The sequence below is a fragment of the Moraxella sp. ZY200743 genome (assembly GCF_050885545.1).
In the GTDB taxonomy this organism is placed as follows: Bacteria; Pseudomonadota; Gammaproteobacteria; order Pseudomonadales; family Moraxellaceae; genus Moraxella; species Moraxella haemolytica.
In genome coordinates, this window is record NZ_CP091313.1 from 1,038,090 (window position 1) to 1,095,760 (window position 57,671).

55 protein-coding genes and 1 pseudogene (2 of these 56 cut by a window edge) are annotated in these 57,671 nt (G+C 42.5%); 44 read left to right on the top strand and 12 right to left on the bottom strand.

Going from position 1 to position 57,671, the window contains the following annotated elements; translation table 11 throughout:
• From L3D27_RS05080 to L3D27_RS05130, 11 genes and pseudogenes are all read left to right on the top strand, one after another.
• Nucleotides 1–500: the 3' portion of a quinone-dependent dihydroorotate dehydrogenase gene (locus L3D27_RS05080; protein ID WP_373627330.1), read on the top strand. Its footprint begins 529 nt before the window's first position; the window shows 500 of its 1,029 coding nt (coding positions 530–1,029); its start codon lies beyond the left edge, outside the window; its stop codon occupies nucleotides 498–500.
• Entirely contained in the window at nucleotides 497–1,027 is a 531-nt protein-coding gene (locus L3D27_RS05085) for a CvpA family protein (RefSeq protein WP_432481791.1), read from the top strand. The genes L3D27_RS05080 and L3D27_RS05085 overlap by 4 nt, the downstream gene beginning before the upstream one ends.
• Before the next feature lie 11 nt (nucleotides 1,028–1,038).
• Nucleotides 1,039–2,562, top strand: coding sequence for an amidophosphoribosyltransferase (purF, locus tag L3D27_RS05090; protein WP_284674437.1), 1,524 nt, complete (start codon nucleotides 1,039–1,041; stop codon nucleotides 2,560–2,562).
• A gap of 36 nt (nucleotides 2,563–2,598) precedes the next feature.
• Nucleotides 2,599–3,936, top strand: a complete 1,338-nt coding sequence (locus L3D27_RS05095) for a lytic murein transglycosylase (protein ID WP_432481792.1) — start codon at nucleotides 2,599–2,601, stop codon at nucleotides 3,934–3,936.
• A 311-nt stretch (nucleotides 3,937–4,247) separates the two neighbouring features.
• Nucleotides 4,248–5,354, top strand: a complete 1,107-nt coding sequence (gene pheA / locus L3D27_RS05100; RefSeq protein WP_284674439.1) for a prephenate dehydratase — start codon at nucleotides 4,248–4,250, stop codon at nucleotides 5,352–5,354.
• A 74-nt stretch (nucleotides 5,355–5,428) separates the two neighbouring features.
• On the top strand, nucleotides 5,429–6,379 hold the full coding sequence (locus L3D27_RS05105; RefSeq protein WP_432481793.1) for a prephenate dehydrogenase/arogenate dehydrogenase family protein: 951 nt from the start codon (nucleotides 5,429–5,431) through the stop codon (nucleotides 6,377–6,379).
• A gap of 18 nt (nucleotides 6,380–6,397) precedes the next feature.
• Nucleotides 6,398–7,066, top strand: coding sequence for a hypothetical protein (locus L3D27_RS05110; protein ID WP_432481795.1), 669 nt, complete (start codon nucleotides 6,398–6,400; stop codon nucleotides 7,064–7,066).
• Between the two features lie 57 nt (nucleotides 7,067–7,123).
• A pseudogene (aroA, locus tag L3D27_RS05115) lies at nucleotides 7,124–8,422 on the top strand (3-phosphoshikimate 1-carboxyvinyltransferase); the annotation flags it as partial.
• Nucleotides 8,423–8,425: 3 nt separating this feature from the next.
• Nucleotides 8,426–9,322 (top strand): EamA family transporter RarD, encoded by an 897-nt coding sequence (gene rarD, locus L3D27_RS05120; RefSeq protein WP_432481796.1) that lies wholly within the window; start codon nucleotides 8,426–8,428, stop codon nucleotides 9,320–9,322.
• A 20-nt stretch (nucleotides 9,323–9,342) separates the two neighbouring features.
• On the top strand, nucleotides 9,343–9,696 hold the full coding sequence (gene folB / locus L3D27_RS05125) for a dihydroneopterin aldolase (protein WP_284674443.1): 354 nt from the start codon (nucleotides 9,343–9,345) through the stop codon (nucleotides 9,694–9,696).
• On the top strand, nucleotides 9,693–10,139 hold the full coding sequence (locus L3D27_RS05130) for a 2-amino-4-hydroxy-6-hydroxymethyldihydropteridine diphosphokinase (protein WP_432481797.1): 447 nt from the start codon (nucleotides 9,693–9,695) through the stop codon (nucleotides 10,137–10,139). The genes folB and L3D27_RS05130 overlap by 4 nt, the downstream gene beginning before the upstream one ends.
• Nucleotides 10,140–10,168: 29 nt before the next feature.
• Here L3D27_RS05130 and L3D27_RS05135 read toward each other — a convergent pair whose 3' ends face one another.
• Together L3D27_RS05135 and L3D27_RS05140 are read right to left on the bottom strand one after the other, a co-directional pair.
• Nucleotides 10,169–11,176, bottom strand: coding sequence for a lipid A biosynthesis acyltransferase (locus L3D27_RS05135; RefSeq protein ID WP_432481878.1), 1,008 nt, complete (start codon nucleotides 11,174–11,176; stop codon nucleotides 10,169–10,171).
• Between the two features lie 91 nt (nucleotides 11,177–11,267).
• Nucleotides 11,268–13,223 carry an ATP-binding cassette domain-containing protein gene (locus L3D27_RS05140; protein ID WP_432481798.1) on the bottom strand — a complete coding sequence of 652 codons (1,956 nt, stop codon included), beginning with the start codon at nucleotides 13,221–13,223 and terminating at the stop codon, nucleotides 11,268–11,270.
• A 75-nt stretch (nucleotides 13,224–13,298) separates the two neighbouring features.
• Here L3D27_RS05140 and L3D27_RS05145 point away from each other — a divergent pair, with 75 nt between their 5' ends.
• The 6 genes from L3D27_RS05145 to L3D27_RS05170 all read left to right on the top strand — a co-directional run bounded on the left by L3D27_RS05145 (nucleotide 13,299) and on the right by L3D27_RS05170 (nucleotide 17,473).
• Complete coding sequence (locus L3D27_RS05145; RefSeq protein WP_284674446.1) at nucleotides 13,299–13,520, top strand: SlyX family protein; 222 nt, start codon at nucleotides 13,299–13,301, stop codon at nucleotides 13,518–13,520.
• Nucleotides 13,521–13,746: 226 nt separating this feature from the next.
• Nucleotides 13,747–15,300, top strand: a complete 1,554-nt coding sequence (locus tag L3D27_RS05150) for a hypothetical protein (RefSeq protein ID WP_432481799.1) — start codon at nucleotides 13,747–13,749, stop codon at nucleotides 15,298–15,300.
• Nucleotides 15,301–15,456: 156 nt separating this feature from the next.
• Nucleotides 15,457–16,140, top strand: a complete 684-nt coding sequence (gene rpe, locus L3D27_RS05155) for a ribulose-phosphate 3-epimerase (RefSeq protein ID WP_432481800.1) — start codon at nucleotides 15,457–15,459, stop codon at nucleotides 16,138–16,140.
• Between the two features lies 1 nt (nucleotide 16,141).
• Nucleotides 16,142–16,459: a hypothetical protein gene (locus tag L3D27_RS05160; RefSeq protein WP_284674449.1), complete on the top strand. Its 318-nt coding sequence runs from the start codon at nucleotides 16,142–16,144 to the stop codon at nucleotides 16,457–16,459.
• Nucleotides 16,459–16,761, top strand: a complete 303-nt coding sequence (locus L3D27_RS05165) for a hypothetical protein (RefSeq protein WP_432481801.1) — start codon at nucleotides 16,459–16,461, stop codon at nucleotides 16,759–16,761. The genes L3D27_RS05160 and L3D27_RS05165 overlap by 1 nt, the downstream gene beginning before the upstream one ends.
• Before the next feature lie 139 nt (nucleotides 16,762–16,900).
• Entirely contained in the window at nucleotides 16,901–17,473 is a 573-nt protein-coding gene (locus L3D27_RS05170; RefSeq protein WP_432481802.1) for a hypothetical protein, read from the top strand.
• 108 nt (nucleotides 17,474–17,581) lie between these two features.
• On the opposite strand, the gene L3D27_RS05175 is transcribed toward L3D27_RS05170, so the two are convergent.
• Nucleotides 17,582–18,223: a response regulator gene (locus L3D27_RS05175; protein ID WP_284674452.1), complete on the bottom strand. Its 642-nt coding sequence runs from the start codon at nucleotides 18,221–18,223 to the stop codon at nucleotides 17,582–17,584.
• A 372-nt stretch (nucleotides 18,224–18,595) separates the two neighbouring features.
• Here L3D27_RS05175 and L3D27_RS05180 point away from each other — a divergent pair, with 372 nt between their 5' ends.
• From L3D27_RS05180 to L3D27_RS05195, 4 genes are all read left to right on the top strand, one after another.
• The gene (locus L3D27_RS05180; protein WP_373627318.1) at nucleotides 18,596–19,645 is read left to right on the top strand and encodes a D-alanyl-D-alanine carboxypeptidase family protein; all 1,050 of its coding nucleotides are present in this window, start codon (nucleotides 18,596–18,598) and stop codon (nucleotides 19,643–19,645) included.
• Between the two features lie 111 nt (nucleotides 19,646–19,756).
• The gene (locus tag L3D27_RS05185) at nucleotides 19,757–20,416 is read left to right on the top strand and encodes a thiamine phosphate synthase (protein ID WP_373627317.1); all 660 of its coding nucleotides are present in this window, start codon (nucleotides 19,757–19,759) and stop codon (nucleotides 20,414–20,416) included.
• Between the two features lie 55 nt (nucleotides 20,417–20,471).
• Nucleotides 20,472–24,017 (top strand): transcription-repair coupling factor, encoded by a 3,546-nt coding sequence (gene mfd / locus L3D27_RS05190; protein WP_432481805.1) that lies wholly within the window; start codon nucleotides 20,472–20,474, stop codon nucleotides 24,015–24,017.
• A 92-nt stretch (nucleotides 24,018–24,109) separates the two neighbouring features.
• Nucleotides 24,110–24,547, top strand: a complete 438-nt coding sequence (locus L3D27_RS05195; protein ID WP_373627314.1) for an HIT domain-containing protein — start codon at nucleotides 24,110–24,112, stop codon at nucleotides 24,545–24,547.
• A gap of 144 nt (nucleotides 24,548–24,691) precedes the next feature.
• On the opposite strand, the gene L3D27_RS05200 is transcribed toward L3D27_RS05195, so the two are convergent.
• Nucleotides 24,692–25,090 (bottom strand): septal ring lytic transglycosylase RlpA family protein, encoded by a 399-nt coding sequence (locus L3D27_RS05200; RefSeq protein ID WP_284674456.1) that lies wholly within the window; start codon nucleotides 25,088–25,090, stop codon nucleotides 24,692–24,694.
• A 316-nt stretch (nucleotides 25,091–25,406) separates the two neighbouring features.
• On the opposite strand from L3D27_RS05200, the gene L3D27_RS05205 reads away from it, so the two are divergent.
• From L3D27_RS05205 to ruvA, 4 genes are all read left to right on the top strand, one after another.
• Complete coding sequence (locus L3D27_RS05205; RefSeq protein WP_432481806.1) at nucleotides 25,407–26,612, top strand: phosphoglycerate kinase; 1,206 nt, start codon at nucleotides 25,407–25,409, stop codon at nucleotides 26,610–26,612.
• Between the two features lie 210 nt (nucleotides 26,613–26,822).
• Nucleotides 26,823–27,119, top strand: coding sequence for an entericidin (locus L3D27_RS05210; protein ID WP_284674458.1), 297 nt, complete (start codon nucleotides 26,823–26,825; stop codon nucleotides 27,117–27,119).
• A 138-nt stretch (nucleotides 27,120–27,257) separates the two neighbouring features.
• A complete protein-coding gene (gene fba, locus L3D27_RS05215; RefSeq protein ID WP_284674459.1) occupies nucleotides 27,258–28,292 on the top strand; it encodes a class II fructose-bisphosphate aldolase in 1,035 nt (344 codons plus the stop codon).
• An 89-nt stretch (nucleotides 28,293–28,381) separates the two neighbouring features.
• Complete coding sequence (gene ruvA / locus L3D27_RS05220) at nucleotides 28,382–29,005, top strand: Holliday junction branch migration protein RuvA (RefSeq protein WP_432481807.1); 624 nt, start codon at nucleotides 28,382–28,384, stop codon at nucleotides 29,003–29,005.
• Nucleotides 29,006–29,036: 31 nt separating this feature from the next.
• Here ruvA and L3D27_RS05225 read toward each other — a convergent pair whose 3' ends face one another.
• Complete coding sequence (locus tag L3D27_RS05225; RefSeq protein WP_373627307.1) at nucleotides 29,037–29,921, bottom strand: LysR family transcriptional regulator; 885 nt, start codon at nucleotides 29,919–29,921, stop codon at nucleotides 29,037–29,039.
• Nucleotides 29,922–30,178: 257 nt separating this feature from the next.
• On the opposite strand from L3D27_RS05225, the gene leuC reads away from it, so the two are divergent.
• The 8 genes from leuC to L3D27_RS05265 all read left to right on the top strand — a co-directional run bounded on the left by leuC (nucleotide 30,179) and on the right by L3D27_RS05265 (nucleotide 36,972).
• Nucleotides 30,179–31,612, top strand: a complete 1,434-nt coding sequence (gene leuC / locus L3D27_RS05230; protein ID WP_284674462.1) for a 3-isopropylmalate dehydratase large subunit — start codon at nucleotides 30,179–30,181, stop codon at nucleotides 31,610–31,612.
• A 70-nt stretch (nucleotides 31,613–31,682) separates the two neighbouring features.
• Nucleotides 31,683–32,216, top strand: coding sequence for a YbhB/YbcL family Raf kinase inhibitor-like protein (locus tag L3D27_RS05235; protein WP_432481808.1), 534 nt, complete (start codon nucleotides 31,683–31,685; stop codon nucleotides 32,214–32,216).
• Nucleotides 32,217–32,318: 102 nt separating this feature from the next.
• Nucleotides 32,319–32,969: a 3-isopropylmalate dehydratase small subunit gene (gene leuD / locus L3D27_RS05240; protein ID WP_432481809.1), complete on the top strand. Its 651-nt coding sequence runs from the start codon at nucleotides 32,319–32,321 to the stop codon at nucleotides 32,967–32,969.
• Between the two features lie 12 nt (nucleotides 32,970–32,981).
• Entirely contained in the window at nucleotides 32,982–33,740 is a 759-nt protein-coding gene (locus L3D27_RS05245; RefSeq protein WP_432481811.1) for a hypothetical protein, read from the top strand.
• Between the two features lie 19 nt (nucleotides 33,741–33,759).
• Entirely contained in the window at nucleotides 33,760–34,830 is a 1,071-nt protein-coding gene (leuB, locus tag L3D27_RS05250; protein WP_432481812.1) for a 3-isopropylmalate dehydrogenase, read from the top strand.
• A 180-nt stretch (nucleotides 34,831–35,010) separates the two neighbouring features.
• Nucleotides 35,011–35,973, top strand: coding sequence for a hypothetical protein (locus L3D27_RS05255; protein ID WP_373627301.1), 963 nt, complete (start codon nucleotides 35,011–35,013; stop codon nucleotides 35,971–35,973).
• Between the two features lie 35 nt (nucleotides 35,974–36,008).
• Nucleotides 36,009–36,560 (top strand): MotA/TolQ/ExbB proton channel family protein, encoded by a 552-nt coding sequence (locus L3D27_RS05260; protein WP_432481813.1) that lies wholly within the window; start codon nucleotides 36,009–36,011, stop codon nucleotides 36,558–36,560.
• A 10-nt stretch (nucleotides 36,561–36,570) separates the two neighbouring features.
• Complete coding sequence (locus L3D27_RS05265) at nucleotides 36,571–36,972, top strand: ExbD/TolR family protein (RefSeq protein WP_284674469.1); 402 nt, start codon at nucleotides 36,571–36,573, stop codon at nucleotides 36,970–36,972.
• Nucleotides 36,973–37,044: 72 nt separating this feature from the next.
• Here the strand turns inward: L3D27_RS05265 and L3D27_RS05270 are convergent, their stop codons facing one another.
• The 4 genes from L3D27_RS05270 to dnaQ form a co-directional block, all read right to left on the bottom strand.
• The gene (locus L3D27_RS05270) at nucleotides 37,045–38,334 is read right to left on the bottom strand and encodes a DUF2868 domain-containing protein (RefSeq protein WP_432481814.1); all 1,290 of its coding nucleotides are present in this window, start codon (nucleotides 38,332–38,334) and stop codon (nucleotides 37,045–37,047) included.
• Between the two features lie 85 nt (nucleotides 38,335–38,419).
• Nucleotides 38,420–39,262, bottom strand: a complete 843-nt coding sequence (locus L3D27_RS05275; protein ID WP_284674471.1) for an RnfABCDGE type electron transport complex subunit B — start codon at nucleotides 39,260–39,262, stop codon at nucleotides 38,420–38,422.
• Nucleotides 39,263–39,274: 12 nt separating this feature from the next.
• Nucleotides 39,275–40,135: an NAD(+) diphosphatase gene (gene nudC / locus L3D27_RS05280; protein WP_432481815.1), complete on the bottom strand. Its 861-nt coding sequence runs from the start codon at nucleotides 40,133–40,135 to the stop codon at nucleotides 39,275–39,277.
• The gene (gene dnaQ, locus L3D27_RS05285; protein WP_432481816.1) at nucleotides 40,132–41,484 is read right to left on the bottom strand and encodes a DNA polymerase III subunit epsilon; all 1,353 of its coding nucleotides are present in this window, start codon (nucleotides 41,482–41,484) and stop codon (nucleotides 40,132–40,134) included. Before dnaQ ends, nudC begins: the two co-directional genes overlap by 4 nt.
• A gap of 178 nt (nucleotides 41,485–41,662) precedes the next feature.
• Between dnaQ and L3D27_RS05290 the strand changes: the two genes are divergently transcribed.
• The 7 genes from L3D27_RS05290 (at nucleotide 41,663) to L3D27_RS05320 (ending at nucleotide 48,120) form a co-directional block, all read left to right on the top strand.
• On the top strand, nucleotides 41,663–42,331 hold the full coding sequence (locus L3D27_RS05290; protein WP_432481817.1) for an SAM-dependent methyltransferase: 669 nt from the start codon (nucleotides 41,663–41,665) through the stop codon (nucleotides 42,329–42,331).
• Nucleotides 42,321–43,547, top strand: a complete 1,227-nt coding sequence (locus L3D27_RS05295; RefSeq protein WP_432481818.1) for a TIGR03862 family flavoprotein — start codon at nucleotides 42,321–42,323, stop codon at nucleotides 43,545–43,547. The genes L3D27_RS05290 and L3D27_RS05295 overlap by 11 nt, the downstream gene beginning before the upstream one ends.
• Before the next feature lie 197 nt (nucleotides 43,548–43,744).
• The gene (gene serC, locus L3D27_RS05300; protein ID WP_432481819.1) at nucleotides 43,745–44,827 is read left to right on the top strand and encodes a 3-phosphoserine/phosphohydroxythreonine transaminase; all 1,083 of its coding nucleotides are present in this window, start codon (nucleotides 43,745–43,747) and stop codon (nucleotides 44,825–44,827) included.
• A gap of 55 nt (nucleotides 44,828–44,882) precedes the next feature.
• A complete protein-coding gene (gloB, locus tag L3D27_RS05305) occupies nucleotides 44,883–45,662 on the top strand; it encodes a hydroxyacylglutathione hydrolase (protein WP_284674477.1) in 780 nt (259 codons plus the stop codon).
• 9 nt (nucleotides 45,663–45,671) lie between these two features.
• Nucleotides 45,672–46,256 carry a manganese efflux pump MntP gene (locus tag L3D27_RS05310; protein WP_284674478.1) on the top strand — a complete coding sequence of 195 codons (585 nt, stop codon included), beginning with the start codon at nucleotides 45,672–45,674 and terminating at the stop codon, nucleotides 46,254–46,256.
• A gap of 149 nt (nucleotides 46,257–46,405) precedes the next feature.
• On the top strand, nucleotides 46,406–47,263 hold the full coding sequence (gene rsmA / locus L3D27_RS05315) for a 16S rRNA (adenine(1518)-N(6)/adenine(1519)-N(6))-dimethyltransferase RsmA (RefSeq protein ID WP_432481820.1): 858 nt from the start codon (nucleotides 46,406–46,408) through the stop codon (nucleotides 47,261–47,263).
• 8 nt (nucleotides 47,264–47,271) lie between these two features.
• A complete protein-coding gene (locus L3D27_RS05320) occupies nucleotides 47,272–48,120 on the top strand; it encodes a symmetrical bis(5'-nucleosyl)-tetraphosphatase (protein WP_432481821.1) in 849 nt (282 codons plus the stop codon).
• 96 nt (nucleotides 48,121–48,216) lie between these two features.
• On the opposite strand, the gene rpsT is transcribed toward L3D27_RS05320, so the two are convergent.
• Nucleotides 48,217–48,483, bottom strand: a complete 267-nt coding sequence (gene rpsT, locus L3D27_RS05325) for a 30S ribosomal protein S20 (RefSeq protein ID WP_284674481.1) — start codon at nucleotides 48,481–48,483, stop codon at nucleotides 48,217–48,219.
• A 310-nt stretch (nucleotides 48,484–48,793) separates the two neighbouring features.
• Here rpsT and L3D27_RS05330 point away from each other — a divergent pair, with 310 nt between their 5' ends.
• The 3 genes from L3D27_RS05330 (at nucleotide 48,794) to L3D27_RS05340 (ending at nucleotide 53,238) form a co-directional block, all read left to right on the top strand.
• Nucleotides 48,794–49,513 (top strand): NAD-dependent epimerase/dehydratase family protein, encoded by a 720-nt coding sequence (locus tag L3D27_RS05330; protein ID WP_432481822.1) that lies wholly within the window; start codon nucleotides 48,794–48,796, stop codon nucleotides 49,511–49,513.
• 137 nt (nucleotides 49,514–49,650) lie between these two features.
• The gene (gyrA, locus tag L3D27_RS05335) at nucleotides 49,651–52,359 is read left to right on the top strand and encodes a DNA gyrase subunit A (RefSeq protein WP_432481823.1); all 2,709 of its coding nucleotides are present in this window, start codon (nucleotides 49,651–49,653) and stop codon (nucleotides 52,357–52,359) included.
• Between the two features lie 210 nt (nucleotides 52,360–52,569).
• Nucleotides 52,570–53,238, top strand: coding sequence for a glutathione S-transferase (locus L3D27_RS05340; protein ID WP_432481824.1), 669 nt, complete (start codon nucleotides 52,570–52,572; stop codon nucleotides 53,236–53,238).
• Between the two features lie 73 nt (nucleotides 53,239–53,311).
• Here L3D27_RS05340 and L3D27_RS05345 read toward each other — a convergent pair whose 3' ends face one another.
• Together L3D27_RS05345 and L3D27_RS05350 are read right to left on the bottom strand one after the other, a co-directional pair.
• Nucleotides 53,312–55,411: a DNA primase gene (locus tag L3D27_RS05345; protein WP_432481825.1), complete on the bottom strand. Its 2,100-nt coding sequence runs from the start codon at nucleotides 55,409–55,411 to the stop codon at nucleotides 53,312–53,314.
• Between the two features lie 118 nt (nucleotides 55,412–55,529).
• Nucleotides 55,530–56,510 carry an outer membrane protein assembly factor BamD gene (locus L3D27_RS05350; RefSeq protein WP_432481826.1) on the bottom strand — a complete coding sequence of 327 codons (981 nt, stop codon included), beginning with the start codon at nucleotides 56,508–56,510 and terminating at the stop codon, nucleotides 55,530–55,532.
• A gap of 202 nt (nucleotides 56,511–56,712) precedes the next feature.
• On the opposite strand from L3D27_RS05350, the gene L3D27_RS05355 reads away from it, so the two are divergent.
• Nucleotides 56,713–57,671, top strand: the 5' portion of a protein-coding gene (locus L3D27_RS05355) for an RluA family pseudouridine synthase (protein ID WP_432481827.1). It continues 52 nt past the right edge of the window; 959 of the gene's 1,011 nt are visible here — the first part of the coding sequence; the start codon lies at nucleotides 56,713–56,715; the stop codon falls past the right edge of the window.

The window sequence follows — 57,671 nt, forward strand, 5'->3', positions numbered from 1 at the left end:
CCAAAAACCTGCGAAGTCTGCAAGGTGGCGACGCTTTATCTGCTCTGTTAGATGGCATCAAAACTTGCCATACACGCTTGGCGAATAATTACGGTTTTTATGTACCACTTGCTCTAAAAATAGCCCCTGATTTAGACGAATATCAAGTTGATGAGATTGCTCATACGGTACTATCATTTGACATAGATGGTCTGATTGCTACCAACACAACGCTGTCTCGTGTGGGTGTGGAAGACTATAAATATGCTGATGAGTCAGGTGGGTTGTCGGGTCGTCCTGTGAGTCATATCAGCACAAAAATCCTATCCATGTTTCATGACCGTCTGTCGGATAAGGTGGATTTGATTGGTGTGGGTGGCATTGACGAAGGAGAGCTTGCCGCCAAAAAAATCAGAGCAGGAGCAAAAGCTGTGCAGATTTTCTCTGGAATAATTTATAGAGGCCCTGCATTGGTGGGCGACTGCGTACAAGCGATTGCAAACCATCAGGACCGCACATGAATGGACTGATAGAGTCAATGACTTTCATTGACATTGTCATCTTATTTGTGGTGCTTTTAGATATGTGGCGTGGCTTTGGGGCTGGATTTGTTAAGTCGGTAGTCTCTTTGGTGTCTTGGTTTTTGGCATTAGTGATTGCATCACGCACCGCCAAAGACATTGCCCCCATGCTAAATATCTTGACAGACAATACCGTCTTACAAATTGCAGCTGCATTCTTACTGGTGGTATTGGTGGTCATTGCCATGACGCACGCCGTTGCACTCATGCTAAACAGCATCACCAAAAGCCTGCATTTAGGCTTTGTTAACCGTGTCTTAGGTGGCGTGCTTGGCATTATAACAGGCGTTCTAAAAATATTGGCCATTCTTAGTGTTACATCGCCACTATTGTCTTACCTGCCAAATTGGCAAGATTCTATTTTGGCACAAAATCTACTGCCATTAGCTCCGATTGCCACAGAACTCTTAAAAGAAGTGCTGGGCGAAGCATGGCAACAAATTCAAAATCCTTATCAATCATCTTAATGGAGTGAACTATGTGTGGTGTAATTGGCATTGTGGCACATGAGCCTGTTAATCAGATGTTATACGATGGTCTAACCATGCTTCAGCACCGTGGGCAGGATGCAGCAGGTATTGTTACCTTAAAAGATGGTCGTTTATATCTACGCAAAGACAATGGCATGGTTCGAGATGTGTTTTTAAACAAACACATGGTGCGTTTGGTGGGTAATTTTGGCATCGGTCATGTGCGTTACCCAACTGCAGGTACATCAAGCACTGCTGAGGCTCAGCCACTGTATGTGAATTCGCCTTATGGCATCGCTTTGGCACATAATGGCAACTTAACCAATGCTGATACGCTTGCCAAAGAGCTATTTGAAAATGACCACCGCCATTTAAATACTGGTTCAGATTCTGAAGTTCTTTTAAATATTTTTGCTAATGAATTGCAAAAATCCACCAAGACCAATCTTGCTCCAAATGATATTTTTGAGGCATTACAAGCCGTCTATCAACGCTGTGAAGGTGCTTATGGTGTGGTAGCAATTATTGCAGGGCATGGGCTATTGGCGTTTCGAGACCCAAATGGCATTCGTCCGCTCGTTTATGGTCAAAGAATTGGCGAAAAAGGGGTGGAGTATGTTGTGGCATCTGAGTCGGTCGCCATTCAGGCACTGGGTTTTGAGATGGTGCGTGATGTTGCCCCTGGTGAGGCAATTTTTATTGATTTAGAGCATAATCTACACACCAAGCAGTGCATTAAAGATGTCAAACATACCCCTTGTATTTTTGAGTATGTGTATTTTGCTCGTCCTGATTCTATCATTGATAATATATCGGTGCATAAGGCTCGTATGCGTATGGGCGAAAAACTCGCCCAAAAAATCATTCGTGAGTGGGGTGAAGATCACGGCATTGATGTGGTAATCCCTATCCCTGACACCTCACGCAACTCAGCTCTTGAGCTTGCCACACACCTAAATGTCAAATATCGTGAAGGTTTTAATAAAAATCGCTATATTGGGCGGACCTTTATCATGCCTGGTCAAGGACAGCGTAAAAAAAGCGTCCGACAAAAGCTAAACGCCATTCCACTTGAATTTAAAAATAAAAATGTTCTATTGGTGGATGATTCTATTGTGCGTGGTACAACTTGCCATGAAATTGTTCAGATGGCACGAGATGCAGGTGCTAAAAATGTGTTCTTTGCCTCTGCTGCCCCTGAGGTTAAATTCCCCAATGTTTATGGCATTGATATGCCGTCTCGTAGTGAGTTAATTTCATCAGGTCGTAGCGTCCAAGAAGTCTGCAAGATTATTGGTGCTGATCGTTTGATTTTCCAAGACTTAGATGATTTGATTGAGGCGGTAAACAATACAAAATATAGCAGCGTCAATGAATTTGATTGCTCAGTCTTTGATGGTAACTATGTTGCAGGCGGTATTGATGAAGCTTATCTAAATGCCCTACAAAATAGACGCAATGATGCTGCCAAGAATACAAGCGTTGCCATTGTTGAGACGCCTGTTGATATCACTGGTATCGCTGATGACTAACTGATGTAGCCCCTTTTTAGTATTTGTGGTAATCTTATGAACTTTAATAAGCCATTATTTATCGTCTCAGCACTAAGCATGGCAGTGTTATCTGCTTGTACCAGTACCACTCCTGTTAAACCACCCATTCAGGTGGTGGGTGCCAATACCCCCACACCAAAGCCAATGATTGTGCAGACGCCAGTCATACAACCACAAATCAAACCACCTGTGCAGATTCAACAAGTCAAACCACCTGTGCAGATTCAACAAGCACAACAGCACTATGCCAGCTTTGATGAATGGAAACAAGATTTTATCGCACGCACCATCAATCAAGGCTATCAGGCAGATCAAGTCTATGCTTTGATGAATGGTGTTAGCCTAAATCAACGAGTGATTGATCTTGATCGCTCACAGGCAGAATTTACAAAAATGCCTTGGGAGTATGTGAATGCTGCGACATCAACAGGTCGTATCAAACAAGGTCGTGCCAAGATTGCCCAGTACCCAATAACCTTTAATAATGCTGAGTCCAACTATGGCGTACCAAAAGAAATCGTCGCTGCCATTTGGGGTATGGAGTCATCTTTTGGTGCAGGCATGGGCAACATGGATTTGGTGAATGCCTTATCAACTTTGGCGTATGATGGTCGCCGCCGAGAGTTTGCTGAAAGTCAGCTGATTGCCATGCTTGTTATGGTGAATCGTGGCGATGCTAATATTCCACAACTTAAGGGTTCTTGGGCAGGTGGCATGGGGCATACCCAATTTATCCCAAGTACATGGATTAAAGAAGGTGTCGATGGTAATCAAGACGGTCAAATCAGCCCTTGGGGTATTGGGGATTCACTAAATTCAACCGCAAGCTATCTAAAAAATTCAGGCTGGATATCAGGTCTGATGCCTTATTATGAAGTATCTATACCCAGTGGGTTTAATCATCAGCTCCTAGATACAAAGCAAAGTTTGGATGCGTGGCGACAAGCAGGATTAATCTCAATGACAGATGAGTACTTAGGCGGTCAGGCAATGGCTGAACTATGGCTACCTGCGGGGATACATGGTCCTGCATTGCTATTGACCCAAAACTTCAATGTCATTCGAATATACAACAACTCATCAAGTTATGCTCTGGCAGTATCACTACTTGCCAGACGCATCGGTGGTGGTAGTGGCTTGGTGGCATCATGGCCAACCCATGAAGAGCCGTTGTCTCGTACGCAGATTCAAGCCTTACAAAGAACCTTAACTGCACAGGGTTTTGACACAGGTGGTGTTGATGGTGTTGCAGGGGCAAATACCCGCCGAGCATTTGCTCGCTGGCAGGCAGCCAATGGTCAAATCCCTGACGGCTTTATTAGCCAAGATAGTGCCTACAGTCTGATTTGGTAATCACTAATGGCTATCCTACGGCCATCAGTGATTACATATAAAAAACCAAGCCATCTATATCGCTTGGTTTTTTATATGGGCAATCTTTAGGTTATTAAAAAATCATTAAATCCATATGGGATTGTGCTTTGATAATATCAAGCCAAGCAAACCGATGTCTTTATGCTATTGATGTGTTATTTTTAATCACCTTGTTTAATCATAAAATCGCCATCAATAAAAAAATTTTATGCTTTTTTGGTTAATAATTCTCAAAAATCATGGTATTATTACCAATATTTCATTGACTACTTTAATCTCAAGGAATCGTCATGACAGATAATAACACTTCTTTAGATGCCAGCAAAATCAAAGATTTGCGTCATAAGATTGATGGTATTGACGAGCAAATTCAATCACTAATCAATGAGCGTGCTACCATTGCTCAAGAGGTCGCCCGTGCCAAAAAAGACCACGAAAACCATCCAATCTTTTATCGTCCAGAACGAGAAGCTCAAGTCCTAAAAGCAGTCATGGCTCGTAACACAGGTCCATTGTCTGGCGAAAAAATGGCACGCTTATTCCGTGAGATTATGTCTGTCTGTCTAGAGCTTGAAGCCCCTCAAAAAGTCGCTTTCTTGGGTCCTATTGGCACATTTACGCACGCTGCCGCATTAAAACATTTTGGTAAAGCAGCCACTACCGTACCGCTTGCAACCATCACAGATGTGTTCCGTGAGGTTGAATCTGGTGCTGCCATGTATGGCGTTGTGCCTGTTGAGAACTCATCAGAAGGCGTGGTAAATCACACCTTAGATGCGTTTTTGGGTTCAAGCCTTAGAATCATTGGTGAAGTGGAGATGCCTATTCATCATAACTTCTTGGTGGCAGAACACACCAAAGTTGATAGTCTAAGTCGCATTTATGCTCATCAGCAAACCCTTGCACAATGTCGCCATTGGCTTGATGTCAATTTTCCAAATGTGGAGCGAGTGGCGGTATCATCAAATGGCGAAGCAGCCAAACGCTTACAGCATGAATGGCACTCTGCCGCCATTGCAGGTGATGTGGCAGTGGCAGAATATGGCTTACATAAGCTGTACGAAAATATTGAGGACAATCCTAATAACACCACCAGATTTCTCATCATTGGTCATGAAGCGGTATCGCCAAGCGGTCAAGATAAGACTTCCATCGTGGTATCAAGCCCAGACCGTGCAGGTGCTTTGATTGAGATTTTAGAACCACTCAAAAAGCATGGCGTATCCATGACCAGTATTGAGACTCGCCCAGAGCGTCCAAATAAGTGGGCTTATGTCTTCTTCATTGACATGAATGGTCATATCAATGAGGATAATGTACAGTCCGCCATTGATGAGATTGCCAAGATTACAAAAGATGTGCGAGTACTTGGTTCATACCCAAAAGCAGTACTGTAATTTTTGCAAATAATTTGTTGATTGGGCTTTTTATGTAAAAGCCCAATATTCACAGTTAGTTTAAGGCAAAAATCATGACCGCTCAACATCACCTTGACCATACACCAGTTTTCTTTCAAAAAACCGCCTTTATTGGGCTTGGTTTAATTGGAGCAAGCCTTGCTCAAAGTATGCTTGATAAGCATCTGACCAAAGAAATTGTGGCGTGCGATAACAATCTAGATACACTAAATATTGCCAAAGAAGTCGGCTTGATTGAACATGGTTCAAATAACTTGACCGATATTTTGCCTGATTGTGATTTGGTGATTATTTGTGTGCCTGTGCAGGCGGTGTTACCAATCTTTGAAACCTTAGCCAAAGCAAAGCTTGCAGGTATCCTATCCGCTGATTGTATCATCAGCGATGTGTGCAGTACTAAAGTGAATGTCGTGAATGCCTGTCAGATGGTGGAGCAAAAGTTTGGGGTCAATCTTAACTTTATTCCCGCCCATCCGATTGCAGGGGCGGAGCATTCAGGCGTGCTGTCTCGTCAGTCAGATTTATTTGTCAATCATGAGCTGATCATCTGCAAAAACCATGCTGATGATAAATATTTGCGTGCAATCAAAGCTCTATGGCAGGGCGTGGGAGCAAGAGTTAGCCTAATGACGGCAGATAAGCACGATACAATTTTAAGCTTAACCAGCCATTTGCCCCATTTATTATCTTATGCTTTGACTTATCAACTTGCTAAAGATGATGAAAATTTAAATATTTTTCGCTATGCAGCAGGTGGTTTTCGGGATTTTAGTCGCATTTCGGCAAGCTCGCCGATTATGTGGCACGACATATTTTTGGCAAATAAAGAAGCGGTATTAAAGGGATTGGATAATTATCAAGCGATTTTAGATGAATTAAAATCTGCCATTGAAAATGACAATTCTGATGAATTATTAAACACTTTTGAAACAGCAAAAAACGCCAGAGATTATTTTGGGCGGTTGTTGGTGGAAAAAGAGAAGTTGAACAATTCAAACAATTAACCATTTGATTTTTTGCTTATGAAAAAAACAAAAATGAAAGCCGTTCGCTATAAAAAAGTTCGTGGTAAAAATAGAATTTTACGCCATATAGATGACTGGGCAACCTGCAATCGTCATTTGAATTTGGATTATTTACAAAAACACCAAAGAGACTATGTTAAATTTTGGGTCAAGCCATTTTCAAATTTACATATTGGCAATAGCATTTATCCAGAACCTTATGGGGAATTTAAAGAAAGACTGCTTCGTGGATTGTTTGACATTTATCAATCTTGGAGAAGGCAATTAGACAGCCTAAATAAGCCTTATTATTTAAAAATTTGGCTGTTTAAAAAACATATTTCACGCTCACAAGTGGTGTGTGCTATTGATGATTATTTGTATTTTTATGATAATGCTTTTGAGTTTATTGATAAGCCAAATCTTAATCAATTAAGAAAGTTGTGCGATGGATATTTTGATGATTTTGAACAATTAAATTGGCAAAAAGGCATTGATACACAATATATTGAAAATACTTATTTAGATTTATTGACTGATACGACAAGTCAAGAATTTAAAGAGACTGAAAAATGGTTTAATCAAATCAAAGAGCAGGCTTATTCTATTTATTATATCCAAAATCCAACGGATGAATTACAATTTTATTATTTGTTGGAAAATGATAAAGTTTGGATTGGTGGATAATTCTTTATAATCAAACTAGGAATCCCTATGAAATACAAACTCACCCCAAGCGATGCCTTTACAGGTACGCACAAAGTTGCCCCTGACAAATCCATCTCGCACCGCTCAATTATGTTTGGCTCACTGGCAAATGGCGTAACAAAAGTCAGCAACTTTTTGGAAGGTGAAGACGCCTTATCTACCTTGCAAGCCTTTGCCGATATGGGCGTCAAGATAGAGCGAGATGGCGATAAGGTAACGATTTATGGCGTGGGTATCAATGGGCTTAAAGCCCCCAAAAAGCCCCTAGATATGGGTAATTCTGGCACAAGTATGCGATTGCTCTCTGGGATTTTGTCCGCCCAAAATTTTGATAGCACCTTGATTGGCGATGAAAGCCTTAGCAAGCGACCGATGGAGCGAGTGGCAAAACCCCTGCGACAAATGGGAGCAAAGATAGCCACAACAGGCGAGCGTGGCACACCACCGCTAACAATCACAGGCGGTCAAAAGCTGGGTGCCATACGCTATGAAATGCCAATGGCGTCCGCCCAAGTCAAATCATGCCTAATGTTGGCAGGGCTTTGGGCAGATGGCGAGACAGTGGTCATAGAGCCTGAAATTACCCGAGATCATAGCGAGCGTATGCTAAGAGCGTTTGGCTATGAAGTCAAAGTAACACCCCTTGAACAAGGCAACGAAATCCGCCTAACAGGGGGTGGACAATTAACTGCCTGTGATATTGAAGTGCCTGCGGACATCTCGGCGGCGGCGTTTTTTATGGTGGCGGCGGCAATTGCCAAGACTGGTGATGTTATCTTGCCTAAAGTAGGCATCAATCCTACTCGTACTGGCGTTATTGATATTTTACGCTTAATGGGTGCGGACATACAGCTTGCCAATCAAACACTTGTCGGTGGCGAGCCTGTGGCGGATATCATCATTAAATCCAGCAAACTACAGGGTATTGAAATTCCTTTGCACCTTGTGCCACTTGCTATTGATGAATTTCCTGTGCTGTTTGTGGCGGCTGCTTGTGCTACTGGTAAGACCATTTTGCGTGGGGCGGCAGAACTGCGTGTCAAAGAGTCTGACCGCATACAAGTGATGGCGGACGGCTTGGCGACTTTGGGCGTGGATTGTACGGTGCTTGATGATGGCATTGAGATTGTTGGGCGTGGCGAGCGTGAATGTGTGTTTGGTGGTGGGCAGATTAAAAGCCATCACGACCATCGCATTGCGATGAGTTTTGCGGTGGCAAGCCTTAGGGCATCTGACGAGATTGTCATTGAAGGAACTCAGACGGTGGCAACCAGTTTTCCGAATTTTGCCAAACTGGTGCAAGAAGCAGGGCTTAATTTGCAAGTGATTAGTTAATCCATGAATAACGCCACAAAACCTACCATAGCTACAACTCCAAAAGGGCTGATGACGGCTATTTTGGCGTTTTTGATATGGGGGAATTTTCCTTTTTATTTTAAACTGCTTGATGGCTACCATGCTGTTGAAGTGATTGTTCATCGAGTGGTTTGGACTTTTGTTGTATTGAGTTTTGTTATTATCATTGGCAAAAGGGTGGCTTGGCTTACTCAAATTCGCCAAAACCCAAAATGGCTTGGTCTGACTTTCGTGTCGGCTCTTTTGATTGGTACGAACTGGCTTACCTATGTGTGGGCAGTGGCAAATGATAGGGTGTTGGAGGCAAGTCTTGGTTATTTCATCAATCCTTTAATGGGTGTTGGTTTATCGCTCATTTTCTTTAAAGAACGCCTCAGACCTTTACAAAAAATCGCTGTCGTCCTTGCTGTGCTTGCCGTTGGCATTCAAGTGGTTTTATTTGGTGGTGTGCCATGGGTGAGTTTGATTTTGGCATTATCTTTTGCGTTTTATGGGGTATTGCAACGCCAAACGCCTTTTAATGCCATTGATGGTCTGTTTATTGAGACGGCTTTATTGTTGCCGTTATGTTTAATTTGGCTTGGTGGGGCGAATGTCGTTAGTGCAAAATTGGCGTTTTGGTTGTCTGGCGAGGTATGGCTACTTTCTTTGGCAGGTCCAATTACTTTAATGCCACTTTTGTTGTATAATCAATCTGCTAAATTGGTAAGTTTTAATACTTTATCATTTTTGGGTTATTTGACGCCAAGCATTGTGTTTATGATTGCTGTGTTTTATTATCATGAGCCGATGAATTTAGAGCACCTGGCTGTCTTTGGTTTGATTTGGCTTGGGCTTTTGGTGTATAGCATGGATATGCTTAGTCATAGAAATTCTTAACCTATTTTATGGAAAATTCAATGAATGACATAGTTTTTATACAGGGCTTAAAAATTGATACGGTCGTTGGGGTGTATGATTGGGAGCAAGCCATCAAGCAGAGCTTGGTGATTGATGCGAAGATTAACTGCGACATTAGCCAAGCTACCGTTACAGATGATGTGATGTATGCCATCAATTATAAAACGGTGTGTGAAGATATTGAGCGTATCTGTCATGAGATGAAAGCCAAATTGCTCGAATCGCTCGCTGAGACTATCTGTCAACATATCTTAAAGAGCTATCCTTGTTCTAGCATTAGCCTAACCATACACAAACCTAACGCCATCAAACATGCCCATAGTGTCGGTGTTAGTATCACTCGTAGCAAATGAAGACTTTGGTTATTGGTGATTTATCTACATTCACCCAAATGGTGTCGGTCGTGGTCATTGCGATGGGAAGCAATCATAATCCCAAGTTCTCTTTTGACACCGCTTTTATCGCCTTAAATGAACTTGGTTCTGTGCAGTATTCATCTGTGGTGGTGGGGCAGGACTTTACAAGAAGAACGACCGATGAGTATCACAATGCTTGTGCTGTGCTAAACCTAAACTACTCTCAAGCGTTTGGCGATATTTACCACAGAATAAAACAAATTGAGTGCTTGTGTGGTCGCTGTGTGAATGGTCCGCTTGTGCCGATGGATTTGGATATTTTGGCGGTGTCTGATGGTGAAAAATGGCTGGTTAGCCAAAAAAGACTGCCTTTTAAGGCACATGAACGGGCGGGGCTTGATGAAGTGGTGGCATTTCTTTTAAACATAAAAGATAAATAAAAAGCGGATTGGTATTATCCGCTTTTTATTTATCTTTTATTGCTTGAGTGATTGGTTTGGTCGTAGTAATTGCTTCCATCTGCTTGCGTCTTGAATCTTCTGTGAAACCACATCCATTGCGTGATGTCCTTTTTGATGCCACTTTCCATGATGTTGTTAATACGCTGTGCGTCCGCTAGCTCGTCATCGCTTGGGTAATGATCAATCACAGGCGATAGGCTGATGTGATAATGCGGTCGCTTGCCTGCAGGAAGGGTGTCGGGGGTTTGGCGTATCATGTCAAAGGCGATGAATACAGGGGGATTTTTTTTATTCATGCCAATAAATCGCCTTTGGGCGGTAATGGTAGCTGCCGGCACCCCAAAAAAAGTCGCCATCACGCCATGCCCCAGACCAAAATCTTGGTCTGGGCTATACCAAATCACCTTACCATCTTTAATTCTTGTAATCAGCTTTTTCATATCACGACTGCTGATTTGTTCATCAAAAATATGACGGCGACCGTTATAGATAAACCACTCCAATAGCGGATTATTTTGTTTGCGGTACAGACAATCTGCAGGGAAAAACTGGGTACAAAGCCTGCCACCCAAATCAAGTGTGGTAAAATGCCCACCCAATAATATGACCGCCTTATCTGACTTTTGGGCATTGACTAGATGTTGTAAGCCAGAAATGCTAAAAGTGCGTTTAAAAACATTGGGGCGAAACCACGCGTTTAGGGTTTCAAAAATGCCAATGCCCTGATTGACAAAAACCTGTTTGGCGATGAATATTTTTTCATCATCGGATTTATGGGGGAATGCTAAAGTTAAATTGGTTAGTGTGTCATTTACTCGCCTTGGGATTAGGCGATAGGCTAGCTTCCCAACACCCCGCCCAATGGCAAATTGCATTCGTAAGGGCAGATATAAAAGTGGTAAAAACATCGCTAAGGCAAGCCAGATTCCCCAATATTTGGGATGCAAAAACACCCACTGCCAAGAGGCTTTATCTGCCATACTGGTTTGTTTATGCGTGGTGGTTAAATCAGGCATTTTTTTTATGTTGATTTGTTGGGTGTTATGATTGCCAGAATGACAATCACGCCCACAGCAGTTTTGCTTACTCATTTATTCTCCCCCAAACTTATTTTCCCAGACTCTCCAGCTCGTCCCATCGTTCCAACTTCGCCATCAGCAGGTCGTCAATCTCCCCCAATCTTTCACTGTATTGGGTGGCTAATGACAAATCGGAGATGAACAATGAACCATCAGCAAGCGTTTCGTTCAATTCGTTTTGTTCTTGTTCAAGCTGTGCGATTTCATTGGGTAGGCTTTCTAATTCTCGCTGTTCTTTGTAGGACAGTTTGCGTTTTTGGGTGTTTGCCGAATTGATGGCATTGCTTGTTGGTGGGTTTTTGGCTTTGGGTTTTTCTTGTTCCAACTTTTCGGTTTTTGGCTTCAAGGAGTTTTTATCAGCTCGTTGTTTTTGTAGTAGGTAATCTTGATAGCCACCCACATATTCTGTTATCACGCCGTTGCCATCTTTATCTGTATCAAATACCCATGTTTGGGTAACCACATTATCCATGAATGCACGGTCATGACTGATCAGCAAAATCGTCCCTTCAAAACCAGCCACATACTCTTCTAAAAGCTCTAAAGTTGCCATATCAAGGTCGTTGGTTGGTTCATCTAGCACCAATACATTGGCAGGCCTTAGTAGGTTTTTGGCAAGCAATGCTCGGGCTTTTTCGCCCCCTGATAGGGCTTTAACAGGTGTTCTGGCACGGTTGGGTGTAAATAAGAAGTCTTGCAAATAGCCCAAAATATGTGTTTTTCTCCCATCAACTTCTACATGGTCAGAGCCTTGTCCCACATTCTCAGCAACTGATTTTTCACCATCTAATTGGTCTTTTAGCTGATCAAAAAACGATATGGATAAATTTGTTCCTAATTTGACCGAACCATTGATTTTGGCGCTCTCATCAAGCCCCAAAATGGTGCGAATGAGAGTTGTCTTTCCTACGCCATTTTGTCCAATGATGCCCACTTTATCGCCACGCATCAGTAGGGTTGAAAAGTCTTTCACCAACACTTTGCCATCATATTCTAAGGTTAAGTTCTTGACTTCGCAGACAATTTTTCCTGATTTTTCGGCGGTATTTTGGGTAAGTGAAACATTGCCCACGACATCACGGCGGGCTTTTCGCTCTTCTCGTAACTGCTTTAAGGCCCGTACTCGCCCTTCGTTACGAGTTCTGCGAGCTTTAATGCCTTGTCTTATCCAAACTTCTTCTGCAGCCAGTTTTTTGTCAAATTCTTCAAAGGATTTGGCTTCGCTAGCAAGCTCTAGCTCCTTTAATTCTTGGTAACGGTCGTATCCGCCCACGCCCTGCAACACATCATAGCTAGATAATTTTCCCCTGTCTAGTTCAACAATGCAAGTGGCAAGATTATCAACAAATTTGCGGTCGTGCGTGACGAATAGTACGGTCAAATTTTGACTGAGTAAATAGCTCTCAAGCCAGTCAATACTCTCTACATCAAGATGGTTGGTTGGTTCATCAAGCAGTAACACATCAGGCTTAACTACCAATGCCCGAGCCAACAGCACTCGTCTTTTGCGACCACCTGACAACTCAGAAAGGCGGTCGGTGGGGTTTAGCCCCATGTTATCAAGTAAAGTGCGAGCATTTCGCTCCAAATCCCAGCCGTGTAGTGCGTCAATCTCGTGTTGCAAGTATGCCATGTCTTCACAGGCTTTCATATCGCCCATGCCACAGCTTTCGGATAGGGCGTGATAGGATTTGAGTAAATTCGCCACTTTCTCATCGCCGTTCATCACCACATCAAGCAAAGTACCATCATCATTTGGCACATCTTGAGCAAGCATGGAGATACGCACGCCATCAGCAATGATAATCTCGCCATCATCAGGGGTTTGAGTGCCATCGATGAGTTTTAATAGTGTGGACTTGCCCTCGCCATTTCGTCCAATCAGACATACCCGCTCGCCTGCATCAATGCTAAAATTGATACGGTCTAAAATAGGTGAGACACCAAAGGCAACACAGAGATTTTTAAGGTGGATGAGTATCATAATAGTCGGTTCGGTGTTAAAATAAGACAAATTATAGCAAACTTTTGATTTAATTTTGAATTTTGGAAAAAATAAATGACAGATGTATATGCTCAAATGATTGATCTGCAAATCAAACTTGCCTACCTAGAAAGTACGGTAGAGACATTAAATGAAGTTATTGTTACTCAAGATCGCAAGCTAAAGGACTTGCAAGATCAGCTAAAACTCATTTATCGGCATCTACAAAATCAATATGATGACGATGGGGGTATTGCTCCGTTTGATTTGCTTGCTGACAAACCCCCACACTATTGATATTAATTGAAATAATAAAAAATCATAAAATGTACACCAAGCGAGAAAATGACTTAAATTTATCTCTTGTGTTACTAATGATTTTGTTTTAATATACAACCACGCAAGTTGTTATGATGACAGTTAACAATGATGTCTTGTAAAAAATTATATCTTGCGGATTGGATGGTCTTTAGCTTTTGGTTGTAATGTCTAAGACCCTTTAAGGAAAAAATGGAGAATAAATATGCGTATTTTTAATCATAAGGCTTTGGCAATAGCCATCGCTTCTGTTGGTGCTATTGGTACGGCAAATGCCGCAGGTCTTGATCGCTCTGGACAGGATATTACTGCATTTTTGCAAGATGGTACTTATGCTGAGGCGGTCTATACTCATGTAGATGCTGACCTTACTGGTTTAGATGCTGCAGGTCGAGCCATCAGTGATATTGCCAAACCTTATGGCTTTTTCCGATATGGCGTAAAAACTGACATCAACGACAGCTTTAGCATCGGTGTTTTGTATGATGAGCCTTTTGGGGCGGATGTTAACTACACAGGTGATAATAACTTTGTATCACAAGGTGCGGGTGCTACCTATGGAGAATTAACCAAAGGTACTGCAGCGGCGTCAACACCAGTTGAGAGTGTTTTGCGAATAGCAGAATGGATGCGAAGTGGTGATCAACAGCTACAAGAGCGTGCCAAAACCACACTAACTCCTAGAGTGGGTGTCGCATACTATGAGAAAAATAAGGAAAAGCTTGATAAAATTAACTCTCATTTGAATGCTGGGCAGATTTCACGGGAGATGAGTCTTTGGACATTACAAGGCGAAAAATTCAGAAATGACAGTGGCGTTAAAGGTCTAGATGGTCAGCCTCTTGATGGTAAAGTTGGCAAGAGAATCGGGGAAGAATATTTTAAGCAAGTGGCAGCATTAGCCAACATAACTCAAACCGCTGAAGATCAGAAAGGTCAAAGCACTAATGTATCGATTAGTACCAATAATGTAACCATGCTGATGGGTGCAAAATTTGGTACTAACAAAAACTTCCAAATTTATGGTGGACCTTCCGTACAACGCCTAAATGGTGAGGTGCATTTGCGTGGTGCAGCTTATCAAAGAGCGCAGGGTTATGACGCTAAAATCAGACAAGACCAAGCGGTCGGATGGGTAGCAGGTGCTTCGTATTCTAAGCCTGAGATTGCTCTAAAAGCTGCTTTAACTTATCGCTCTGAGATTGAGCATACTTCTGTCATCAATGAAGTTTTCCCAGCATTGGGCGTTGCAGGCGTAACTTCTCGTGATTTTAGTGTGGCTCTGCCAGAGTCTTATAACCTAGATTTCCAAACTGGCGTAAACCCAACCACACTACTGACTGCCAAGGTTCGTTATGTGCCTTGGGGCAATTTTGACATTCGTCCACCAACTTATGGTGATGCAACCGCCAGAAGTGCTGGCGTAAGATTACCAATCGTTAGCTATGACAAAGATCAATGGCAGGCTGAAATTGGATTGGGTAAGAAGATTTCTGACAAACTGTCTGTTGCAGGTAATATCGGCTATGACAGTGGTTCAGGCAGTCCTGCTACTTCATTAGGTCCTATCAAAGGTTATTATAGCGTAGGTCTGGGTGCTAAATATAGTATTACGCCAGAATGGTCGCTGTCTTTGGGTGGTAAATATCTGAAGTTTGGTGATACCCAAGCTCAACTACCAACCAAAGCAATCGTTGGTAAATTTGAGGATAATGATGGCTTCATCGCAGGTGTAAAACTTGCTTATCATGCCAAATAATTATCTAACAACTAGATAATCTCATATCTAAATAAAAAACAAGCTTTTAAATAAAGGCTTGTTTTTTATGATTTTTGAACACTGTGCTGATTAGGTTTTGGTTGTGAAAAGTACCAAAAAGCATTATAATAAAATTTTTTAATTAGACCTAAATTCATGAAACCATATCTCATTGCTCCGTCTATATTGTCTGCTGATTTTGCTCGCCTTGGCGAAGATGTTCAGGCTGTCCTTGATGCTGGTGCCGATGTTGTTCATTTTGATGTCATGGACAATCATTATGTCCCCAATCTTAGCTTTGGGGCGGTTGTGTGCAAAGCATTAAAGAATTATGGCATCACTGCACCCATTGATGTGCATCTGATGGTATCGCCAGTAGACAGTATGATTGAGCAATTCATTGACGCAGAGGCGGATATCATCACTTTTCATCCAGAGGCGTCCGAGCATATTGACAGAAGCTTAAATCTTATCAAGGATGCCGGTATTCAATGTGGTCTGGTGTTTAATCCTGCCACACCATTACATTATCTAGATTATACCATTGATAAACTTGACCAGATTTTAATCATGAGTGTCAACCCTGGTTTTGGCGGTCAAAAGTTTATTGATGGCACGCTTGATAAGGTGCGTTCGGTACGCCGTATGATAGATGAGCGCAGGCTAGATATTCGCCTAGAGATTGATGGCGGTGTCAACCCCAAAAACATTCGTGCCATTGCAGAGGCTGGTGCGGATATGTTTGTGGCAGGTTCTGCAATTTTTGGTAAAGATGACTATCAGGCGGTCATCAACACAATGCGTGATGAGCTTGCTTTGGTGGGTAGTCAAGAGAGTTAAAGTGGATAAAAACAATCATCATCAGCTCTCAAGTGTCATTCCTTGGGGTGTTACCGTTGCTTTATTTTGCTCATCGTTGATATTAAGTTTGGCAGGGTATGGGCTTCGTCTCTTGGCAGGTGATGACACGCAAGCGGTCATCAGTCATGCCATCAAAGTTGTACCATTCTTTGTTTTTGTCGTACCTGCATTGATTTGGCTAGGTAGTTTATTACTGAATAAAATGGGCAAGACCACCATTCATCCAAGAAACGCATGGACGCTAGGTTGGCTACTGGCCACTGTCGCCATGCTCTCTATTATGGGGGTGTATAGCTGATGTTAACTCGACTTATTCCTGATAAAATTGTACCATCAGGCATTCCTAAGGGGCTTATTTTAACTTTGATTGTGGCGGTCATGCTGATTGGATTGTCAGGTTTTCGCTTAGGTGGTGGCGATAGACTGCAAGGTTGGTTGCATGTGCTTGAAAACTGGTTGGTTGGGCTTATCATTATTCCTGCTTTGACAGCACTGATTGCCATGCCGATTAAATACCGAGACGAGAGCTTTGATGTGAAAATGGCTTATTATCTGGGTATGTTTGTTTCGTTTTTATTCATGATGGCAAAGTTGCGTTAGATGTGAAAATGGCTTATTATCTGGGTATGTTTGTTTCGTTTTTATTCATGATGGCAAAGTTGCGTTATTGGCGTTAGATATTGAAAAAAGCCAAGTAGTCCTTATATTAGAATAATAAAAAACACTTTGGAGTTGTGCGATGTCTGATAAAGCAGATGATGAGTTGATCAAGCGTCTGATTAAAGAAGCAGAAGCTCTCATAGAAGAAGAGTTACAAAAGAAACTGGCAACACAACAGCCACGCATTAGTCAAGAAGAGCTGTTAGCACCTGACCTACATGAATCAATACACAAAGAGTTAACACAAGATGTTGATACCAACAAGCCTAAACGCCGTGGCAGACCCAAAAAAGCCAAGCCTGCTGATGAAGTTGTGGACTTGGGCGAGAACAAAAAGCCAAAAGTTAAACGCAAAAAACCCATCGCTAAAAGTCTGGTTAAAGAACGCCAAAATGGTGAAATGATGGTCAAAGAAGCAGTGCTTGAATTTGTGGAGCGTGAAAACGGTGTCTTAACTTTACAAGAAGTGGGTAGAGAGCATGAGCCGATGGTTACCATTGCTTTTTCTGAGCAGGCAAAAGCCATCATTGGTGATGATGTGCAGATGGTGGGTCAGAGCATGATTCATGCCGCCATCGCAACCGTCATGCAGCGTCAGATGAGTTCGTGGCACGCCCATGTTTATGATGAAATGCCCAAACACTATAGCTAAACGGCTTGATGGGTAGTTGATTTGATGATTGATGACAGCTTGATAATAAAAAGCCACAAAGTATTTTTGTGGCTTTTTATTTTAAAATGATGCTAGATGCCCAAGTGTTTATTTGGTATCAATTAGTCCATGACGCATGGCAAGATGGGTAAGCTTAACATCACTATTTACACCCAATTTCTCAAAGATACGATAGCGGTAAGTATTGACCGTCTTAACACTCACAAATAACTGGTCAGCAATCTCTTGCACACTTTGGCAGTTCACCACCATCATGGCAACTTGTTTTTCTCGCTCGGATAGAAGTTCAAAGGGTGATTGTGTTTGCTCGCCTAGAACTGTATGGGCAAGCTGTTCGGCAACATCGTGGCTAAAATATTTGCCACCGCCATGCACTTTTTTGATGGCTCGAATCATCTCATCAAGTGGCGTTCCTTTGGTGATATAGCCATCAACACCTGCTTTTAGTAGCATGGAAGGATAGGGCTGTGCCGATAGGCTAGATACTGCTAAGACTTTGATGTTTATGTCAATTTGTTTAATACGGCGAGTTGCCTCCACGCCATCCATGTTGGGCATATTCACATCAAGCAGGACAATATTGGGGCGATGCCTACGAGCTAGCTGTACGGCGATATCGCCGTCATCCGCCTCTGCAATTACCTCAATATTGACATCATCATCAAGCATACGAGCGATGCCCATACGCACCAAATCATGGTCATCAACCACCAAAACTTTGATTGTCATGCAGCTCCTTAAGCACTTAATTAAGTCATATTGTCCTATTTTTGAAAAGTTTAGCATAATTTTACATGATTACAACTGATATTTTTCATTCTTTGGGCGATAAACTGTCCTTTTTTGGTGATTGAAACATTGGATTTTGGGGTGGTTTTTTTGGATTTTTTATGAAGAATCCATGCTTTTTTGCGTACATAATGTGTCTAAATATGGTAAAATAAAAATAAAGAAAATCCATCTTGTTGTTTGGGCTACTTAGTCGGTATTCTAATAAATAGACTGTTGTTCTATTTTGGATTTGTTCAGCTCATCTTATGTTAAAGGTGGATAAATTCAGATTTAAGCTGAGTAAAAAGTCGCCGTTTTTGAGGATTCATCATGAGAAATGTTAAATTAACCAAGCGTCTCGGTATTCATTGTGCTGTGGTGGGCACGATGCTCTTAGGGGTTCAGACTCATGCGTTCACGGTGGACAGTAGCAATCAGCGTATCATCACTGCTTCAAAGGCGACCCCGCCTGCCAGTTCAACAGTACAAACCACGACCACCATCAGACCTGCCGATGTTCAAACGGTGGGTGGGTCATTTGGCTACACGCAAGTGCCAACCACAACCACGCCAACTTATGCTTTATCACATCAAAACGCCCCTTTGTTTGACCAGTTGGCGGTGAGTACCAATTCATCAGCGGTGGCGGTCCTTGACCTAGAATCTGGCAACTTGATTTATTCAAAAAATATCGATGACACTCGCTCTATTGCTTCTATTAGCAAAGTCATGACAGTCATGGTTATTTTAGATGCCGGTCTTGATATGCGAGAAGAAATCACACTCATTCCATCAGACCTAGTCGGTGCAAAAAAAGCCACCACCAACTTGCGTGCAGGCGACACGCTAAGTCGCTCTGAATTTGCATTGATGACTCTTATGAAATCTGAAAACCCAGCCGCCAAAGCATTGGCTCGCACTTATCCAGGTGGTTATGATGCGTTCATTGATGCGATGAATGCCAAAGCTAAAAGTCTAGGGATGTACAAGACTCGTTTTTCAGATTCATCAGGTCTTGATCCACGCAATGTCTCATCAGCCAATGACTTGGTGAAAATGATGAAGGCGGTCAGTCAGGATTCTCGTTATCAGTTGCTGCGTAATTTTTCAACAGCACCAAGCTATGATTTTTATATCGTCAATCACAACTTAGGCAATCGCACTTATAAAGCAAATAATACCAGTCGTTTGGTTCGTTCAGGTTCGCACCCCATTGGTGTTTCAAAGACAGGTTTTATTCGTGAGGCAGGTTATTGTGTCGTGATGGAAACCCATGTGAATAATAAACCTGCGGTCATCGTCCTATTGGGTGCTAACGCTTCACAGTCTCGTTGGAGCGATGCTGAAAATATCCTAACTCAGCTTGCTTATCGCCATTGATATGATTGATACTGATATGAGCCTAGATATGGAAATCTGGGCTTTTTCATTGTCTTGACGAGAGTTTTTAGGCTATAATGGCGTATTTTTATTATTTGTCATGTGTTCAATATGTCAACAACCAAGTCCAATCGCCCCAAACTGTATCTACTAACCAACGATGATGAAATCAGCACCTTGCTTGATAAGCTAGAAAGAGCTTTGGATACAGGGGTGATTTCATTGTTGCAGATTCGCCGAAAGACCACGCTACGCCAATACGATCTAGCCACTGTCTATCAAGAAACTGAACTTTTGGTAAGTCTTGCAGATAAATATGATGTACCTGTGGTCATGAATGATGACTTGCAGTTAGCATCGCACTTTTGTACAGGGCTACACTTAGGACAAAGAGATGGTAGCGTGGCGGTGGCACGAGAGATATTGGGCAAGGATGTTTTTATTGGTCGTACCTGCCATTCAGACATTGCTTTGTTTAAACAAGCCAAAAAAGAAGGGGCGACTTATGGAGCAATGGGTGCGGTGTTTGCATCGCTTACCAAGCCAAAAGTCAGACTAGTCCCCATGCCAACTTTACAAAAAACCGCCAATCTGGATTTGCCATTATGTGTGATTGGTGGCATCGCTTTGGATAATGTCTATCAACTGCGAGATGGGCTGTCGGGCACGCCATTGGAGTACATCGCTGTTACTGCCGATATCATGTCGCACAGCAGTGATACCATCGCTGCCAAGTGCCGTGCATGGCAACTAAAACTACAAAATTGGTAATCTGTTTTGATGTTGCTAGTTTTTGACCTATTTTTTATTGTTTAATTTGATTTTCATGACAAACATCACCATTCACACCCCAAAACTTCAGCCTAATTTTCTAACTCATTATCAGCAGGTTAATGATGCCAGTTTGGCATTTTGGCTTTCAGACCATACTAAGATACAAAATCGGCTACATTTAGTCATTTGCAAAAACCAAGAAGAATTACAAACTCTGGCTAGTGAGCTTGCATTTTTTGGGGTTAAGGTTCATGTTTTTGCTGATTATGAAACGCTGGTTTATGACAATCTGTCTGTTCATCAAGACATCATCTCGGAGCGTATTGAGCTTTTGACACACATGCCAACAGCTGGGGTATTGTTGGTGGCAATTCAGACACTCATGCAAAAAATCACCCCACCAAGTCATCTTTTGGGAAGATTTTTTGATTTAAAAGTTGGCGATGTCTTTGATTTGGCACATGAAAGAATCAGATTGGATAAAGCAGGCTATGAAGCGGTGGATAATGTCTATGTGGCAGGCGAGTTCGCTGTGCGTGGTAGTATTGTAGATATTTTTGTTGTCGGTCAGCCTTTGCCATTTCGCTTAGAGCTATTTGATAATGAGATAGAGTCCATCAAATTATTTAATCCAGACACTCAGCGTACCGTCAGTCAAGATGATTTAGCCAAGCTAAAACAAGATGGTATTTTTGATGATGCCATGTTGCCCAATACAGCTAAGGTTGAACATTTTCGTCTGTTGCCGGCACGAGAATTTGATTTAGACGACAAAGAGACCTTTCGTCAGAATTTTGCCAGTCTATTCCCCAATGCCTCCGCCAGAAAGTTTGAGCTGTATAATGATGTCATGAGCGGTATTTCGCCGGCAGGAATTGAGTATTATATGCCACTATTTTTTGAGTTATCGCAGTGGCAAACTCAAGGAGCTTTATTTAGCTATCTGCCCGATGATACGATTGTCATTTGTGATGATAGATTGTCTGCTTATCATCACGAGTTTTGGACGCAGGTCAATGAACGCCATCATTCTCGTGCTTTTGATAAAGATAGACCTATTTTGCCGCCAGATTTTTTGTATCTGCCAAGCAATGAGTTCTTCCAATCTCTAAAAAACTATCCTAGAGTGGTATTTGGTAATCAAGAAAATGCATCAGCCCCATTTAAAGATGTTATTACCAAAGCTGTTCCAAACCTGCCCATCAATCATCAGCAGGACGAACCGCTTGATGAATTTCTTCGGTTTGTTCGTGGGTGTGATGAGCCTGTACTGCTTGCTTGTGAAAGTGCAGGGCGGCGTGAGATTGTTTTGGAGTTATTAAAAGGTAAGTTAAACACGGCTGTGGTGGGTGGCTTTGGTGAGTTTATTGATAAGTTACCAACTTTTACGGATACATTAGCAATCGTTATTGCCTCCATTGAGCGTGTTTTGTGGTTGATGGGTGAGCATGGTTTTTGTGTCATTACTGAAGCACAGATTTTTGGCAGGCAGGTAAATCATGCCAGACAGCGACGCCAAAACGCCTTATCGCAGGCTTTTTTGATTAAATCAGTCAGCGAAATGACCGAAGGGTCGCTTGTCGTGCATTTATCCTATGGTATTGGTCGCTATGTGGGACTGGTTGTGCTAGATGTGGGAGAAGGTGAGCAAGAATTTATTCATATTAAATATGCTGACGATGCCAATGTTTATGTACCGATTACTAATCTTGCGTTAATCGGTCGGTATAGTGGTACAGACAGTGAGGCGGTGCAGTTGTCAAAAATCGGTTCTGGCAAGTGGGATAAGGCACGCCAAAAAACTCTAACCGATATTTATGATGTGGCAGCAGAGCTACTTAATACTCAGGCTCGCAGAAATGCACGCCAAGGCATTAGCTTTGATATAGATATGGTGCAGTATGAGCTGTTTGCCAGTGGATTTGACTATGAAGAGACGCTTGACCAAAAGCTCGCCATTGACGCCGTAATGTCGGATATGAAACAAGCAAAGCCAATGGATAGGCTAATTTGTGGTGATGTTGGTTTTGGCAAGACAGAGGTCGCCATGCGAGCAGCATTCATTGCTGTGCAAGCGGGCTATCAGGTGGCGGTGTTGGTACCAACCACACTACTGGCAGGACAACATGAGGACAGTTTTAAAAATCGCTTTGCTGATTGGGCAATTAAAATTGAAAGTTTATCAAGATTCGTTGGTAAAAAAACACAAGATAAGGCACTGACTGATTTAGCAGAAGGCAAGGTGGACATTATTATTGGTACGCACAGGCTACTACAAAATGATGTGAAATTTAAGAACTTGGGTCTAATGATTATTGATGAAGAGCATCGCTTTGGTGTGCGTCATAAAGAAAGAATTAAAGCCATTCAGTCTGATGTTGATACCTTAATGATGACCGCAACACCCATTCCTCGCACGCTGAATATGGCACTATCAGGAATGCAAGACATCTCTATCATTGCAACACCACCAGCTAGACGACTGGCTATCAAAACCTTTGTCGCTGAAAAAAATGAACAGACAATCAAAGATGCCATCTTGCGTGAGATTCTGCGTGGCGGACAGGTATATTATTTACATAATGATGTTGCAAGCATCAATTCAGTTGCTGAAAATCTATCCAAACTTATCCCTGAAGTGCGTGTGGGGGTGGCACATGGACAGATGGCAGAAAAAGAACTATACAGCGTGATGAGTGAGTTTTATCACAAAAAAACCAATGTGCTGGTAGCAACCACGATTATTGAGACAGGCATTGATGTACCCAATGCCAACACCATCATCATCAACCGAGCTGATAAATTTGGACTGGCTCAGCTACACCAGTTGCGTGGGCGAGTGGGTCGTTCGCACCATCAGGCGTATTGTTATTTGTTTGTGCCATCAATCAAAGGCTTGGCAAGCGATGCCAAAAAACGCCTTGATGCCATCAGTCGTGCCAACACGCTTGGGGCCGGATTCATGCTGGCTAGTGAAGATTTGGAGATTCGTGGGGCGGGGGAGATTTTGGGCAAAGAGCAATCGGGTAATATGCAGACCATTGGTTTTGGGCTGTATATGGATATGCTAGACCGTGCCGCCAAAGCGATTAAATTGGGCAAGACCCCAAGCCTAGAAACACCACTTGATTTGGTCAGTGATATCAATATCCACGCATCTGCCTTGATACCTAGCGATTATCTAGCTGATGTTCATGAAAGACTGTTGTTCTATAAACGCATTGCCAACGCCCAAGAAACCGATGAGCTTAATGACTTAAAAAGTGAGATGATTGACCGCTTTGGTGGTATGCCCACCGCTCTTGCCAATCTGTTTTTGGTACATAAAATGCGAGTACAAAGTATGCCACTTGGCATCACAAAGATTGATGTAACAGGAAAATTACTAACCTTAGAGTTTAAGGCAGGTACACCGATTGATGGACTTGCCATCATTAGGTTGATTCAGTCTAATGATGGTTATCGCATGATGGGAGCGACAACGCTCAAACACACCTTTAAAGATGAAAAAGATGTGGCTACAAGGGTAAATGCTGTCTTTGAATTGCTTAAATATTTTGAAAATAATTTGGTTGAGATGAAGTTAGCATCGCCTTAAGATGTATAAATATTTAACAATGTTCAATAACAGGTAGATTTGTGCTACAATGTCCATATTTTTAGCATAATTGATAATTAAAGAGAAAAGCAATGTTTCAATTACATCCAACACTTGCCAAGGATACTTTTTTGGTGGGGGATTTTCCCTTATCAACTGTCAGATTGATGAATGACTGTCAATTTCCTTGGCTTATTTTGGTGCCGAGAGTATCAGGTATCAAAGAAATCTACGAGCTGAATGCTGCCGACCAAGTGCAGTTCTTACGAGAGTCAAGCTGGGTTTCTAGCCAGATGGCAAAAATCTTTGGTGCAGACAAGATGAATGTCGCTGCTTTGGGCAATCAAGTGCCACAATTGCATTTTCATCATATCGTTCGCTATCAAAATGACAGCCGTTGGCCAGATCCTGTATGGGGTACGCCAGCCATTCCTTATACTGCTGAAGTTTTGCAACACATGCAACAGACACTAATGATGGCTCTGCGTGGGCATCATGAGATGCCTTTTGACTGGAAGATGAGTGTGTAAGTTTTTAAAAACTTAAAAAACACCCCAAAAGCAGTATGTTTTCGGGGTGTTTTTTAAAAATAAACGCTAAAAATTATAAAAGCCCATTAACAGAGCTTTTATTTGTATGTCATTAAAAAGGTATGAATTTAACCAAAAGCTAAATTAGTAAGGCTCGTTATAAGCCAAGCTAATTCTTTCATCCGACTGAGTATCTAAAGTGTGCTTTTGGACCTTTTGTACGCTGACTTTTGCCAATCCTTGTGATAGTGGGGCAAGTTGAGCAAAAGCCTTTTTACTCAAATCAATACGGTTTGCCTTACCGATACGATCATTGACTCTACAGATGATTGACTCGCCTGTTTTCACATTGGTAACTTCAACATGAGTGCCTAAAGCATGATTATTGGAGGCACAAGTCATGTCTTGATTGCTGAATATTTCACCATTGGCAGTTTTGCGACCGTTGAATTTATCTGCATAATAAGAGGCTGTAGTTGTCTGTGCGTGGGTTATTTGTGCAGCCAAAGTCATCGCTAAAAAAGCACTGATACAATTTCGCATTCAATACCTATTTGATTAAAATGAACGCTTATTATAATGTATTTGCACAAAATATGCCATAGCCTTGCATTGTATTTACAAAAAAATAAATGGTGAGCGTACTTAATGAACCTGACTTTTTCTAAGTCATAAGATACAAGTTGAGCAAAAAATTGATGAGTAAATTTAAGATTTTTTGCAACGCTTTTTCATCGTCTTATAACCATCAATCTGTCAGCTGGTTGCCTATTTTTGTCATTTCGTTTATAATCAATAGAGACTTTAAAGGTATTGTTTTACTAAACACTTAACCAAAATTCAACATTAAGGTGATGTTATGACAATCTTAGCAATGCAGGATTTGGATCTGGCAGGTAAGCGTGTATTAATTCGTGAAGATTTGAATGTCCCAGTCAAAGATGGCGTTGTTGCTAGTGATGTGCGTTTACAAGCCGCCTTGCCAACCATCAAAGACGCTCTTGCTAAAGGTGCAGCGGTGATTGTTTGCTCGCATTTAGGTCGCCCAACCGAAGGCGAGCCTGAAGAAAAATACTCTTTACAACCAGTCGCTGATTATCTACAAAAAGCGTTGGACTGTCCTGTACATTTTTCTAAAGACTATTTAGAGAATGGTGTTGATGCCAAAGTCAATGAAGTGGTCTTGCTTGAAAATGTTAGATTTAATGCCGGCGAAAAGAAAAATAGCCCAGAGTTATCAAAGCAGTATGCTAAGTTGTGCGATGTATTTGTGATGGATGCGTTTGGTACTGCTCATCGTGCCCAAGCATCAACCGAAGGCGTGATTCGTGCTGCCGCTGCTGACGGAAAGCAAGTCTGTGCAGGCAATTTATTAGCACAAGAGTTAGATGCTTTGTCTCGTGCCTTAGATAAACCGCAAGCACCTGTACTTGCCATCGTAGGTGGCTCAAAGGTATCGACCAAACTTGATGTTTTGCTTAGCTTGGCTGATATCTGTGATGATATTATTGTTGGTGGCGGTATTGCCAATACTTTCTTGGCTGCTACAGGGGTGAATGTCGGTGCTTCTTTATATGAGGCTGACCTTGTGGAAACTGCCAAGAGCATCATGACAAAGACTAATATTTTGTTGCCTAGTGAAGTTGTGGTTGCCAAAAAATCACAAAGTAATTTTGATAATTTCTTAGGCTCGCTAGAACAGGCTGATGCCATCTACAAGCCTGTAGGTGAGATTGATAGTGATGAGATGATTTTAGACATGGCACCAAGCAGTGCTACCAAGATTGCTACTGCCATCACCAATGCCAAAACCATTCTTTGGAATGGTCCTGTTGGTGTCTTTGAAGTGGATAAATTTGGCGAGGGAACAAAAATTTTATCGCTTGCAATTAAAGATAGCAAAGGCTTTAGTATTGCAGGTGGTGGCGATACTTTGGCTGCCATTGACAAATACGATGTGGCGTCTGAGGTTAGCTATCTTTCAACAGGTGGTGGTGCGTTCTTAGAATTTGTTGAAGGCAAGGTGCTACCAGCCATTAAGGCGTTGGAAGAAGCGAGTGCTTAGGCTGACCAAAAGATGATTGACGATTGATTTTGTTGGTTATCTTATATTGTTTATTTTTTGTTACATTGTTATATAACATCTTGTAAAATCTGACAATTAAAGCTAAACTAAAGCTGACTTAATGCAGTGCTTGATAAATGGTTTGCTGATTATCTACCATCTTTATCAATTACAATAGAACAGATGAAAATAACATACAAGGTATCTATCATGAAAAAATTATTACTTATTGCTACTTTGGCTGGCGTTGCTGTTTTGGCAGCTTGTAGCGATCAGACCAAAGAAAAAGCCGGAGAGACTGTTGAAGCTGCTAAGGCTGACATCGCTGATAAGACAGCTGAAGTCGCCAAAGAAGCAGAAGCCGCTGCACAAAATACCGCAGAAGCAGCCAAAGATGGCGTTCAAACAGTTGCTGATAAGACTTCTGAAGTTGCTAAGAAAGTCGGTGCTGCTGCAGATGCTGCTACTAATGCAGAAGCTGAAGTTCCTGAAGAGCAAAAATACTGATTCATGCAATACTAATCAAAGCCCATTTTTATGGGCTTTTTTGATGATTGTCTTGGAATTGGTAGTTTTTTACTGATAAATATTTAGATTTTTGCTATAATACATTATTTTATCAATGTTAACCATCTGGAGAGAAATATGGCACTTGTATCTTTACGCCAGTTACTAGACCATGCAGGTGAATATGGCTATGGTCTGCCTGCCTTTAATGTCAATAATTTAGAGCAAATGCGTGCCATCATGATGGCGGCGGATAAAACCGACTCTCCTGTGATTGTGCAAGCATCGGCAGGGGCAAGAAAATATGCAGGTGCACCATTTCTACGCCATCTCATCCTTTCTGCTGTAGAGGAATGGCCACACATTCCTGTTGTCATGCATCAAGACCATGGCACTAGCCCAGCGGTATGCCAACGCTCAATTCAGCTTGGCTTTAGCTCGGTAATGATGGACGGCTCACTAAAAGAAGATGGTAAGACGCCTGCCGATTATGATTACAATGTTGGTGTTACTCGTGAAGTTGTTAAGATGGCCCATGCTTGCGGTGTGTCGGTTGAAGGTGAAATTGGTTGCCTAGGCAGTCTAGAGACAGGCATGGCTGGCGAGGAAGATGGTGTGGGTGCAGAAGGCGTACTGGACCACAGCCAATTATTGACTTCAGTAGAAGAAGCTCGTCAATTTGTTGCCGATACGAATGTGGATGCTCTTGCCATTGCGGTGGGCACTTCACATGGTGCCTACAAATTCACTCGTCCACCAACAGGCGATATTTTGGCTATTGACCGCATCAAAGAAATTCACGAAGCTCTACCAAACACCCATCTTGTGATGCACGGCTCAAGTTCTGTGCCACAAGAATGGCTACAAATCATCAATGAAAATGGTGGTCAAATTGGCGAAACTTATGGTGTACCAGTTGATCAGTTGGTTGATGCCATTAAACACGGCGTACGCAAAATTAACATTGACACCGATTTGCGTTTAGCCAGCACAGGTGCAATCCGCAAATTCTTAAATGACCACCCAAGCGAGTTTGACCCTCGTAAATATCTACAAGCTTCAATCACAGCAATGCAAGACATTTGTGTGGCTCGCTATGAGGCATTTGGTGCAGCAGGGCATGCTAGCAAGATTCGCCCAATTTCTCTTGAAAAAATGGTTGAGTACTACTAATAATATTTGTATGATGAACCAGATTAAGGGCATAATTGAGTTATGCCCTTAATTTTATCATTCATGAAAGTTAATAAGGTTGGAAAACTATGATGGGACTGATTCAAGGGGTGGTGTGTTATTTGAATGCACCGTTGGCGTGTGTGATGACAGCAAGTGGTGTGGGTTATGAGATTGAGTTGCCCATACCGTCATTCTGTCAGCTATCTTTAAATGAACAAACGCAAATTTATACACATTTATATGTTCGAGAAGATGCACAACTATTATATGGCTTTATCCAAAAACAAGACCGAGATGTCTTTAGAAAGTTGATTAAAATCAATGGCGTCGGAGCAAAAATGGCACTAGCCATGCTATCAACTTTATCCGCCAGCGAACTAAAGCAGGCGGTAGAGCAAGAAGATGACTTGGCATTGGTTCGTGTTCCTGGTATTGGCAAAAAAACCGCCCAAAGGCTCATCATTGAGCTAAAAGGTAAATTGGTAGAATTTGGTGGCGTGGCTGAATTTGGTGGTCGTGGGGAGTTTTTTGATGACAATGTGGTTGAATACAATCAAATGCACATCATTGCTGAGGTAGAAAGTGCCTTGATAGGGCTAGGCTACAAAGAAAAGGAGGCTCAGCACGCAATCAAGCAAGCTCAGCTTGGACTAGAAACCATAGACACCTCAAGCCTACTAAAAGCTACTTTAAAACAGCTTGCCAGTTAGCTAACCAAACTTGGGCTCGGTTGCTTTATTTTTATTTTGCTTGTATGTCAGCAATAGATAGCAAATCTAGTAACGCCTGAGTGTTTGCTGAACGAGTTAGATTTGGGTTGGTAACTACACCTAGATGACGCTGTAGCTCAATGTCATCTGCCATGTCAATTTTAACCAAATCTTGATTGATGAGCGTCTCTGGCAATACCGACCAACCCAATCCGATGGATACTAGCATACGGATAGATTCTAAGGGGTTGGTGGTCATGGTTGCATAAGGACGCAGGTTGCTGCGGTTGAACTCAGCTAAGGTAATCTGACTGGTAAAAGTATTTGCTGCAGGTAGTATGGCGGGGTGATGGGCAAGCTGAAGTAGCGTAACCCCGCTCTTTTGGGCAAGTGTACTTAAGGTGCCTGTTACAAAGTATAGTGGGTCTGACCATAAGGTGTGGTAATTCAATCTTAAATCATAGGTCGGCGGTAGTGTCAAAAATGCCAAGCTAACATCACCATCAAGCACAGCTTTATGTGCTTCTTCAGAATCCATGAACTGCACTTCTAGTTGCACTGTGGGGTGCATCTGAATGAAGCGTTTTAGTACAGGAGCGAGATGGTGCAAGCCGATGTGATGACTTGTGCCGATGACTAGCCGACCACTCACCGTTTCTTTGGAATGCTGAAGACTAGAACGACAGGATTCATAATCCTCTAGCCATTTTTTGGCATAAGGCAACAGCTCGTGTGCTGCAGGGGTGGCAATGATGCCACGACCAATGGTATCAAATAATGCCACTCCGAACTCGCTTTCAAGATTCTTGATGCGTTTACTTACCGCAGGCTGCGTAATAAATAGTTTCTCTGCCGCTCCAGATATACTTCCTGTTTGCATGACGGTAACAAAAGTTGTTAAATTGATGGTATTCATGATAAATTCCTGTAAATAACTATGCCTATTTTAATAAAAAAAAGTTTGTAAATAAATAAAAATTTTATATTTTTATCAATTGGTCTGGTATGCTGTACAAGAATGCGTATTTTGGCATAAAAAATGGTAAAATAAATAATGAATAATTCATTCCATAATTTTTTTTAAAATATAAAAATGATAAATTAGATTTATCATTAGCCTATGCTATAATAAAATCATTCATAACCCAGACCATGATCAATTCGGAGAGAACAATGGCAGGCACCAATTCACCAAAGACGCTTTATGATAAATTGTGGGACGACCATTTGGTCAAACAGCGTGATGATGGCTCATCGCTTATCTATATTGACCGCCAATTATTGCACGAGGTAACCAGTCCGCAGGCGTTTGAGGGCTTGGCTTTGGCAAATCGCACCCCTTGGAGATTGTCGGCGAATATTGCAACGCCTGACCATAATGTCCCTACCTCACCCAAAGAGCGTGCAGAGGGCATATCAGGCATTGAAGATGACATCTCTCGCATTCAAGTCAAAACGCTTGATGATAACTGTAGAGCTTTTAATGTCATGCAATTTGGCATTAATGATGAGCGTCAGGGCATTGTTCATGTGGTAGGACCAGAGCAGGGTCTGACCTTGCCTGGCATGACGGTGGTGTGTGGCGATAGCCATACTGCAACGCATGGAGCTTTGGGTTGTTTGGCACATGGTATTGGTACTAGTGAAGTTGAGCATGTGCTTGCCACCCAATGCTTGGTTGCCAAAAAAATGAAAAATATGCTTGTGCGTGTTGATGGTAAATTGGGCAAAGGTGTAACCCCTAAAGATGTGATTTTGGCAATTATTGGCAAGATTGGCACGGCGGGCGGAACAGGCTATGCGATTGAATTTGGCGGTCAGGTATTTCGTGATATGTCCATTGAGGGGCGTATGACTGTATGCAATATGGCGATTGAGGGCGGTGCTAGGGTTGGTCTTGTGGCAGTAGATGATAAGACGATAGACTATGTCAAAGGTCGTCCTTATGCCCCAACCGGCGAGAATTGGGAGCGTGCAGTGGCATATTGGCAGACCTTGCATTCTGATGATGACGCCCATTTTGATACAGTGGTGGTAATCAATGGCGATGAAATTGAACCACAAATCTCATGGGGGACTTCGCCTGAAATGGTCATTCCTGTATCTGCTAATGTGCCAATGCTTGATGACGCACGAGACGATGTCCAAAAAAGCGACTGGGCAAGAGCTTATCAATACATGGGGCTAACAGGCGGTCAATCTTTGAGTGATATTGCTCTTGACCGTGTATTTATTGGCTCTTGTACCAATTCTCGGATTGAAGATTTGCAAGAAGCTGCTAAAATTGTCAAAGGCAAAAAAGTCGCTCCCACGATTAAGCAAGCGATGGTAGTGGCAGGCTCTGGACTTGTCAAAAAACAAGCTGAAGAACAAGGCTTGGATAAAATCTTTATAGAGGCGGGGTTTGAGTGGCGACAGCCGGGCTGTTCAATGTGTCTTGCGATGAATGCTGATAAGCTACAAGCAGGCGAGCATTGTGCCAGCACATCTAACCGTAACTTTGAAGGTCGTCAAGGTAATGGCGGTCGTACGCACCTTGTTAGCCCTGCTATGGCAGCGGCAGCGGCAATTCATGGGCATTTTGTGGATGTCAGAACAGTTGCTTAATGCAGTTAGGCAGTTCATTATCACATGGACTGCCTTACCAAATATCGTCAAATTTTAAAAGGAGCTGAATATGAACGATTTATCTTTAAACCCTTATTTGGAAGTCCGCCAACCCGCCCAACCACAAGGCGAAATGGTATTAAAATGTGCCGACATTAGCGAAGGTAGCACGCTATCAAGCGACTATGTCGCCAATATTTGGGGCTACACAGGGGGCAATGTTAGCCCAGAACTAAAATGGGAAAATGCTCCAAGCGAAACCAAGAGTTTTGTGCTGACCATGTATGACCCAGACGCACCAACAGGCTCAGGGTTTTGGCATTGGAATGCGTTTAATATTCCTGCTGATTGGACTGAATTACCAAAAGGTCAATCTAATGATTTTGGCAATGGCGTTTTGGAATTAAAAAATGACGCAGGATTGGACGGCTTTATTGGGGCATTTCCCCCAAAAGGCGATAAACCGCACCGTTATATTTTTACCTTGTACGCCTTAAATGAAATGCTAGATTTACCAACCACGATTAGCCCTGCGGTATTGGGATTTAATTTAAATGGTAAAGTGTTGGCAACAGCAAGTTTGACGGCTTATTATAGCTGGTAAGTTTAAATTAAAAGATAAAATAAAAGTAATGTGCGTATCACGCACCACTGAAAGAAAAAACTCTTATGTGTGTAATACGCACCTTACAAAAAGGCAAAAATTATGAAACAATACACCAAACAAATCGGTATCGTCGCCCCCTTAGACCGTGCCAATGTGGATACGGATTTGATTATTCCTAAGCAGTTTTTAAAATCCATTAAACGCACAGGTTTTGGCGATAATTTATTTGATGAACTGCGTTATCTGGACGAAGGCTTTTTAGGTCAAGATATTTCTAAACGCCCAAAGAACCCTGACTTCGTATTAAACCAAGAGCGTTATCAAGGAGCAACGATTCTGTTGGCACGAGACAATTTTGGTTGTGGCTCTAGCCGTGAACACGCCCCTTGGGCATTAAATGAGTATGGTTTTCGCACCGTGATTGCTCCAAGTTTTGCCGATATTTTTTATAACAACTGCTTTAAAAATGGCATGCTCCCTGTGATTTTATCTGAGAGCGAAGTTGATGAATTATTTAAAGAATGTTTTGAAAATGTTGGCTATCAATTAACCGTAGATTTGGAACATCAAAAAGTCATTAGCCCAAGCGGTAAAGAATATGCCTTTGAAGTGGATGGCTTTCGCAAACACTGCCTATTAAATGGCTTAGATGATATTGGCTTGACCTTGCAAAATGCCGATGATATCAAGGCATTTGAAGAAAAAGCCCGTGCGGAGAGACCGTGGGTGTTTGCTGAATTAAACGCATAAAAGGGATAAAAAATGAGCCATTTTTCAGCAGTTGGATTTATTATTGAGTCAAATGATGACATTGGTGAAATTATTGAAAAAATTTTACCATATGCTGAACATCGTAGTACGCACGATAAGCTAAGTTATTTAAGTTATACCGACCCAAGTGGGGTGCAAATTTGGCTTTGTGGTAATAATGACAGCAGAGAAATCGTCAATGTATTTCCGTGCTTTTCACCAAAAACATCACAAATATTTGGTATGAATGCGGTTACTCCGATTGAACAAGGACAATTTGGCGATGGCATGGCTTGTGGCTGGCTTAATGTGAGCGAATATGATAAAGATGATGGTTGGTGTGACGGTATCTACCCATTAACTGTTGAACTGCCCAATTATTTGGATTATCAAGCCGATGACAAAATTCGCACCGCTTTTTTGACATTATTTGCTGAAGATGTTGATATTTTTGCTGATGTAGATGCTTTTAATGATTGGCAAAAACGAGATGATAATGAACTTGGTTTTAGTTCGGAATTTTTTTCGCCAAGCGGTATGTTTTCCGATGATGAACAGGACGAACCAACTGCTATTGTCTTAGCAGGACTTACTGTCATTGAAGCTGAAAAACGAACCAATACCATTACAAATCGTGAGTTTTATTGGTGTCGTGCTAGCACCTATGGCGGTGAGTATGAAGCTGTTTTTGACCTTGATATGTTTGATGATGTGCCAAAGTCAGGAAATGTGATTTTCGGTAATTATTGGCTGACAGGGCAATTTGAATAATCTTAAAAAGGAAAAAACTATGACAAAACACATCGCAATTTTAAACGGTGACGGTATCGGCCCTGAAATCATCGCCCAAGCTGTTAAGGTGCTTGATAAACTCATCGCTGACGGTTTGGATGTAAGCTATGAATACGCCTATTTGGGCGGTTCGGCATATGACAAATACGGCTCGCCTTATCCTACCCAAACTCAAGAGCTTGTGCGTAAAGCCGATGCGGTACTACTTGGAGCGGTAGGTAGTCCGCAATACGACAATTTGGACCGCCCACTTAGACCTGAAAGAGGGCTTTTGGCGATTCGTAAAGACTTAAATTTGTTTGCCAATTTGCGTCCTGCGATTCTTTACAAAGAATTAGCGAACGCTTCCACTTTAAAGTCTGAAATCGTATCAGGGCTAGATATTTTAATCGTGCGAGAGCTGACAGGCGATATTTATTTTGGTGAACCACGAGGTATTATTACCAACGATAAAGGTGAACGAGAGGGCTTTAATACGATGCGATATAGCGAGAGTGAGATTCGTCGCATTGCCAAAGTATCTTTTGAAGCTGCTCAAAAAAGAAATAAAAAACTGTGCAGTGTGGATAAGGCCAATGTACTAGAAACCACCGAACTGTGGAAACAGATTTTTACTGATATGGCAAAAGAATATCCAGAGGTTGAGTTGTCTCATATGTATGTGGATAATGCGGCAATGCAACTGGTCAAAAACCCTAAGCAGTTTGATGTTGTTGCTACAGGCAATATTTTTGGTGATATTTTATCCGACCAAGCGTCAATGCTGACAGGCTCCATTGGCATGCTACCGTCAGCAAGCCTTGATGAAAACGGCAAGGGGCTTTATGAACCAAGCCATGGCTCTGCTCCTGATATTGCAGGACAGGATAAGGCAAATCCGCTGGCGACCATTTTATCGCTTGCGATGCTTCTTCGCTATAGCTTGGGCGATGAAAGTCGTGCCAAGCAAGTGGAATGTGCGGTACAAAAAGTGTTGGCAGATGGCTATCGCACGGCAGATATCTATGAAGAGGGTACTAAATTGGTCAGCTGTAGCAAGATGGGGGAAGCGGTGCTAAATGCAATGTAAGTGCATTGCATGAAAGATAAGCAGAGATCAGGTGTCTCTGCTTTTTTATGATATTTTTTTATTTGCAAACTATTCTCATTATGTTATAATAAGTTTTCTTAGATGGAAAATATACCCATTAAATTTTCGGTATGCCGTCCGTTCCTGTCGGTATATTATATCATAAAGCAGTAGGCTAACATGAGTGATGTCAATTCTATCTCTAAAAATAACATCAAACTGATCGCCCTTGGGGTCGCACTTGCATTGCATGGTTTAGTGGCTGTGGGCTTGGCAAAAATGGAATTTCCTGAGCTAAAAACACTAAAAATCACGCCACCTATCAAGGTGGAAATTATTGAGCCTGTCAAAGAAGTCAAGATTGAACAAGTGCTAGATGAGGTTGTCCCCATGCTAAAACCCATCAAGCCCATCACCGCTCCAAAAGTTGAAAAAAATCCTGATCCACGACCACCAGCTCCCAAGCCGAAAGCTGAGCCAGTCAAAGAACAGCCCCAGTTAAAACCCCCACCAAGTGAGCCACGCAAACAACAAGAGCCACAATTAGATCCGCAAGAAGTCAATCGCCAAGCGGAAATTTTAGCAAAGCAACAGGCTGAAGCACAAGCAAGATGGGAGGCTCAACAAAGAGCCGAAGCGGAAAGACAAAGACTAGAAAAGGCTGCCGCCGAAGCAGCACGACAAAAAGCAGAGGCGGAAGCGAAAGCTAGAGCCGAAGCAGATGCTCGTGCAAAAGCTGAAGCAGACGCCAAAGCAAGGGCAGAGGCTGAAGCTGCTGCAAAAGCAAACAACGCATCCAATCATGCCAGTAATCAAATTGGTCGTGGTACAGGCACTCAAATTGGTGATATCACCATTTCTGCCGCTAAAGCGAATGCCAGTTGGCGACGCAAGCCAAATTTTTCCAATGTTGAAGTGAGTGAGAATGCTAAAGTTGGCACCATATCATTTACCGTTCATCTAAAAATTGATGAAAAGGGCAGAATCATCAGTGCCACAGGGGTAAATACTGGCCTGGGTAAGAATGTTGATAGGCAGATTATCAAAGCTATTAGAGCAGCATCTTTTAATCCCTTTAAAGATGAGCGGGGTAATCCAGCTCGAGGTACGGCAGTTTTACCGATGAGCTTTAATATTCGTTAGTTTAATAAAAATTTAGATTTTTATGAGGAAGTTTTATGGATTTTGCATTTTATTGGGGTCATACTGACGCCGTTAGTAAGGCTTTATTCTTCATCTTATTTGCCCTATCTATCATCTCGTGGGTAGCAGGCATTGTGCGTGTTGTACAGTCATCTCGACTGGGCAAACACATTGGCGATGATCTAAGACAGTCCGTCTTGTCAAGTGCGGATGTGGTTGGTTTGGAATTTAGCCAAAGAAAAATGGTTGTTGAGCAAAAATTATTGCAAAAAATTGCCAACTATCGTTTTGAGATGGAAAAAGGTCTACCGATTTTAGGTACGACTGCTGCTATCGCACCATTCATTGGTTTGTTTGGTACGGTTTGGGGTATCTTTCATGCTCTACATAGCATCGCTAAAAGTGGACAAGCTGGCTTAGCACAGGTGGCAGGACCGGTGGGCGAAGCACTGATTATGACAGGTTTGGGCTTGGCGGTTGCTATCCCTGCGGTACTATTTTACAATATTGCCACTCGCATGAACCGCCGTGCCATTCATGTTGCTAATGATACCGCACATCAAATCTTGGCAGAAACCGCCAAATAAGGAGTAAGCGATGGCTTTTGAACTGGGAGACAGCGACAATCAAGGCATGAGTGAAATGAATCTTATTCCACTCATTGACATCATGCTCGTACTCATGATTATCTTTTTGGTAACGGCAACGGTTCTAAATCCGACTGTACCACTAGATCTGCCAAAGACCACTGCTACCGTCAATGAACAACCACCCCAAGTACTACAAATTAGTATTGATAGTCATGGTGATATCTACTGGGACAGTGAGAAAATTAGCCTTGCTGAGCTGGAACAACGCTTTGGGAATGAAGTCGCTAAGGGCGATGACCCACAAGTGCATCTGCGTGCTGACCGTGAAGGCAAATACGATATGGTTGCACAAGTATTGGCAACGGCAAGTAGTGCAGGACTATCTAAAATTGCTTTTGTGAGTGAGTGATTCTAAATAAAAAATAAGCCTTGATGACAGGCTTATTTTTTTACAAAGATTTTGCCGATAAAGAAAAGTTGTTCATTCAACCATCATCACACCAAGCTCTTTTAGTTTTTGTTGCCATGTATGATGATGGCTATTTTGAGCATCATCAATACCTGCTAAGCGAACCACTAAGCCTGTCTGTGCCAATGCCATAATCCGTCTTACCATGCCACGGTCGGGCAAAATATGCACATCAATGATAAGATAAATGAAAGCATTGGCTTGTTTGGTGGTGTTGATGGCAAGCATTAAGCTATTTTTATCGTTAATTACTCCAAATTCATGGCAGATATTCACAGGTTCTGTTGTGTTAATGGCATCATTCATGGGGTATTCTAGCGTTGCTAAGATGAATGATTTATCATGCACATCAATGATGGGCTGGCTACTTAGTGTGTCTGGGCGATGATCATCTTGATCAATGATATGCTGACTAAATTGACGAATTAAATTGGCATAATAATAAGACTTGATATCAATCGTAAAATAAGTAGCAGATTTCACCACGCATACCACATAACCCATCAATCTAGGCAAGATACCATATAAAACGATACATAGCATGGTAAGCCAAGCAAACCGAGCGTTCTGTTCGCTTTTGGGCATATCCGCACTGGGTAAATCAAAACCAAAAACAGTAGGCAAGGCCCCAAACAAATTCATGAACTTGGCAAAATGTATGTCGGTCAATAAGGTAGATTCCCATATAAAGTCATAACGACGAAATAAGAATAAACACAGCAATGCCACTAATGTTCCAAACAAAGACGACAGCCAAGCTTGATGTATGATTTTGCCTATATACCATCTTTTGATGGGGCGATGAATGTCGGATTGCAGAGCGAATGCGTGTTCAAGAACAGTGGGGTTGTCAGGATTGATGAGTTGGTACAGCAATGGTTTTTTTAGAGTAAGTTGTTCATAAACCACCATAAAAAAAGACTCATCATCTCGTCTAAATAGGCTGTATAGCCACCAAAGCATTGATAAAGTATGCCAGCCTAGTACTGCCAGTACCACATAAAAGAAATTCACCACCTGTGAGCCAAGCAATCCAAAAACACCGACAAACCCAAGCAAAAAACATCCCATACTAAGCAGTTGCGATGAGCCTTTGATGAGTTTTTTGGACTGGGTTAGTGTGCTTGCAATTTTACCATTACTGTCAATCCTGTATGCTCTGGTTAGGATTTTGTCAAGGGGTGTACCAGTATCTGTTTTGATGGCGTCTGTGATGGTCTTTGGATTTTGAGCAAAAATAAAACGGTTTTCTTCAAGTCGGCGTACCAATTCGGTATGCTCGTGGTTTGGGGCGTGTGTCATAACATCACCTGATTAAAGTGGCGTTGGAGAGATGATTTAAGATGATTAAAAGCAATTGTCTGGTAAATAATGACTCAATCAAGCGTCATGAGTCATGTTCTAATGATTGTAACTGCTCGGTTAATTGTGCTAACTTTGTCCGTATTTCGTCATTATCATGTATAGATAACTGCTTATTGAGTTTTTTAATCTGAGTTCTAAGTTTGGCAGCAACGATGGTGTTTTTTGCTGTGATTGGGTCAATGTTTGGCGTGGTGGTGTGATTGTGGGTGGTGCTTAGGACATTTGCCATCGCTGACTCGACAGTACTGACCACAGGTTTTGCACCTTGCTTAATGGTGGCTTCAACACGGTTTAAATGCTGATGGTAGCGTTGTCGGAGATGATTTTGCTCTTGGGTGCGAGCCGTATCATCAAGTGTGCGTACATGTGCAACCAAATCAATGCAGTCCACAGGGCATGGAATCAGACATAATTCGCAACCTGTACAAAGCTCGGTAATGATACTGTGCATGTGTTTGGCTGTGCCGATGATGGCATCAACAGGGCAGGCAGGAATACACTTAGTGCAACCAATACAGTCTGCTTCTTGTATGACGGCACGCATCTCACTGGGTCGGTTTGTCTTGGGGTCGGTTTGCCATTTGCTTGGTGTGGCAGTCATGGGTAGAACACCCAAAATCTGTGTGATACCATCAGTAACCACCTGACCACCTGGTACGCATAAATTTGGTGGTTCTTGATTCATGATGACACCGTGAGCATAAGGCAGGCAACCATCGTGATGCCCACATTGCCCACATTGGGTTTGTGGCAAGATGGCATCTATCTGTGCGATGGCGATGCGTTTGTTCTTGTCAATCTCATCTAGGGTTAATGGTGAGAATAGTACAGGAAGGTTGTCTAATCGGTCAGTAGCGATGCTCATATTTTATCAAATTCAAATGGCGGATAAAGATTCGTCAATGCGAACGACTGCTTGAATAAGCTCGTAAGCTATCGTGCCTTTACTGGGTATTTTTGGCAAATGCTTGATATCAAAAAACTGTGCATCAGCCAGTTCATCCTCCTGTAGGTGAATGTTACCACTTTGATAATCAGCAATAAAGCCAAGCATTAGATTGCTTGGATAAGGCCATGGCTGACTACTTAGATATCTGGCATTCGTGATACATAGTCCAACTTCCTCTTGCACTTCACGAACTACCGCCGCCTCTAGCGACTCGCCTGCCTCTATAAAGCCTGCAATCAGACCATACATGCCTGTATCTTTGTGGTGATGATGATGAGCAAGTAGTATCTGGCGACAATGGGTATCAGGACAAACACGAGTAATGGCGACGATGACACAGGGTTGTACTCGTGGATAGGCTCTATGATGACAATGGCGACAGACCATGGCGTGTTCGTACTGATGAACATGGGTGGGTTTGCCGCAGCGAGAACAAAAACGGTGGTCGCTTTGCCATAAGATCAGCTGTATGGCACGGCTAATGGTTTGTGCCATTAATGTATCTAGCATACCTACGATATGACGATAGCTCAAAAACTGTAGGGACTTATGCTTGGCATGAACGCAGATATTGCCGTGCATACTGATGAGCTTGGCATTAAGAGCGTCATCTTTTGAGATGGCAAATGGATGGATATCTAGGCTACTACTGGTAGGCTTGTTACCATGAATCTCGCCAAATGCTAAGGATATCATCTGATCATGAAATGGTCCAACAAAAAGCACAGGATAGCTTTGCTCATCACACAGTACGCTGTCTTTGTCAATCACAAAGTAACGAACAGTCATGATAGCACCGATTCACGCCACGCTTGGTCGGCAGACTCATCGCTGACTGATGCTTTAAGCATGGTTGCAAATTCTGCCAAGCTAGAAAAGCCCGATGCAGCGGTTAGACCAGAGCCATCGTCATCTGTATATTCCATGTGCATGGCAATTTGTCCGCCTGTCATGGCAAGATAAACTTCTGCTAAAATCTCAGAGTCTAATAAAGCTCCGTGGAAAGTACGATCTTGTTTACCGACATCTAAACGACGCACGAGTGCATCAAGAGAGTTTTTTTGACCAGGGTAGAGTTCTTTGGCGATGGCAAGCGAGTCGGTTACTTTGACACGCTCGTGAAAATCGCTCAGTCCCACTTTGGCAAATTCCATGTTCAAAAACCGCATATCAAATGGTGCGTTATGTGCTATGATTTCGCTATCCACCATGAATTCATAAATGGCATGAGCCACATCAGCAAACTTTGGTTTATCCACCAAAAATTCATTGGCGATACCATGCACTCGAATGACCTCTTCATCCATTACTTTGTCAGGGTTGATATAGACATGTAGTTTGTTGCCAGTAAAACGGCGACCAACCATCTCAACAATACCCACCTCAACAATGCGGTCGCCACTTCGGTCATCAAAACCTGTGGTTTCTGTATCCATAATCAGTTGTCGGTTGCTGACACCACGATTGACAGGTTTTGGTAATATTGCCCAAAAGTCCGGATTAACCCTGCGGGTATTGCCATCATAATTGGGATTTTGGTTGTCATCTGGGCTGATGGTAAAGCCAAGCGATACAGATGATCTGTCGTCTGCATTGTCTGCTATATGAGTGTTTTTTTGACCGACAGTTGAGTCATTGTCGTTGTTATTATTTTGATTGTCATTACCATCGTGAGCAATGAATGACTCGCCTGCACCCAGAACGCCTTGATTGGCAAGTGTGTCTGCCATCTCATTGCCTGCATGACCTGCATGACCTTTAATCCATTGCCAATCAATGCTACGACCTTGTGTTAATTGATCAAGCTCCTGCCAAAGCTCAACATTTAGCACGGGCTTTTTATCAGCTTTTTTCCAGCCGTTATTTTTCCAGTTAAAAATCCATTTGGTAATACCGTCTTTGACATAGCCAGAATCTGTCCAAATCTGAATGGGCATCTTAAAGGGTGTGCGCTTTAGGGCAACAATTGCCGCCATTAGCTCCATGCGGTTATTCGTTGCGTCGCTCTCTCCGCCCCATATATTTAGTATATCGCCATTAGGGTATAAAATGTGTGCCCCAAAGCCACCCACTGATGCACCTTGCTTGCCATTACCCTTACAAGCCCCATCTGTATATGCAACAATAAAATCTTTCATAAACCACCACCAAAGATAAATGATGCGTCATTATAAATCATCATGCTTGTTTTGTCATTTTAAAGGCAGGGCTAAAGGTAAAAATTCGTAGATTTGTGCAGTTTTTTATGACAAATTTGTTATAATAAGGTCTTATCATTCGCCTAATTATAAAGTTTTAATCAACCAGTAATCTGCCATGACCGAATTATCTCACCGCTTTGAACGCCAGTTTCGCACTGATGCTATTTTTGCCCCAAAAGGCACTACGCCCATTTTTACTACTCGTCCCTTATTTCTTGAAATTGGTGCAGGCAAGGGAAAACACGCCTTATCGTTTGCCAAACAAAATCCTGATAAACATATTATCGCCATCGAACGCACTCAAGAGAAGTTTTTGGCATTCAAAAAACAAGCGGATGGTGAAAATCTGGATAATCTGACTGCCGTACATGCCGATGCCATTACTTATACCGCACATCATATCCTGCCCAATTCTTTAGATGGCGTATTCATCTTATACCCCAATCCAGAACCTGCCAACAAAAATCAGCGTTGGCTGAATATGCCATTTTTTGAGTTTTTGGTATCACGACTAAAAGCAGGGGCAACCATTACAATCGCCAGTAACATTGGTGAATACATTGACGAAGCACAAAAACTACTTGATGAAGTGTGGCTACTGCCTTATGAACGATGTGTGATTAAGAGTGATTCTGTTCGTACACATTTTGAAATTAAGTACCTAGCACGGGGTGAAGTTTGTCAAGAATTGACCATCTTAAAGCCCAACTACTACCAAACTCGTTTTGATGATGCTGATGGCCAAAAAAGCAATCAAGCCATACAAGCAGACCATGATGCATAATCATACGCCCATTGTTGCCATCATTGGGGCAGGGGCATCAGGGCTTATGGCAGCAGAAATACTTTCGGCATCAGGCATTAGTGTGCAGGTCTATGAACAGATGCCAACAGCTGGTAGAAAGCTACTCATGGCGGGCAAAACAGGGCTCAACATCTCGCACAGTGAGCCACTTGATGAGTTCATCACTCGTTATAGCGATGTGCGTATCGGTAACTGGGTGCGTCAGTTTCATGCTAATGACATTCAAGCGTGGATGAGTGGACTTGGTATTGACAGTTATATTGGCTCAAGCGGACGAATTTTCCCTACGCAAATGAAAGCGTCAGCACTACTAAGAGCGTGGTTGCACCGTCTAGATGAACAGGGTGTGCGCATCTACTATCGACATCGTTGTACTGACATTCATGATGACATGGCAACTTTTAGCATACATGATAAAGATGGTCAGCCGATAGGAGTAATTAGTCGGTCTTTTGATATTATTATCTTGGCGTGCGGTGGTGGCTCATATGCTCGCTTGGGTAATGATGGGGCGTGGCAAGCGTGGTTTGGTCAAGATGAGCTAACCCCTCTTTATGCTAGCAATGTTGGCATAGAGCGTACATGGTCGCCTTTTATGCACAGCCACTTTGGGCAGGCATTAAAGCGAGTAAGGGCAAGTGTTGGTAAGCATACAGATTATGGCGATATCATCATCAGTCATTATGGCATGGAAAGCGGTGTTATCTATAAACTTAATCGCTCCATGAAAGATGAACTAGACACGCAAGGAAAAATCTGCCTAACGCTTGATTTGTTGCCTGATAAGTCGTCCCAATTCATTACCAAAGTCTTTACGCAAATCAAAAAACAATCTTTAAATAACCTGTGTCGAAAAATAGGGCTTGACCCCATTAAAACCGCTTTATTAAGAGAATGCACCAACAAAAACGATTGGTCAGATTTTCAAAAAATGGCTAGTTTTATCAAGGCATTACCAATTTATTTTGACGGCTTTCGTCCTATAGATGAAGCGATTAGCACAGGTGGTGGGGTGAAATTATCAGCATTAAATCACACCCTGCAATCACGACACAATCCACACCTATTCGTAGTAGGAGAGATGGTAGATTGGGATGCACCTACAGGTGGTTATCTATTAACTGCTTGTCTTGCCATGGGTCGAGCGGTAGGGCATCATATAGCTACCTTATTGAATAAAAATACCAAAACATAGCCCAATAACAGCAATGATTGACTGGTGCTATGGTATGGGCGGCTTTGATGAAAAATAAATCTTACGCCATTGGCTTTCGCCCAAAAATTTAGTGCGAAAAACGCCAATTTTTGTGCACAATCTGCTACAATACCAACAGATTCATGATGAATGATGGCGATTTTAGCTGTCTACTTGCTTATCTATAGGAATTTTTTATGAAGCGTCTTGCTAATTTTTGTGCAGGTCCTGCATCAATGCCGACCACTGTTCTCCAAAAAGCCCAAGCCGAACTGTTAGATTGGCGTGGCACAGGAACTTCTGTGATGGAGATTAGCCATAGAAGTGCTGATTATATTGAGATTGCCACCAAAGCTGAGCAAGACTTGCGTAAGCTGATGGGTATTGGCGATGATTATGCGGTGCTGTTTTTGCAGGGTGGGGCGGCATTGCAGTTTTCAGCCATACCACTAAATCTACTCAATGGCGGTACGGCAGACCATCTGATTACAGGTAGTTGGTCACAAAAGGCGTATACAGAAGCCAAACGCTACGAATCTCTTGGACTTGGTAAAATCAATCTGGTTGCCCAAGGCGATGGTACTGATGTGCCAAGCATGGATACTTGGCAGCTGTCCGATAAGGCGACATATTTTCACTATTGCCCAAATGAGACCATTCATGGCGTTCAGATATTTGAGACACCAAAAGTAGATGTTCCTATTGTGGCAGATTTTTCATCTTGTATTTTATCCACACCCATTGATGTTAATGACTTTGGCGTGATTTATGCAGGAGCTCAAAAGAATATCGGTCCTGCAGGGCTAACCTTAGTGATTATTCGCAAAGACCTGATGGAACAAGCATCTGCATGGTGTCCAAACATCATGAACTACAAAAATCAATTTGACAATGACAGTATGTTAAATACGCCATCAACTTATGCATGGTATCTGTCAGGTTTGGTATTTGAGTGGTTATTGGATAATGGTGGGGTAGATGCCATTGCCAAGATCAATCGTAAAAAAGCTGACTTGCTTTATCGCACCATTGATGAGAGCGATTTTTATGCCAACAAGGTCAATCCGCAGTATCGCTCCATCATGAATGTGCCGTTTCAGCTGGCGGATGCAGCCTTAGATAAGCTGTTTTTGGAAGAAAGTAAAAAAGCAGGACTACTAAACCTAAAAGGTCATCGTGTTGTTGGCGGTATGCGTGCTAGTATTTACAATGCCATCACCTTAGAGCAGGTGCAGGCACTGGTGGCATTTATGAAAGACTTTGAGCAAAAACACGCTTAATGCACATCATTACCAAAACCAAAGGTATGTGATCAAAGCCAAAACAGGAAGAAATATGCTTGCCATTACCGCCCTAAAAGCATTTAGCGATAACTATATCTGGGTAATCAGTCAGGACAATCAAGCCATCATCGTTGATCCAGGTGAAGCTACGCCTGTCATCAAACACTTGGCTCAATATCAGCTCAACCCCATCGCCATACTCATCACGCACCACCATGATGACCACATCGGTGGTGTATCAGCCATTCAAGATGTCTATCCAGACATACAGATTATTGCTCATCGTGAGCATGGTCTTGATGGGATATTTGTGGATGAGAGCGACAGATTTGAGTTGCTTGGGGCAGAGTTTACTACATGGCGAACAGCAGGGCATACCGATACGCACCTTTCTTATCTGTGCCAAGCAGATGATAAGTTGCTTGTATTTTGTGGCGATACTTTGTTTAGTGGTGGCTGTGGTCGTGTGTTTACAGGAACGATTAAAGAACTTTATGATAGCATGACTCGCTTTAATCAACTACCGACAGATACACTGTTTTATCCTGCTCATGAATACACACTTGCTAATTTAAGATTTGGTCTGTCAGTATGTACTGATGAATATAAAGATGATATTGCTCACGCCATCAATCTTACCCAAGAAAAGCTGGCACAAGGACAGCCATCACTGCCAACCACGCTTGAGCAGGAAAGACGCATCAATGTCTTTTTGCACACCCATCATGACAATCTTTATGACAGCATTGGTAAAAATCACTCCCAAAAAGACCACTCGGCTTTGGCGGTCTTTACTGCCTTGCGTGAACTAAAAAACAATTTTAGTGGTTGATATTGATTCATGAGTATCGTCTCTCTTACCGCCTTATCTTTTGGCATGTCTATGGATGCGTTTGCCAGTGCAATCGCCAAAGGAGCGACCGATCGTCAGACAACCTTGGTGCAGGCGTTTAAGGCAGGTCTTGTTTTTGGTGTGATTGAAGGTGTTGCCCCTATTATCGGCTGGTTGATTGGTGGCGTTGCCAGTCAATGGTTGTCTTACATTGACCACTGGATCGCTTTTGGTTTATTGCTTTTTCTGGGACTGCGTTTTATTCATGAGGCCGCCACCAAAACACATACACATCATCACACCACCAAGACAAATAAAGGCACTCAAGACAACTTTGGGCTGATGCTAATCACTGCCATTGCTACCAGTATTGACTCTTTGGTTGTGGGTGTGTCGTTGGCATTTTTAAAAGCGAATATATTGTTGGCGGCGACCCTTATTGGTATTGCCACGACCATCATGGCAACTCTTGGGGTGTATCTGGGCAACTGCTTGGGATTTCGCTTTGGTAGGGTGGCGATGTTTATTGGTGGACTGGTGTTGCTTGGTATTGGTAGCACGATTTTATATAGCCATTTAACAACGCATATATGATATATCGCTAAGCTGTTTTATTATTCCTAACTGTTTTTATCCAACCCTAGCCATATGGAAAAATTAGCAAAATCATGCTATGATGGTGGGTTGATGTGGATTTCATATTCACTAAGCATTCTACTTTTATTACATATTGACAAAACCTAATGCGACATATTCCAAAAACCCCCCAAGAAGCCCGCCATGCCCCAAGAAAACGCTTTGGGCAGAACTTTTTGCATGATACCAGTGTCATTCAGCAAATCGTTGCTAGCATCCGCTTGTCTTGTCAGGATAATTTACTAGAAATCGGTCCAGGACTTGGAGCATTAACCGAGCCACTATTGGCGGAAGTGAATGGCATGACGGTCATTGAGCTTGACCGTGATTTGGCAGCTCAGCTCAAAATCAACATTGGTGCAAATAGCCATGCTGATTTTACCATCATCAATGATAACGCCATGCACATTGACTATCGAGCATTGGCAAAACAGATTGGCAAAGGGGAATTTCGTGTTGTGGGCAATCTGCCTTATAACATTTCAACACCGATTTTGTTTAGACTGCTTGAATTTAGTGATGTCATCACGGATATGCACTTTATGCTCCAAAAAGAAGTGGTGGACCGTATCACCGCCGAGCCTAATAGCAAAGAGTATGGGCGATTGTCCGTCATCATGCAATACTGCTGCACAGCAGATTATCTATTGACCGTGCCAAAAGGGGCGTTTAATCCACCACCAAAAGTAACTTCGGCGGTATTTCGTCTAACGCCATTTAAGCAAAAACCTTATACCGCTCAAGATGAGGCATTGTTTGCCATCATTGTTCGTGAAACTTTTAATCATCGTAGAAAAACTTTAAGAGCTATTTTTAAGTCTGTATCTTTGTTGCCTACCTTAGAAGAAGCCGATTTTCAAGATATCGGCATCAGCCCACAAGCACGCCCAGAGTCGCTGTCGGTGGCTGATTTTGTGCGTCTGTCTGATTTGGCAGCTCAAAAGATGGCAACCTTAAAAGAGTAAGGTGGTTCATGACGCATCAAGCATACCAAACTTATCGTCATCAGTATGTCATCGGTGACCTTCAGGGGTGTTTTGGGGTATTTTTAAGCCTACTTAGACAGATAGACTTTGATGAAACCAAAGATAAAATCTGGCTAGCAGGCGATATTGTGGCTAGAGGCGAGGATTCGTTATCTACCCTAAGAGAGGCTAAGCGACTTTCTGACATTGGGGCATTGACTACCGTACTTGGTAATCACGATATCACACTTATTGCAGTGTGGCGTGGCATCATGCCACCCAAGCCAAAAGATAAAACAGCCCCCATCTTTGATGCACCTGATTGTGATGAGTTATTAAACTGGTTGCGCACACAACCACTGCTTGTCTTTCCTAGTGATGAGACGGTGCTGACCCATGCAGGCATACCGCCTAACTGGTCCATTGATGAGGCTAATTCATACGCCAAAGAGCTTCAAACTGCTTTAAGTGGCGATTTGTCAAGCCTAGATAAGCTACTACCAAAACTATACAGCAAAAAAATTGAGCCTTGGCATGATGACATAAAAGGGGCAAAACGCCTAAGACTCATCGCTAATTATCTAACCAGAATGCGTCTTTGTGATAAAAATGGTGTACTTGAATTTGGCTTTAAAGAAGGTTTGCTGGACAAAATGCCGGCTGGATATCGTCCTTGGTTTCTTTGGCACGCCCCAAGAAAAAGAAGGGTGTTATTTGGTCATTGGGCGGCACTGCAAGCAAAAGTTGCCAGTGATGATGTACGATCGCTTGATGGTGGCTGTGTATGGGGTGGTGATTTGGTGGCTTACCGTTTGTCAGATGGTGCTGTTATTCGGCTACAAGCGATGGATATTTAAGTATTACACCAGAAGCGTTCTAAAAAATATTCCAACCGTTCAGTATAAAAAATGACATAAAAAAGACCTTGCAAGAAGGTCTTTTTTATTAAGCAATTAAGCTTGTAGTGCTTTGATTGCTTTGTTTAGACGGCTCTTATGACGAGCTGCTTTATTCTTGTGAATAACGCCTTTGTCAGCCATACGGTCAATCACAGGAACAGCTTTTTTATATGCTTCGGTAGCTAATTCGTATGATTTTGCTTCAATGGCTGCGTTCACACGCTTGATGAAAGTACGCACCATTGAACGCTGAGAAGCTAGTTGTTGGCGGCGCTTGGTATTTTGACGAGCGCGTTTACGAGCTTGGGCTGAGTTTGCCATGTTGTATCCTTGAGATAAAATGTTAAGGTGAAATTTAAATATGCTAAGCGTGATAACTCTGGCAGCCACCGAATTATCATTTTTCAAAAGCTCTTATAATAAAAGCCCCTAAAATAGACACGATGCCTAACATAATAAAGCATGATTTTATCAAAATCTATAAAAATACTCAATAAAAATCAATACTTATCTGAGGATTGGTATATTTTACGGCATTTTTGGGGTATTTGGCAAGACTTTTACATGGGGATAAATATAAATTAAGTCATTTTATGTTAAAATGGGTTGATTGGTGTGTTTTTTTGGTTTTATGAAAAGAAAAGCAATTTTAATTGGCAGTTCAAATCAGGTCGGTCAGGTACTCATGCAAGAGCTTGGGGCATTGTATGATACTTTGATTGTCATCACTCGAACACAGCCTTATAGCATCAGAGAAAACACACACATTTATCATGTGCAAAACTTTGATTCTTTATCCAGCATTATTGCCAGTATACCGATTGGTGCTGATACTGATGCGTTTAGCTGTCTTGATATGGATAAAAAAGACGCTGTCAGCTTTGATGAATTTTATCAAGTGAATGTCTTGTTTAATCTGGATTTTGCCAAAAGCTGTTTGGATAAAGGCGTTGCCCGAATGTTTTATTTATCGCAAGCAGGTGTTCATACCCCCAACAAAGACCCAAAGCTCACCGCCAAAGCCGATGTTGAACAACGCTTACAATCACTGGGCTTTGATAAACTTGTGGTCTTTCGTCCGCATAAACTTACCTTGCCAAAAAACAAACTCTCCTTAAAGAATGCAAAAAACTTCAGTTTAAGTGCAGGCTTAGCCCTTGGCTTAAATCTTGCTAAAAATACCGTTAAAAGACTAGAGAGTCTTGTCTTGTTGGATAAACAAACTCCCCTTAGTCCCAAACGAGTCGCCACTGCAATGTCTTTGATAGCATATCGCCTACATCAAGACAATAAGTACCATAAGCACTCATCTCATTTTTGGTATTTAGCCATGATGATATTCATGACTTGACTAAGATGGATAGACACTAGTGCTGTTTTGATGATTTTGTGAGTAATCAACACTGTAATTCTGGGCTTTTTTGTGTTATTTTTTGTGCGTTTATGATAAAATAGACGCTTGATTTTAAAACGAAAAAAGGGTTTTTTATGACCGATAGCGTAACCCCCGTTGGGATTGTTGATGAGTTAAAGCAATCCTACCTTGACTATGCGATGAGTGTCATCGTCTCTCGTGCCTTACCCGATGTACGAGATGGCTTAAAGCCTGTACACCGCCGTGTCATGTACGCCATGCACGAGCTGTCTAATGACTATAATAAACCTTACAAAAAATCTGCTCGTGTCGTGGGCGATGTTATCGGTAAATATCACCCGCATGGCGATACTGCTGTGTATGATGCGATTGTGCGTCTTGCTCAGCCATTTTCTATGCGTTATATGATGGTAGATGGGCAAGGTAACTTTGGTTCGGTAGATGGTGATCCGCCTGCCGCCATGCGTTATACCGAAGTGCGTATGCAAAAGCTGACCCACCAAATGCTTGCTGATCTTGACAAGGATACAGTGGACTGGGAAGATAACTATGATGGCTCTGAAAGAATGCCGTCTGTATTGCCCGCTCGTGTGCCAAACTTGCTTGTCAATGGGGCAACAGGTATTGCAGTAGGTATGGCGACCAACATGGCACCGCACAACCTAACCGAAGTGGTGAATGCTTGCCTTGCTTATGCTGATAACCCCATGATTGAAAAAGATGAGTTGGCTAGCCATATTAGCGGTCCTGATTTTCCTACAGGTGGCATCATCTATGGGCGTAGTGGTATCCGTGATGCCTACATGACAGGCAAGGGACGACTGCATATTCGTGGTCGTTATGTCATTGAAAATATGGAAGGGAACTCAAAAGACCGTGAACGCATTGTTTTTACCGAGATTCCTTATCAAGTCAATAAAGCCAAACTCATCGAGCAAATCGCTCAGCTGGTCAATGATAAAAAACTAGACGGCATCACAGGGGTGCGTGATGAATCTGATAAAGAAGGTATGCGGATTGCCATTGATCTAAGGCGTGGTGAAAATGCTGAAGTTGTGGTCAATAATCTGTTTTTACAAACACCCCTAGAATCTAGTTTTAGCATCAATATGGTCGCTCTTGACAATGGGCAGCCACGCTTGATGACCTTGCATAACTTGATAGCAAGCTTCATTCGTCATCGCCAAGAGGTTGTTACCCGCCGTACCATTTTTGAGTTAAATAAAGCCAAAGCTCGTGGGCATCTGCTTGAGGGCTTAACCATTGCCCTTGCCAATATTGATGATATTATTGAAACCATCAAAAAGTCTGCCAATCGTAGCGAGGCTCGTGAGAACTTGCTTGGGCGGATTTGGCAATCAGGTGGTGTGGTCGCCATGCTACAAGCAGCAGGGGCAACATCGGTTCGTCCAGACATCATTGAAGGCGAGGACTTAAACGCACCATTTGGGCTAATCAATAACGATAAAGAATATCGCCTATCGCCTGACCAAGTCAATGCCATCTTGGATATGCAACTTCACCGTTTAACAGGCTTGGAGCAGGATAAGCTATCTAAAGAATACCAAGAGATTTTGGGTGAGATTGCTCGTTTGCAGATGATTTTGGCAGATTTTGACAAATTGATGGGCGTGATTAAGGCAGAGCTGATTCAAATCCGTGATGATTTTGGCGATGAACGAAAAACTGATATTGTGGACGCACGAGCTGATTTTAGCCGTGAGGATTTAATCCCAGAACAGACGGTTGTGATGACTGTATCACGCACAGGCTACGCCAAAACCCAGCCAATTGGCGACTACCAAGCCCAAAAGCGTGGCGGTAAGGGTAAATCAGCCACTGCCATGAAAGAAGATGATGTGATTGATCATTTGCTTGTTACTAGCACCCATGCTCATATTTTATGCTTTACTAATACAGGGCGTGTGTTTGGCTTGCGTGGCTTTGAGGTGCCGATTGCTTCTCGTGGCTCAAAGGGAAGACCGCTTGTTAATCTTATCAACATAGAGTCTGATGAGAGCGTAACTGCCATTTTGCCTGTGGAGAGCCTTGCTGATGATGGCAAGTTTGTGTTTTTTGCCACCGCAAGCGGTACAGTCAAGCGTGTGGCATTATCGCAATTTGCTAATTTGCGTGCCAATGGGCTACGAGCCATTGATCTGGTGGATGGCGATACCTTAATTGGGGTGGCAATCACAGACGGCGAACAAGAGATCATGCTGTTCTCTAACGAAGGTAAGGCAATTCGCTTTAAAGAGTCTGTCATTCGTGCCATGGGGCGTACCGCTAAGGGCGTTCGAGGCCTTCGTGTCAATTTGCTTGCCAATCTTGGCGTAGCAGGTTTAGATGACGATGAACCTACAGATGACGATACAGATGATACCAATGACGATAGTGTGGTATCCATCAGTCGTGTGGTGTCGTTGGTGGTTGCACCACAAGCAGGCGAGATTTTGACAGCGTGTGAGAACGGCTATGGCAAACGCACGCCCATTGAAGATTATCCAACCAAAGGGCGCGGCGGTCAAGGTGTAATCGCCATCAAGACATCAGAGCGTAACGGTCAGCTTGTTAAGGCTGTGGCGGTAACTGGCGATGAAGACGTTATTTTGATTTCTGATAAAGGCACGCTCGTTCGCACACCGGTCGCCCAAATCGCTACCGCAGGGCGTAATGCACAAGGCGTTCGTCTCATTCGCATCGGCGAGAGTGAAACGCTTGTGGGGCTTGCGTGTGTGGAGCACGAAGAGCCAAGCGATGATGAGCTAAGCGAAAGTAGTGATGATGGCGAAGTGGTGGAGATTGATCAAGACGGTCAGTAACTAGCAAGGCAAAAAAGGCGGATTGATGTTCGCCTTTTTTGTTTGCAATTTTGTTTTCAACACCATTAACCATAGGGTGTATTAACAACCAACTGTTTGAGTGTTTGCTTTATTTTGAGTATCTTTGGTGGTATATGTATTTTGAAAACAACCAATCAGTAACTAATCAACTACAACAACCTACACAATAACCTTAAATTAAGAGGTATTATGCTGACTTTGCATCATCTAAACCATTCTCGCTCTTTTCGTATTTTGTGGCTACTGTGTGAATTACAGGCGGTATATCATACGCCATTTAATATCATCGTTCATGAACGCAATAAAAATTTTCTTGCACCCAAACAGATGCGAAAAATTCACCCTATGGGTAAAGCACCCATATTGGCGGATGAGGCTCGTCAAAAAACTTTGGTGGAATCAGGTTTCATCATTGAGTATCTTTTGAAATATTATGACAATGATTGTCATTTTTTGCCCAATGAGGAGGCATGGGAAGACTATGCCTTTTGGCTACATTTTGGTGAAAGCTCAATGATGCCACCTTTGGTGATGGATTTGGTGATGACTAAAGTAGCCACCAAATCCCCTGTATTGATACGCCCTGTTGCCAAAGCGATTGCCAATAAAATCAAGCACTTGATGATTAAAGACAGTATCTATGACTGCTTTTCTTTGTTAAATCATCATCTGGCAGATAAAGATTGGGTGGCTCATCGTTTTACAGGAGCGGATATTCAGGTGTATTTTGCCGTTAAAGCCCTACAAAGTCGTGGCGGTTTGGTTCAATTTCAGCACTTACAAGACTACCTAAGACGCTGTGAAAGTCGCTGTGCTTATCAAAGGGCGGTGGAGCAGGGTGGGGAGCTATTCAGCTAATAAAAATGACAATAAAGAGTGGGTTATTTCTCGTTATTTGATGTGCCATACAACCTAATGTTTGATAAAATATTCAACAAGGTGAAACAGATTTTTTATCCAAAGCTGTAGCAAGTTTGTCTTTTTGTATTTTATCCCATTGGTTTAGTGCTAGCAGACGGCGTTTATGAATTTCAGATAAGATGATGTGCTTGCTTTGTTCATGTTGCTTTTTAAAAGTTTCCATGAGCATCTGACTTAATAGCTCGTTGGCAAGAGCGGTAATGCCGTCGTGCGACTGCTCGCCCATTTGCCTAAAGAACTCTGCCCAATGATTTGCTAACAGCTCTCTGGTATCTGCTGATAAACTCGCCATGATAAAGTGTGCCTGCTCATTGATGGCGTGCATATCAGTGGTGGGGATAAGGGGGCGAATAATGTCTCTTTGCGACAGTTTGACAAGATTCATAATAATATCGGTTAGTTCCGTCAATGTATCATCGCCCAGACTTCGCCAAGTGGGTAGGGGTGGTAGATGTAGCTGATGCTGTTCAAGTCTATCAATAAAATCCACATGCACATCAATCACGCCTGCTTGTGTCAAAATATGTGTCAATGGATCATCTGCTACAATGTGTGGTGCGTATAGTAGGCATAGGTATAGCAGTAGATTATCATTGGTAGAATGCTGATAATTGGCCTTATCAATAGATTGTCTTTCGCCTGTTTTTTTTGCCCCCAATCTTTGATAAATGTCGTTGTTTAGCCACCATTTAAAACTTGACCCCTTAGGGAATTTGGCAGTCAGCTCTTTTAAAGTTGCCATGGCGGCAGCTTTATTTTCAGGATACCTTACATCGTAGCGACTACTTAGCACACCAAATACATAATCAGAAGTGCTCATCGCCCCATCAATCTCATCTTTCATGGCATCAGCACCATGTGCTTTGATATAGGTATCTGGGTCGTGATTGTCAGGCAAGGTTAAAAATTTGAGCTGTTTGCCGTCAGCAAGTACAGGGGCTGCCACTTCTAAGGCACGCCAAGCGGCACGCTGTCCTGCACCATCGCCATCAAAGCACATGGTTAGTGTATCGTTGTATTTGAGTAGGCTTGCGATTTGACCTTCGTTGGCGGCTGTTCCCATCGGTGCAACCGCACCATAGATGCCTGCTTGATGCAAGGCGATGACATCCATGTAACCTTCAACCATGATATAATTGTTTGCTCGAGCCTGACGAGCTTCGTATAGACCGTACAACACAAACTGCTTTTGAAAAACAGGCGATTCTGATGAATTGATGTATTTTGGCATCTCATCACCAAGCGAACGCCCTGCAAAACCTACCACTCGTCCTTGCTTATCCTTAATGGGAAATATCACTCTGTCTCGTAATAGGTTAAAATCTCGCCCTTTTTGGGAGGTGCGAACCAAACCAAGCAGTCTTAATCCTTCAATATCATGCGGAAAATTTTCTTCTAAGTGTTGCCAGCCTGAGGGTGCGTAGCCCAGTTCAAATGTGGCAATGGTCTCATGACTTAGCCCTCGAGAGGCAAAATATGCCATTGCTGATGGTGTATTGTGCAGTTGGTGCTGATAATAACGACAGATATTGCCTAGCAGAATGTATAAGTCGCCTTGTTCATCTGTTTCTTGTGGTGTATTAAGGCTTTGATGGGCTTGGTATGGGTCATATTGCTCATACATTGCATGAAGTTCTTGCCCATCATGCCAAGCGAATTCATCATCACGATGAGATAAATCATGTATACCTAATGCCTGCTCATGGGGTTGGCTAGGCAAGATTGCCATACTGCCACTGGGCATTGGCAAAGCAGAAGGGGTTTGGGTTGGTTTTTTGTTGGTTTTTTTATATTTGATGGATTGGTCAAAAGCCTCATCTTTGGGTAAATCAATGCCAGTCTGTTCAGACAAAGCATTGACTGCCTCCATGAAGCTCATGCGTTCAAACTCTTTTAAAAAAGTAACAGGGTTGCCCTTAGCACCGCAACCAAAGCAATAATACAGGTTGGATTCAGGGTTTACATAAAATGATGGTGTTTTTTCGCCATGAAAAGGGCAACAGCCCTTGAACTCACGCCCTGCAGGTTTTAGGGTTGTATGACGGCGTATCATGCCCACAAGGTCGGCTTGACTGTTGATTTGCTCAATAATAGACTCTGGAATACGCATACACCACCTAAAATGACAATCAATCCCATAGTTGCTATGGGATTGATATGATTTATCTAGCCATATTTGACCATTTTTGCTTGCCTGTTTATTTGCAAGGTTTAAGCGTGAATGGGTGTTATTGTGCCAAGCTGTCGGCATCTGATGGCAATGCCAAATTTACCGCTTGACGAATCAGCTGTGTGCGTGTCTCGCCTGTGTAATCACTACTGGCTTGCTCAAATTTATCTTTGTTTTGCCCAAGTTTACCAAAGCTAATCATTGACAAGGTTCGCTTGCCCCATGATGTTGCTGCTTGATTTGGCAGACGCACGCCACCTTGATTGTCTAGATACTGTGGGTAATTGATTTGTAGTAGAGTTTTGTACTGATTGGCAGTATCAGTCATGCCAAGCTTATGATAGCTGTACGCCATGATGGCGATTGCTTCAGGAGTCGCCTCTGATTGTGGGTAATATTGAAATACCCATTTGGCACGGTTGGCAGCGGCAAGATAAGCATCACGCTTAATGTACCAACGAGCTGCTGTCAGCTCATGTTCAGCGAAGTCATTATATAGAGCAATCATACGCTGAGCGGCGTCTGGGGTGTATGGGCTGTTTGGGTAGTTGCTGACTAAGGCTTGAAAATCACGAAATGCCAAACGCAACCAAGAAGTATCACGCTGAGACTGATCCATTTTAAATAGACGAGATGCCTTTGGCGAGCCACCCATGTGTGTTACACCTTGTGTGTACAGTGCATAGTCAATGTGGCGACTGATTGGATACGCTTTGATGAACTCCTCAGTACTTTGTGTTACCGCTTCAAAGTCATTGGCTTGATATTGAGCATACATTAAATCAAGTAACGCTGATTCTGCATAGCGACTGGTTGGATAAAAAGTGCGAATGTTATTTAATGCAGTGATGGCTTCACGATAGCGTTTGTTTGTCAAAGCGTCTTGGGCATCTTGATAGTACTCAACAGTAGACTTCTCTGCGGTAGCGACCACCTGCTCTTTTTTGCCAACAGCATTTTTTAATGTGGTACAGCCACTAACGGCAATACTGCCTGTGATAAGTGCTGCCAATAGTTTTAATTGTAGTGATGATTTCATAATGTCCTCATGGTCTGTATTGTATTAAGTGCAAATGACAATTTTTTCATAAATTTGGGCTAGTTTACCACAATTTTCAATAAAAAAAACCCATCATTACTTTTCGCCATCATTTTACTAACAAAATCTTAGAAAAATCACAAGAAAAAAAAGCATAAATGTGCTAAAGTATTTAGTCATTTTTTAATTGCAAGCAACCACCATGACCACCACCGCCATGTCGCCTGATACCGATGGCGAATTTGAGTTTGATGATCATCAGCCACAAAAACGCATTGAGCTTAGCCATACCATCTGTGAAAATGAACTAGGCATGAGATTAGATAAGCTAACAGCCACCGTGTTTGCCGACTTTTCACGCACGCAGCTACAGACATTCATTGAAAGCAAGCAACTGCTTGTCAATGACACCCTTCAAAAGCCAAAATATCGTGTCAAGTTGGGCGATGTGTTGCATCTTAGTGCCGTCATTGAGGATCATTCTAGCGATTTTCCAGAGAATATCGCCATTGAGGTGGTTTATGAAGATGATGAAGTGATTGTCATTAATAAGCCTGCCGGCATGGTTGTGCATCCAGGTGCAGGGAATCGAACAGGCACACTTGTCAATGCTTTATTGTATCATTATCCCGATAACGCCCATATACCTAGGGCGGGGTTGGTGCACCGCATCGATAAAGATACAACAGGATTATTGGTTGTCGCTCGTACCAAGCCCACACAACTACACTTAATCGATCAGCTCAAGGATAAGAGTGTCTATCGCCACTACCAATGTATCTGCCAAGGCGTACCAAGCGATATTTTGCGTCATAGTACCATTGACCTTCCTATCGCTAGGCATCCGACACAGCGTACCAAGATGGCGGTACGAGATGGTGGCAAGCCTGCCATGACGCACATTATTAAGGCAACGGCATTAAACGACAGATATAGCTTGCTTGATGTTACCCTAAAAACAGGACGCACGCATCAAATCCGTGTGCATTTGTCGCATTTGGGCTTTGCTTTAGTGGGGGATAAAGTCTATGGTCAGCCCATCAAATCAGGTCTGTCTGATGAATGTCGCCAAGCCATAAAAAACTTCACTCGTCAGGCATTACACGCCTATAGGCTCGGTTTTATTCACCCAAAAACAAGAGAAGCAATGCAGTTTTATGC

Excerpts from the sequence above, each read along its gene's own strand:
- L3D27_RS05085 (WP_432481791.1), top strand. The coding sequence starts at position 497 with ATGAATGGACTGATAGAGTCAATGACTTTCATTGACATTGTCATCTTA.
- purF (WP_284674437.1), top strand. The coding sequence starts at position 1,039 with ATGTGTGGTGTAATTGGCATTGTGGCACATGAGCCTGTTAATCAGATG.
- L3D27_RS05095 (WP_432481792.1), top strand. The coding sequence starts at position 2,599 with ATGAACTTTAATAAGCCATTATTTATCGTCTCAGCACTAAGCATGGCA.
- pheA (WP_284674439.1), top strand. The coding sequence starts at position 4,248 with ATGACAGATAATAACACTTCTTTAGATGCCAGCAAAATCAAAGATTTG.
- L3D27_RS05105 (WP_432481793.1), top strand. The coding sequence starts at position 5,429 with ATGACCGCTCAACATCACCTTGACCATACACCAGTTTTCTTTCAAAAA.
- L3D27_RS05110 (WP_432481795.1), top strand. The coding sequence starts at position 6,398 with ATGAAAAAAACAAAAATGAAAGCCGTTCGCTATAAAAAAGTTCGTGGT.
- rarD (WP_432481796.1), top strand. The coding sequence starts at position 8,426 with ATGAATAACGCCACAAAACCTACCATAGCTACAACTCCAAAAGGGCTG.
- folB (WP_284674443.1), top strand. The coding sequence starts at position 9,343 with ATGAATGACATAGTTTTTATACAGGGCTTAAAAATTGATACGGTCGTT.
- L3D27_RS05130 (WP_432481797.1), top strand. The coding sequence starts at position 9,693 with ATGAAGACTTTGGTTATTGGTGATTTATCTACATTCACCCAAATGGTG.
- L3D27_RS05135 (WP_432481878.1), bottom strand. The coding sequence starts at position 11,176 with ATGCCTGATTTAACCACCACGCATAAACAAACCAGTATGGCAGATAAA.
- L3D27_RS05140 (WP_432481798.1), bottom strand. The coding sequence starts at position 13,223 with ATGATACTCATCCACCTTAAAAATCTCTGTGTTGCCTTTGGTGTCTCA.
- L3D27_RS05145 (WP_284674446.1), top strand. The coding sequence starts at position 13,299 with ATGACAGATGTATATGCTCAAATGATTGATCTGCAAATCAAACTTGCC.
- L3D27_RS05150 (WP_432481799.1), top strand. The coding sequence starts at position 13,747 with ATGCGTATTTTTAATCATAAGGCTTTGGCAATAGCCATCGCTTCTGTT.
- rpe (WP_432481800.1), top strand. The coding sequence starts at position 15,457 with ATGAAACCATATCTCATTGCTCCGTCTATATTGTCTGCTGATTTTGCT.
- L3D27_RS05165 (WP_432481801.1), top strand. The coding sequence starts at position 16,459 with ATGTTAACTCGACTTATTCCTGATAAAATTGTACCATCAGGCATTCCT.
- L3D27_RS05170 (WP_432481802.1), top strand. The coding sequence starts at position 16,901 with ATGTCTGATAAAGCAGATGATGAGTTGATCAAGCGTCTGATTAAAGAA.
- L3D27_RS05175 (WP_284674452.1), bottom strand. The coding sequence starts at position 18,223 with ATGACAATCAAAGTTTTGGTGGTTGATGACCATGATTTGGTGCGTATG.
- L3D27_RS05180 (WP_373627318.1), top strand. The coding sequence starts at position 18,596 with ATGAGAAATGTTAAATTAACCAAGCGTCTCGGTATTCATTGTGCTGTG.
- L3D27_RS05185 (WP_373627317.1), top strand. The coding sequence starts at position 19,757 with ATGTCAACAACCAAGTCCAATCGCCCCAAACTGTATCTACTAACCAAC.
- mfd (WP_432481805.1), top strand. The coding sequence starts at position 20,472 with ATGACAAACATCACCATTCACACCCCAAAACTTCAGCCTAATTTTCTA.
- L3D27_RS05195 (WP_373627314.1), top strand. The coding sequence starts at position 24,110 with ATGTTTCAATTACATCCAACACTTGCCAAGGATACTTTTTTGGTGGGG.
- L3D27_RS05200 (WP_284674456.1), bottom strand. The coding sequence starts at position 25,090 with ATGCGAAATTGTATCAGTGCTTTTTTAGCGATGACTTTGGCTGCACAA.
- L3D27_RS05205 (WP_432481806.1), top strand. The coding sequence starts at position 25,407 with ATGACAATCTTAGCAATGCAGGATTTGGATCTGGCAGGTAAGCGTGTA.
- L3D27_RS05210 (WP_284674458.1), top strand. The coding sequence starts at position 26,823 with ATGAAAAAATTATTACTTATTGCTACTTTGGCTGGCGTTGCTGTTTTG.
- fba (WP_284674459.1), top strand. The coding sequence starts at position 27,258 with ATGGCACTTGTATCTTTACGCCAGTTACTAGACCATGCAGGTGAATAT.
- ruvA (WP_432481807.1), top strand. The coding sequence starts at position 28,382 with ATGATGGGACTGATTCAAGGGGTGGTGTGTTATTTGAATGCACCGTTG.
- L3D27_RS05225 (WP_373627307.1), bottom strand. The coding sequence starts at position 29,921 with ATGAATACCATCAATTTAACAACTTTTGTTACCGTCATGCAAACAGGA.
- leuC (WP_284674462.1), top strand. The coding sequence starts at position 30,179 with ATGGCAGGCACCAATTCACCAAAGACGCTTTATGATAAATTGTGGGAC.
- L3D27_RS05235 (WP_432481808.1), top strand. The coding sequence starts at position 31,683 with ATGAACGATTTATCTTTAAACCCTTATTTGGAAGTCCGCCAACCCGCC.
- leuD (WP_432481809.1), top strand. The coding sequence starts at position 32,319 with ATGAAACAATACACCAAACAAATCGGTATCGTCGCCCCCTTAGACCGT.
- L3D27_RS05245 (WP_432481811.1), top strand. The coding sequence starts at position 32,982 with ATGAGCCATTTTTCAGCAGTTGGATTTATTATTGAGTCAAATGATGAC.
- leuB (WP_432481812.1), top strand. The coding sequence starts at position 33,760 with ATGACAAAACACATCGCAATTTTAAACGGTGACGGTATCGGCCCTGAA.
- L3D27_RS05255 (WP_373627301.1), top strand. The coding sequence starts at position 35,011 with ATGAGTGATGTCAATTCTATCTCTAAAAATAACATCAAACTGATCGCC.
- L3D27_RS05260 (WP_432481813.1), top strand. The coding sequence starts at position 36,009 with ATGGATTTTGCATTTTATTGGGGTCATACTGACGCCGTTAGTAAGGCT.
- L3D27_RS05265 (WP_284674469.1), top strand. The coding sequence starts at position 36,571 with ATGGCTTTTGAACTGGGAGACAGCGACAATCAAGGCATGAGTGAAATG.
- L3D27_RS05270 (WP_432481814.1), bottom strand. The coding sequence starts at position 38,334 with ATGACACACGCCCCAAACCACGAGCATACCGAATTGGTACGCCGACTT.
- L3D27_RS05275 (WP_284674471.1), bottom strand. The coding sequence starts at position 39,262 with ATGAGCATCGCTACTGACCGATTAGACAACCTTCCTGTACTATTCTCA.
- nudC (WP_432481815.1), bottom strand. The coding sequence starts at position 40,135 with ATGACTGTTCGTTACTTTGTGATTGACAAAGACAGCGTACTGTGTGAT.
- dnaQ (WP_432481816.1), bottom strand. The coding sequence starts at position 41,484 with ATGAAAGATTTTATTGTTGCATATACAGATGGGGCTTGTAAGGGTAAT.
- L3D27_RS05290 (WP_432481817.1), top strand. The coding sequence starts at position 41,663 with ATGACCGAATTATCTCACCGCTTTGAACGCCAGTTTCGCACTGATGCT.
- L3D27_RS05295 (WP_432481818.1), top strand. The coding sequence starts at position 42,321 with ATGATGCATAATCATACGCCCATTGTTGCCATCATTGGGGCAGGGGCA.
- serC (WP_432481819.1), top strand. The coding sequence starts at position 43,745 with ATGAAGCGTCTTGCTAATTTTTGTGCAGGTCCTGCATCAATGCCGACC.
- gloB (WP_284674477.1), top strand. The coding sequence starts at position 44,883 with ATGCTTGCCATTACCGCCCTAAAAGCATTTAGCGATAACTATATCTGG.
- L3D27_RS05310 (WP_284674478.1), top strand. The coding sequence starts at position 45,672 with ATGAGTATCGTCTCTCTTACCGCCTTATCTTTTGGCATGTCTATGGAT.
- rsmA (WP_432481820.1), top strand. The coding sequence starts at position 46,406 with ATGCGACATATTCCAAAAACCCCCCAAGAAGCCCGCCATGCCCCAAGA.
- L3D27_RS05320 (WP_432481821.1), top strand. The coding sequence starts at position 47,272 with ATGACGCATCAAGCATACCAAACTTATCGTCATCAGTATGTCATCGGT.
- rpsT (WP_284674481.1), bottom strand. The coding sequence starts at position 48,483 with ATGGCAAACTCAGCCCAAGCTCGTAAACGCGCTCGTCAAAATACCAAG.
- L3D27_RS05330 (WP_432481822.1), top strand. The coding sequence starts at position 48,794 with ATGAAAAGAAAAGCAATTTTAATTGGCAGTTCAAATCAGGTCGGTCAG.
- gyrA (WP_432481823.1), top strand. The coding sequence starts at position 49,651 with ATGACCGATAGCGTAACCCCCGTTGGGATTGTTGATGAGTTAAAGCAA.
- L3D27_RS05340 (WP_432481824.1), top strand. The coding sequence starts at position 52,570 with ATGCTGACTTTGCATCATCTAAACCATTCTCGCTCTTTTCGTATTTTG.
- L3D27_RS05345 (WP_432481825.1), bottom strand. The coding sequence starts at position 55,411 with ATGCGTATTCCAGAGTCTATTATTGAGCAAATCAACAGTCAAGCCGAC.
- L3D27_RS05350 (WP_432481826.1), bottom strand. The coding sequence starts at position 56,510 with ATGAAATCATCACTACAATTAAAACTATTGGCAGCACTTATCACAGGC.